The organism is Dickeya aquatica (genome assembly GCF_900095885.1).
GTDB lineage: Bacteria > Pseudomonadota > Gammaproteobacteria > Enterobacterales > Enterobacteriaceae > Dickeya > Dickeya aquatica.
In genome coordinates this window covers 2075925-2133595 of sequence record NZ_LT615367.1, presented here as the reverse complement: position 1 = coordinate 2133595, position 57671 = coordinate 2075925, and the positions used below count along the sequence as shown (strand labels likewise).

Genomic DNA, 57671 nt, shown 5'->3' with positions numbered 1-57671 from the left:
CTTAATCGACATTCCCAACATGAAACCATTAGTGCATGTTTCTGGCATGTTTGGCGCAGCGCGCGGTAACACCAGTTGGATTGTGCCGCTGGCATGGCACCCGGATAATCGTAACGCCGTTATCGTCTGTGATCTGGCTGGCGATATTGCCCCCTTGCTGGAACTGAATGCCGATGAACTGAGAACCCGGCTTTATACCCGCCGCGACCTGCTGGCGGAAACCGAATCCCCCGTGCCAATTAAACTGGTGCATATCAATAAATGCCCGGTTCTGGCTCCGGCCAGTACATTGCGACCAGAGGATGCAGAACGGTTGGGTATTGACCGCCAGCATTGCCTGAATAATCTGCAACTGCTGCGGCAACATCATGAAGTGCGTGAAAAAGTGGTCGCATTGTTTGCTGAAGCTGCCCCATACGTCGGGGAAAACGATGTAGACATGCAGCTTTATAGCGGCTTTTTCGGTGATGCCGACCGGGCTGCCATGGCCATTATTCGCACTACCTCAGCACAGAATCTCCCCGCGCTGAATCTGAAGTTTGTCGATGGGCGAATTGAGGAGTTGTTATTTCGTTATCGTGCCCGCAACTACCCCGGCACGCTTGATGAAGCAGAGCAACAGCGCTGGCTGGCACATAGACGAGACGTTTTCACGCCTGAGCGCTTACAAGCCTATTCGCACTCTCTGGATGAACTTTACCAACTTCATGCCGGTGATGAGAGCAAGCAGGCATTGCTCAAAGCGCTGTTTAACTACGCGCAACAACTGCTGGCATAATCATGAAAAAACAGGCTCCCGCAGGAGCTCATGCCAGTCAGTTAAGCCACTGACTGGCATTTTTATGCGCTTTTCCGTATTTATGCGATCTTTCCTTCACCATTCCCGGGAAGGCCGCGTCATTCTCCGGCGTATCCGGCGTGCGCCAGACCACGCCATCCACCGCCAGCAGGGTCAGGCCGCACCAGTGGGGATGCGGTGTGTCACGGTGCCACAGTTGCGCGGTCTGCGTGAAAACACGGCGGACGGCCTCGCTGCCCAGCCTGGAAACCGCGCCGGGGGCGACGAAAGGACGGTCGCCGGGCAACAGGATATCGAGACGATTAACGATATGATGCAAGGGCTCCTTGCGCTCCAGCGCCATGCCAACGATACACCAGACCATCATTTCCAGCGGGAGGCGATGCTTACGCAGGGTGACGGTGCCGGATTCGGCAAGACAGCGGGAAATGAGTTCCGGGTCAAGAAAATCGCCCAGAGAGGTCATCGGATTACGTAGTGAATCGTAGCGGGAGACGAGGTCCAGCGCCTGTGCAATGTGCATAAAAAATCCGGAAACGGGTGAACATTTCCGGATCCTTACACAACCACTGGATCGGTCAACGGATCCTTAACTGACTGACATTACTCCTGCAAGAGCCTGTTTCACCATAGGCCCAGCCATGTCGCTTAGGCTAAATCCTCATCGTACTGAGGAACCGGCAGTCTAAAGCTGCGAGTCACAAAGGCCAGATACAGCAGGCCGACAGCCGCCCATACCAGCCCCAGGGTCATTGAGGTGCGTTCCAGATTCAACCACAGCGCACCTACTGTCAGCGCGCCCATTACCGGCAGAATCAGATAGTTCAGCGTATCTTTCAGCGTTTTATTGCGGCGCTCACGAATATAAAACTGGGAGATAACCGACAGGTTTACAAAGCTAAATGCAACCAGCGCACCAAAGTTAATCAACGCTGTGGCTGTCACCAAATCAAACGAAATGGCAGAAAGTGCAATCACTCCTACCAATAATACGTTTAACGCCGGTGTACGCCAGCCTGGGTGCACATACCCAAAGAAACGCTCAGGGAAAACACCGTCGCGCCCCATCACATACATCAGGCGTGATACCCCCGCATGCGCTGCCATGCCAGAAGCCAGCACCGTGACACAAGAAAAGATCAGAATGCCGAACTGGAAGGTTTTGCCCGCGACATAGAGCATGATTTCCGGTTGCGAGGCATCTGGATTTTTAAAGCGTGATATATCCGGGAAATAGAGTTGCAGGAAATATGACACCACAATGAAGATAACCCCACCGATAAGCGCCGTGAGGAAAATCGCCTTCGGTATCACTCGCTCCGCATCCTTGGTTTCCTCTGACAGCGAGCTGATGCCGTCAAAACCGAGGAAAGAGAAGCACAGAATGGTTGCACCGGTAATCATCGGTACGACATGCGAATTTTCAGTCCAGAACGGGCGGCTACTCACCAGCGTTCCCGCGCCTTCGCCATTCACGACACCATAAATCACCATACTGGTGATAGCGACCATCACGGCGACCTGAAATACCACGATCAGGCTGTTAAAATTAGCAACTGTCTTAATGCCGCGCAGGTTGGATAGCGTCATAAAACCGACCAGCAGCACGACGAAAATCCAGGATGGAATGCCGGGAATAAGCGTTTCAAAGTAAATTTTCGCCAGCAGGATGTTGATCATTGGCATGAACAGGTAATCCAGCAAGGATGACCAGCCAACCATGAACCCTATCGTCGGGCTGATGGCTTTTTGCGCATAGGTATACGCTGAACCGGCGGACGGAAAACGGCGAACCAGTTTGCCGTAACTGAGCGCGGTAAACAAAATAGCAATCAATGCAAACGAATAAGCTGTGGCGACATGCCCATCCGTCAGCCCTGAGACAATACCGAACGTATCAAATAATGTCATCGGCTGCATATACGCCAGCCCCATCATCACGACCGGTAGCAGAGTGAGTGTTTTGCGCAGTTGTACGCGTGAAGTTGCCGGGGCTGAAGTCTCAGTTGTCATGGCGCAAGGCTCCGTGGAAAACGACGGTCACATCAGCAGCCAAGGCTGCCAGGGTCATCATCGGTGAAATCACCGGATATTCACTTATCCCCAAGCGGGTGGGATAAAAGGTACGTTCACCCTCAGGCTGAGTCATACCCCTTCCCGACACAGCACACGCCAGAACGGCGTTTTTACCACTGCGCCAGCCGGCAGGCACCGGCTCCAAAACAACAGTTCGCCCCATTATGTCTCTCTTTAATTCGACGTCGCGCCATCGCAACGTTTTGCTGATATCTGTCCGGCGTTTGCAACGCCAGCCTCTTGCGTGATGTACAAAAAAATAACCGACGTTTTCAAAGAAACGCCGGTTTTTTCAGGGCGCGTATTTTGCCCCAGTCGGCAATCAGAGACAAGACCTGCGAAAGCATCCGGCCATTTTTTTCCCCTGGATCCACACCATTAACGCAGCCGTTTACGCTTTTCGTTCTGATCCAGTTCAAGCTCAGTAATCACTTGCTGAAGCCCTCGTTCCTGAACGGCGGTTAATGACACAAATTTGAAACTCAATCGCTCAATTTGCCTTACATCACCCTTGCCATCGAGCACCTTGGTCGTCGCGTGATTAACAAATTGTAAATCCAGGCAAAATTGCCCATAACTGGCTAAATCGACATCAACGCTTTTTAGCACCATGCCGGGCTTAAATTGCGCCACCGTCTCTTTATTGTCGGTATACATGCTCAATCCACCGAGCGACAGATCTTTGAGGCTAAACTCGAACTGGTTGTTATCTGGCAACTCACCGCGACACATCATCGGCGGCCAGGCGGGGGAATTAATACGGAAAAAGTTACGGCGTTGAATGTTATACAGCACATCCGGGATCGCTGCGCAAAAGGCGGGCAAATCATCATATTCATCAGCCCTGATGATAGTGGAGCGGAATTCTATCTTGGCACCGGCACTTTCAGCCATAAACTCAAGCTCTCCGGCAAAGAGCGCACGACTATTCTCACGCTCAAGCGCACCCAGGTCGAACAAAAACTCACCCTCGTCTGCATCGACCGACAGGATCTTGCTAATGAACTGACCATGGGTGTGATATACCATCACCGTGGTATTCTGTTTTTGCAGTCCGCGCAAGGTGGCGCAAATCGCCATTTTATTACGCCGGGCGAACTGTTCTTTCGTATTGTTATCCACTACATCCATCCCCACCGTTAATTGAATGGTTAACGCATCAATCCGTGTCCCTGAGTTCCCAGGATACAGCATGGCACTAGTATCGACAGATGTGCAATCGACTTTAGGGCTATTCGTGCATTCGTTATACCCACTATCATCAGATAGCACAGTTTATTATCAGGGGGCAGAATAATGGATAGCCTTAACAGGTATCCCAGAGGAAGGAACAGACAATGGGGAAATCAGGGAAACATCCGTACGATAACGTGGCAGGGCCAGGCTAACATGCAACCAGAGAATTCAGGCAAACAGACAGCAACAAGCAAGACAGGCACCGTGGCCCGGTGAACCACAATGCCACAGCGTCAGCCATGATGAAGAGAACATGTGCTGAGGGCGTGAGAAAGTATCGACAGAGGCTGCGACATTTCCGTGCTGACCTCTGTCATTTGTCGATATCACAGCGCCGGATAACCGGCCAGCAGCCAGGTGAGCGCCAGCAGGTCGGCACTGCCGCCCGGGCTCAGGTTTTGCGCAATCAGTATCCTGTCCATCGCCTCAAGCCCCGCCACCGTCACCCCGGCGGATAACTGCTCCCGCGCCAGACGCTGCACCAGCGACAACCCCGCCAGCCCGCCGCGCGACACCACGTTGGTATCCCGGTTGTGCGCCATCAGCACCACCAGCGTGTGCAGCAGTGCCTCGCGCTCCGCCACACCCCGCGCACGCGCCGCCAGATACGCCGGCAGGCTGTAGCGCCGCACCGTGGCAAAGCCGCTCGCCGCCTCACCCCGCGCCCCCGTCAGCCCGAGCTCGCGGTACAACCGCTCACCCGCCGTCACCGCCAGCGCACCACCGGCCAGCTCCGTTTCCACCAGCCCCGCGCTCATCTGCGCCACGCTTGCACACAGCGATGCGCGGCTCAGGCGCTCGCCGCGTCCTGCCAGCCAGCCCGCCGCGCTGCACACCAGACCAAAGGCAAAAATGCCGCCCTTGTGCGTGTTCACCCCGCCCGTTGCCGCGTGCATCGCCTGCTCCGCCGCCAGCCCCACCGGGCGCACCCGCGCCAGCAGTTGCGCCAGCGGCAGGTGGCGATGCTGCCAGCCTGCGGCGGTAAAGCGTGCAAACCACGGCGACAGCGCCGCAATGCTCGCCTCGAACGTGCCCATGTCCATGTCGCGGTGTGACCCGCTGTTGGCACCATCCACCAGCCCCGGTTTTGGCGTCAGTTGCACCTCGTGCGTCAGCGCCACCACCACCCGCTGGTGGATGTCCGGCAGCCCGCCCGGTTCATTCACACCGCCGGTCAGCGCCTCAGAGACCGTCAAACCAGCCATGCAGCCGCTCCTCTATGGCCGCCAGCACCTCAGGCAGCGGATGACGCCTTGAGCGCGCACAGGCGTGCGCCGCTTCATCGCACAGCAGACAGCGACGCGGCCCGTGCGCCAGCAATGTCCGGCTCACCACCCCGGTCTGCGGCCCCAGCACATCGAAATCCCACAGTCGGCCCAGCGGGTGCTGCTCTTCCACCGCTATCAGCGCCGCCTTCACGCTCAGCGCATCCTTCTCCACCACCCACAAGGCTTCCGCCCCTGTCGCCAGCCAGTGCAGTTGCTGCTCACGCACCGCCCAGCCCCGTGCCCGGCACAGGTCATCCAGCGCCGACAGCGCCTGCACCATCGCCTGGCGATACAACGGTGTGTCTTTCACCGGCCCCGGTGTGACCAGCGTCAACGACACCACTGTCTGCCCGTAACGCGTCAGCAGCGTCTGCTGACGTGCGTGTCGCTGCTCCTTCGCCGCCAGTACCGCGGTCAGCCCGGCTTGCACCGGGCTCTCTGTCAGGATAGTTTCACTCATACGCCCGGCTCAGTCCTTTACCTGACGCACCACATCAATCACGCTGCCGTCACGGTAGCGGATCACCCCCACGATGCGCTCGTGGAACTCAATCGCCTTCGGCTCACCCGCCAGCGCCACCGCACGCTGGTACAGCTCGTCAATCGACATCACGCTCAGGCCCGCCGCCGTCAGCCGTGCCGCCACCTCCGGGCGCAGCGGGTTCACCGCTATGCCGTGGTCCGTCACCAGCACGTCTATCGCGCTGCCCGGCGTCACGCACGTCGTCACCTGACGCACCACCGTCGGAATGCGGCTGCGTATCAGCGGCGCCACCACTATCGTCAGGTTCGCCGCCGTCGCCACGTCACAGTGACCGCCCGACGCCCCGCGCATCACCCCGTCCGACCCGGTGATGACATTCACGTTGAACTGCGTGTCGATTTCCAGCGCACTCAATATCACCACGTCCAGCTGGTCGCAGCACGCCGCCTTCGCACTCGGGTTCGCGTACACGTTGGTCGAGATTTCCACGTGCTGCGGGTTCTTCGCCAGCGATGCCGCCGCGTTCGCGTCAAAGCACTGCGTGTCCAGCAGCGTCTCTATCAGCCCCTTCTCGTGCAAATCCACCAGACTCCCGGTGATGCCGCCCAGCGCAAACCGCGCCACCACGCCCTGCTTCTGCATTCGCTCTTCCAGAAAACGCGTGCACGCCGTCGAGGCCGCCCCCGAGCCGGTCTGCATCGAGAAGCCGTGCTTAAAGTACCCCGAGTGCTCGATAACGTCCGCCGCCCGCCGCGCTATCAGCAGCTCGCGCGGGTTGCTGGTCACGCGCGCCGCCCCCACGCTGATTTTCGCCGGGTCGCCCACTTCGTCCACCGGCACCACAAAATCCACCTGGTCCTGCACGATGCTCGCCGGCAGGTTCGGGAACGGCACCAGACTCTCCGTCAGCAGCACCACCGTCTTCGCATACTGCGCGTCCACCATCGCATACCCCAGCGACCCGCAGCGCGATGTCCCCGCCGTGCCGTTGGCATTGCCGAACTCGTCGCTCGCCGGCACCCCGAGAAACGCCACGTCTATCTTCAGTTCCCCGCTTTGCAGCAGGTGCACCCGCCCGCCGTGCGAGTGGATGTGCACCGGCTCCGCCATCAGACCGTGCGATATCGCGTCCGCCAGCCTGCCGCGCATCCCCGAGGTGTAGATACGGGTGATGACGCCGTTGCGGATGTGCTCTATCAGCGGCGCGTTGCAGGTCATCAGCGAGCTCGACGCCAGCGTCAGGTTTTTAAACCCCATCTGCGCCAGCGTCTCCACCACCCGGTTTATCACCTTGTCCCCTTCGCGGAACGCGTGGTGGAACGAAATCGTCATCCCGTCCTGCAGCCCGCTCTTGCGTACCGCCTCTTCCAGGCCGGCACACAGCTTGCGCTCGTGCTTCGCCGTCAGGTCGTCCAGCCACGGCGTGGCGCTGTTCGCCCCCGTAAACGGGCGCAGGTGGTCCAGTCGCGCATACTGCTGTTGCAGTGCTTCTATCATGTTGCTCATCATTCCAGTCCTGTCTGTTCCGCGCCTTACTTGCGCACGCCGGACGCACGCGCCCGCTCGATGACCCGCCGCGCATGGTCGATTATCGGCGCATCTATCATCTTGCCGTTCAGCGATATCACCCCCAGCCCGGCCCGCTCACCCTCCTGCGCCGCCTCGATGACCAGATGGGCGTAGTCCACCTCGTCCTGCGTCGGCGCATAGGCGTTGTGCAGCAGCTCTATCTGGCGCGGGTTAATCAGTGACTTGCCGTTAAAGCCCAGCCGGCGTATCAGGTCCACTTCCTTCAGAAAGCCCGCCTCGTCGCTCACGTTCGAGTACACCACGTCAAATGCGTCAATACCCGCCGCCCGCGCCGCATGCAGCACCGCGCAGCGCGCATAGAACAGCTCCGTGCCGTCGCCGCGCTCGGTCTGCATGTCCATCACGTAGTCGAACGCCGCCAGCGCAATGCCAATCATGCGCTCGGACGAGCGTGCAATCGACACCGCGTTAATCACCCCGACCGCCGACTCGATGGCCGCCATGATGCGCGTCGAGCCCACTTCCCGCCCGCACGCCTTCTCGATACGCACCAGATGGTGCTCCAGCTCGTCCACATCATCGGTGGAGTCGGTCTTCGGCAGGCGTATCACATCCACCCCGCCGCGCACCGCCGCTTCCAGGTCTTTCAGCCCGAACGGCGTGTTCAGCTGGTTGATGCGCACCACGGTTTCAATCTCCCGGTACATCGGGTGTTGCAGCGCGTGGTACACCAGCAGCCGCGCCGTGTCCTTCTCGCGCAGTGACACCGCATCCTCCAGGTCGAACATGATGGAGTCGGGCTGGTAGATGAAGGCGTTGGACAGCATGGCCGCATTCGCCCCCGGCAAAAACAGCATGCTGCGCCGCAGTTTTTTCGGTTCGCTCGCACTCATCACAGCTTCTCCCACGCTATCTCGTCAATACCGGCAGCGCGCAGCACCGCACTCTGCACCCGGGCGCGTATCACACAGTCCAGCGCCCCCTTGTCGTCCACCACCACCGTGCCGGACGTCACGCCCAGCCGGTGCAGCGTCTCGTCCACCACCTGCCGTATCTGCCCGCCAAACTGCTTGATGACCTCGCTGTTGATGACCACGGTCAGCGCACCCTCGGCCGGCGCCACCTTCACCAGCAGGTCGCTGGACTCGAAGGTGCCCGCCAGGGCTTCCTTGATTATATTCATGGTATGGTTACCTGCTTGATACCTAAAAACGCGTTACGCGCAGGCGAGCTCGCCATAGCGCTGTAACTGCACAAATGTGGTGGCCGGCACTCTCTCGCGGATAGCCTCGAACTCCCGCTGCGCCAGCAGCCGCCTCACCTCCGAGGCCGATATCGCCCGCCCCGCCGCTTCCCGCGTGCGCTCGATTTCCACCACCGCCAGCGCCGGGGCCGCCACCCGGCCCGGCTGCTCCAGCCAGTGGTGCATCGCCGCATTGTAGTGGTGTGTCACCGGGCAGAACGGCTCGGTGCCGACAAAACGCCGTGTGATACCCAGCGCCGGGGCGATGTAACGCCGGAAGATAATCAAATCCAGCGCCGCGTGCGCCTCGGTGATGCGCTGCGCCTCCTTGAGAAAATACCCCGGAAAGGTCGCCTTCGATATCAGGTAGTGCGACCCGGCATGCACCGTCAGGTTCGGGATGTGCGACACCCCCTGCTGCACCATCGCCAGCCGCTCACTGAACGGAAAGAACGACGCATCCTCGCGCACCACGAAGATATGCAGCCAGTCGCACGCCGCTGCCGCCTGCTCCGCCAGATAGCGGTGCCCCAGCGTAAACGGGTTGGCGTTCATCACGATACCCCCGATGTGCGCCCCCGGCTTCGCCTGCGCCGCCAGCGTCTGGCAATACTGCCGGATACCTATCGGCGTGTTCTCCATCAGCACCGCCTGGTCCTCGTAACAGGCCAGCGGGTAAAACCCGCAGCCCCGGAACACCGGCACGTTGCAGGGCCGCGTGTAGAGAAACAGGTGGAACAGCCCGCGACCGGCGGCAAACTGCACCACCTCGTTGACTATCGTCACCCCCAGACTCAGCTCGCGGTAGTCCGGGTCCACCGCCACGCACTTGATGGTGCTCGCGCACAGCCCGGCGCACGCCACCACGCGCCCCTGATGGCGGCCCACCACAAAAAATTCGATATCGTCGTCCAGGCCCAGCTGACAACGCGCCAGCAGCGGCCCGACGTCCGTCAGCACCCGGGGGTGGCGCGCCACCTCGTGGGGGGTAAATGTCACACTCTCATCGGCATACATGGGGGTATCCTGCTGGTTGCTCGCGGCCCGACCGGGCGACTCAGTGACCGACGGCAACGGCCTGACGCGCCCTGACCGGCCGCGCGGCTTCGCCGATGGTGTTACGCAGGTGGCCGACATGCTCTATCTCCACCTCGATGCTGTCACCCGGCTGCATGAACAGCGGCGGATTACGCTTCTTGCCCACCCCGCCCGGCGACCCGGTAATGATGACGTCACCGGCACTGAGCGCGGTGAAGGTGCTGATGTACTCAATCAGGTCCGCCACCTTGTGGATCATGCTCGCCGTGGTGTCATCCTGCACCATGCGCCCGTTCAGGTAGGTGCGGATGGCCAGCGCGTGCGGGTCGGGGATTTCGTCACGGGTGGTCAGGTACGGCCCGAATGCGCCGGTCTTCTGCCAGTTCTTGCCCGCCGTGAACCAACTGTGCTGCCAGTCACGCGCCGAGCCGTCCATGTAGCAGCTGTAACCGGCGACAAATTCGAGCGCCTCGTCACGGGCGATGTTCTGCCCGTCGCGGCCGATGATGACCGCCAGCTCGCCCTCGTAGTCAAACTCGCTGGAGTAGTGCGGCTTGAGCACCGGGGTGCCGTGGCCGGTCTGCGAATCCGGGAAGCGCACGAACAGGGTCGGGGCCGGGTTCAGCTCGTTGAACTCCTTGCGCTTGTCGGCGTAGTTCATGCCGACGCAGAGGATTTTGGAGGGCGAGACAATCACCGGCAGAAAGGTGACGTCGGCGACGGCCACATCCGGGGTCTCTCCCTGGAAGGCGGCGGCCTCATGGAGCGCCTGACCGGCCAGCAGGGCTTTCAGGTCGGGGTAGCGTCCGCCCAGGCGGCGGCCCAAATCAATCAGCCCGGCGGAGGTGTAAATACCGTAACTGTTGTTGCCGTGATGGCGATAACTTGCAAGTTTCATAATCTTTCCTGTTTCAATAAAGCCGCAACGTATTGCGGCGTTATTTGTTTTTTTATCGTAAACCGTCACACCAGGAACTTGCCGAGTACCAGCAAGGCCACAGAGACGTTGATCGCACCACCGATACGGGTCGCAATCTGAGCGAACGGCATCAGCACCATACGGTTACCAGCGGTGAGAATCGCCACGTCGCCGGTACCGCCCTGCCCGCTCTGGCAGCAGGAGATGATGGCAACATCAATCGGATGCATACCGATTTTCTTACCAACAAAGAAACCGGTCGTGACCAGTGCCACAACGGTGGACACAATCACCAGCAGATTGGTAATGGTGAACGCATGCACCAGTTCTTCCCACGGCGTGATAGCCACACCAACGGCGAACAGAATCGGATACGTCACAGAAGTCTGGAAGAATTTGTAAACTACCTGAGAGCCTTCAAGCAGACGCGGAGACGCACCATTCAGTAGTTTCACGATAACCGCAGCGAACAGCATGCCGACCGGTGCTGGCAGACCAATTAGTTTGTGACCCAGCATACCGATCATATACAGCAGGATAGCCAGCAGAGCTCCCGCAGCCAGATTGGCCGGGTCCATTTTGCCGCTCAGCGTACTGCTCAGTGAAACCGGTGCCTGCCCGGTGCCATTCTCTTTATTTGGCATCAGCTCGCCTTCACCGGTCAGGTGCGGATAGCGTTTACCTAATTGGTTCAGCACACCAGCAAGAACGATGGCAGTCAGGCTGCCCAGCATGACGATAGGCAGGATGCGACCCAACGCAACACCTTGATCCATATGCAATATTGCAGCATAACCGATAGAAAGCGGGATCGCCCCTTCACCAACACCACCGGCCATGATAGGCAGCACCAGGAAGAAGAAGATCTGGAACGGATCCAGCCCCAGCAGAGTGCCGACACCCATACCGACCACCATGCCAACCACTTCACCGCACAGCATCGGGAAGAAGATACGCAGGAAGCCCTGAATCAGCGTTTGCCGGTTCATACTCATGATACTGCCGACAATGATGCAGCAGATGTAGAGGTACAGGATATTGGTGGATTTATAGAATTTGGTGGTGGAATCTACAACGACTTGCGGCAGCAGGCCGTAATACACCAACGCAGACGGAATAAAGGTGGCGCAGATAGCCGCAGCCCCCATTTTGCCGATAAACGGCAAACGTTTACCGAACTCGCCACAGGCAAAACCGAAGAACGCCAGCGTGGCAACCATCACCACGATATCGCTAGGCAGTTTGCCTTCAAGGCAGTCCAGCGCAATCAATAACCCGGCCAGGATAAACAGCGGCACTGGAATAACACCAATTTTATAGTTATCCAGGACGTGCCACCACTTGTCTTTTAATGAAGCCTGCCCAGAGGCTTTCTCTTTCACAACAATATAAGAATCATCAGTGGTACTCATAACCTTCTCCCCTCGTTATTTTCCCGGGCATAGTAAGAGGTCAAGTCCTATTATTATGTGACAATCCTCAAATTAAAAAATGAGTTTTAATGGCACTTATGGTTTTAATGGTTTTAATTAATTTATCTTTTAAAATCAAATAATTAAAAATAAAAAAATACAGAGCATTCTGCGTAGTTTTTATGGTTTTTATGATGTTTAAAGCACCATGGGCAATAAATGGATTTTATGTTTAAAAAAAGTAATCATTATGAAATAAAACGTGACGTTTATTTTACACGGCGTTCAAAATCACCAATAAACGTCAATGCTATTTTTTATGCGTAGCGCTTCACAAGACGATTTTTTGTTCCCTTCTTTTTACGCCTTTCATGATAAATTAGCCAACGTCAATTCAGCACTTTACAGGTAATAGGCACAATATGACTGTCAGACTCCCCTTTCATATCAAACTGTTTATCTACCTGATGATTTTTTTCTCGCTGCTGTTTATCAGTGCGGGGGTTTACTATTATCGGACAGTAGATCAGCAACTCTACGATGAGTTAGGCAGCCGGGCGCAAATTCAAGCGCGCGAAATCGCCATTATTCCTTCGCTGGTCGAGGCAGTGAAACAACGCGATACCACCACTATCGACAATCTGGTTGATCAAATTAAAGCCCGCAGCGATGCCAGCTTTATTGTCATTGGCGATAACAGTGCTACCCATCTTTATCATTCTGAACAACCGTCCCTCCTTGGAACTGAAATGATTGGGGGTGACAATAAAGAGGTTCTGGAAGGACAAAGCTCCATTACATTACGCCGGGGTGCTATCGGCATTTCACTGCGCAGCAAAGCGCCAATTATGGATGGTGATCAGGTCATTGGTATTGTCTCTGTCGGCTATCTGAAAAAACGTATCGATAACCTGACCTGGAGCAAGGTAGCGAGTGTCGGACTATTTATCACCAGTATGCTGATTGCTCTGTTCTTCTTCTCCTGGTGGTTTTCCCGCAACCTGAAAAAACAGATGTTTGGTTTAGAGCCGCTGGAAATCAGGCTACTGGTGCGCCAGCAAAAAGCGCTGCTGGAATCCATTTATGAAGGCGTCATCGCTATCGACCAACAACGCCGTATTGCCGTTATCAATCATGCCGCAAAGGATTTGCTGGGGTTGGGTATGCCATCCTGGCAACTGCGGGGCCTATTGATAGATGACGTCATCACACCGGTTCCCTTTTTCTCCTGTGACACGATGTGGAAAAACGATACCCATGATGAAATTTGCCGCTTTAATCAGGTGACGGTCATCGCCAGCCGGGTACGTATTATGCTCGAAGACGAACTGCAAGGCTGGGTCATCAGTTTTCGTGATAAGAATGATATTCATACCCTGAGCATGCAGTTAAGCCAGGTGAAGCGCTATGCCAACAGCCTGCGCATCCTGCGTCATGAACAGCTAAACTGGACCGCCACCCTCGCGGGGTTACTGCACCTCAAGCGCTATGAAGAAGCGATTCGTTACATTGAAGCACAATCTGAAGGGGCGCAAGCGGTGCTGGATTTCATCTCCAGCCGTATCTGCTCGCCAGCTCTGTGTGGTTTACTGCTCGGTAAATTCGCCAGTGCCCGTGAGAAAGGCATTGAACTGAGCTTTGATCCGCGCTGCCAGCTCAACACCATTCCGCCTTCGCTGAGTGAGACCGAATTGATGTCAATCATCGGTAATGTTATCGATAATGCCGTAGAAGCCACGCTCGCTTGTCCATTGCCGCATTACCCTGTCGAGGTTTATATCTATGACGGTGAGCAAGAATTGGTCATTGAAGTGGCCGATCAAGGAACAGGGATTGACCCCGATATTGCCGATCGGGTATTTGAGATGGGTGTTACCAGCAAACTGGAGGGCGATCACGGTCTGGGGCTACATTTAGTCTCAAGCTATGTCAGCCAGGCTCAAGGGGTGATAGAAGTCTCAGATAACCCTCCGCATGGTGCCATTTTTTCTATTTTTATTCCCAAAAACACCACGTTTAACCAATCTATAACCTAAAAAAGAGAATGAGAGTACCATGCCAATCGCTAGCACCGCGCCGCCGCAAAGGCCGATTGAAAACTTCGATGTTCTGATCGTTGAAGATGAACGCAAATTGGCCCACATTCATGCCGAGTTTATCGAAAAGCATTTTGCACTGCGGGTAGTGGGTATGGCGTCAACGCTGCTGGAAGCCAAACGGATGCTGCAACAGCACAAACCCCGGCTGATGCTACTGGATAATTATCTGCCTGATGGCGAAGGTGTTCAGCTTATCGAAAGTGAGCTAATGCGCAGCATTAACTGTTCGGTTATTTTTATTACCGCCGCCAGTGATATGAATACCTGTGCACAAGCTATCCGCTGTGGCGCATTTGATTACATTATTAAACCGGTTTCCTACCCCAGGCTGCGCTCCTCACTGGAGCGTTTTATCCAGTTTGTGAAAACCCAACACACCTATAAGGTGGTCGATCAGCAAAACGTGGATGTGCTCTATCAGTTACAGGCCTCTACTACACCAAACGGGCCTGGGAGCAAAGGCATTGAAGAGAATACGCTGAATCTGGTGAAGCAACTTTTTATGGAAGACCCGGCCGCGCTATTCTCTGTTGATGACGTCGTTGCACGCACCGGCCTTAGCAAAACAACGGCCCGGCGTTATCTGGAGTTTGGGCTGGAAAACCAGTTTCTGGATGTGGAAATGCGTTATGGCAAAATAGGTCATCCACGACGGCTTTACCGCAAGAAGCAGCTGGATTAAGCCGCGCCGTTGCTGATTTTTCCCATCATCGGTTTTTTCCTCCGTCAAGAACACACCGCGGCACAGGCGTTATCACATAATTAGGGATAACGCCTGTTCATCACGGTGCTGAAAAGGATAGCTCAGCTTGCGCGCCCTTGTCTGAAAGGCAATACGCACACTCAGAACATCATCGTCATCGGGTCGGGATGCTGGTATTCAAACCCCAGTTCAACGCAGATGCGTTGCCCGTCAATAATTCTGGCAACAGATGGGTCGCCGGGTAAAAACTGCGGTGGCTCAAGACCCATACGGTGCGCTTGTTGCGGATAAAAATCCTGTTTGGCGGGGTGAGCTGGTGCGCACAAATTATATAAATGTCCGCCGTGCGGACGTTGCAGCAGCAGCAGAATCGCCGAAATAACATCCTCAAGATGCACCAGATTGACACCGTGGCTGCCATCCAGCACATCCTGCCGACCGGCAAGAAAACGTCCGGGGTGGCGATTGTCGCCCACTAATCCGGCCAGCCTGAGAATATCGACCTCAGTATGTGGCAGAGCATGCAGCCACTGCTCCAGTTGATATAACACCTGGCCTGCATGTGTTTCAGGTTTAGGCAGGCAATTTTCTTTTATCCGCCCACTGACTGCACCATAAACCGATATCGAACTGGTATAGATAATGCGCGCCACGCCGAATGCCAGCGCGCTGTTCACCACCTGCTCAACCGCCTGCAAATAATGCCCGCCGGCTCGCTCAACGCGCCCTGGCGGTAAGGTGATAATCAGCGCATCAACATTCAGCAGCGCCTCAAGCCCCTCAGCATCGACGTTAATCTCCGGCGTCAGGCTCAGGCAATGGCATGCCACCCCAGACAGCCGTGCCGCGCTTACGCCATCGGCCGTCGTTTTACTGCCAACCACCTGATACCCGCGAGACTGCAATGCCAGTGCCAGCGGCATACCAAGCCAGCCAAGCCCGATAATCGATATCTTTTTCATGCGGATTCTGACCTCCCGGCCCTGTTGTCGTATCTCATTGGGACATTATGCACCCGTCCCCTGATTTCATCGCCAGACTGCTTTTATTCTATGCCCAAAAACGGCACGGCTAAAAATCAGCGTAACTAAAAAACAGCCGCGATAAAAAAATGTTGCGCGACGCTATCAACATGGTTTAGGTTACTTCCCTAAAGACGCGGGTGTTAGCTTATCAGCCAACCCGTCGCAATATACTAAAACATCGTAGAGAGAAAAATTATGTTACGCGTTAACTTCAACCACCATCATCACCATCACCCTGACTAGTCTTTCAGGCGATTGGTGCTGGAAGACGACCTATCTTCCAGTGGCGGTAAGCGCGTAGAAAAGCCCCCGGAAGATCGATTCCGGGGGCTTTTTTTATTGCCCGGAATTTTTTAAAAAGCCTGCTTAACAGGCATCACAGACAGGATAAATTGAGGTTCACATGCTGGATAAAACACGTTTACGTATCGCAATGCAGAAATCAGGCCGCCTGAGCGATGACTCAAGGGAATTACTGGCGCGGTGCGGTATCAAGATCAACCTGCACCAGCAGCGTTTGATAGCGTTCGCCGAGAACATGCCTATCGATATTCTGCGGGTACGCGATGACGATATTCCCGGTCTGGTGATGGACGGCGTCGTCGATTTAGGCATCATCGGTGAAAACGTGCTGGAAGAAGAGTTGTTAAACCGACGGGCACAGGGTGAAGACCCGCGTTACTTCACACTGCGCCGCCTCGATTTCGGTGGCTGCCGTCTGTCTTTGGCTATGCCACTCGATGAGGAGTACACCGGCCCGCAGTGTCTCGACAATAAACGTATTGCAACCTCTTACCCTCACCTGCTGAAAAAATATCTTGATAAACAAGGTGTCAGCTTTAAATCTTGCCTGCTCAACGGTTCTGTCGAAGTCGCGCCGCGCGCAGGCCTTGCCGATGCTATCTGCGATTTGGTGTCTACCGGTGCCACGCTTGAGGCCAATGGCTTGCGTGAAGTCGAAGTGATTTATCGCTCCAAAGCCTGTCTGATTCAGCGTGATGGCGAGATGCCCACCGAAAAACAGCAGTTGATCGATAAACTGCTCACCCGTATGCAAGGCGTGATTCAGGCCCGAGAATCCAAATACATCATGTTGCACGCGCCGAGCGATCGCCTGGAAGAAGTGATTGCGTTACTGCCCGGAGCCGAACGCCCGACCATTCTGCCGCTGGCCGGCGACCAGAACCGTGTTGCCATGCACATGGTCAGCAGTGAAACCCTATTTTGGGAAACTATGGAGAAACTGAAATCACTGGGTGCCAGCTCTATTCTGGTACTGCCTATCGAGAAAATGATGGAGTAAGCTCATGAGCAACCGCTTCAATACCCTGATTGACTGGCAGGCATGCAGTGAAGAAGAACAGCGTCAGTTGCTGACGCGCCCGGCTATCTCCGCGTCGGACAAAATCAGCGCTATCGTCAGTGACATTCTGGCTGAGGTTCGCCGTCAAGGCGACGACGCATTACGCGATTACAGTGCCCGTTTTGACAAAGTGCAGGTCAAACAGCTGCGCATCACGGATGAGGAGATTCAGGCGGCCGCTGCTCGCCTTGGCGATGATATCAAGCAAGCCATGAGTAATGCGGTACGTAATATCGAGCGCTTCCACAACGCGCAAAAACTGCCCACAGTGGACGTCGAAACGCAGCCAGGCGTACGTTGTCAGCAACTTACACGCCCGATTGCCAATGTCGGGCTGTATATTCCCGGTGGTTCAGCCCCGCTGCTGTCTACAGTGCTGATGCTGGCGACACCGGCCCACATTGCCGGATGCCAGCGCGTTATTCTCTGCTCGCCACCGCCGATTGCTGATGAAATTCTCTATGCCGCACAATTATGTGGCGTACAGGAAGTGTTCCAGCTTGGTGGAGCGCAAGCGATTGCCGCCATGGCATTCGGCACAGACAGCGTGCCCAAGGTCGATAAAATCTTTGGCCCCGGCAACGCGTATGTCACAGAAGCCAAGCGCCAGATAAGCCAACTGCTCGATGGCGCAGCGATTGATATGCCAGCGGGCCCGTCCGAAGTTTTGGTGATTGCCGACAACGGAGCCACGCCGGATTTCATCGCCGCCGACCTGCTCTCACAGGCCGAGCACGGCCCGGATTCTCAGGTTATCCTGCTAACGCCGGACGAAAATCTGGCTCGCGCGGTCATTGAGGCCGTCGAGCGCCAGTTAATCACCTTGTCACGCGCGGATATTGCCCGTCAGGCGCTCGACAGTAGCCGGGTTATCGTCACCCGCGATGTCGCACAATGTCTGGCAATCAGCAACCGGTACGGCCCGGAACATCTGATAATCCAAACCCGTGATGCGGCCTCGCTGGTCGAGCACATTACCAGCGCAGGCTCCGTGTTTTTAGGTGACTGGTCGCCCGAATCTGCCGGTGATTATGCCTCTGGCACCAATCACGTACTGCCAACCTACGGGTATACCGCCACTTACTCAAGCCTGGGATTAGCCGATTTCCAAAAACGCATGACCGTACAGCAACTCTCACCGGAAGGACTGCTGGGGCTTGCCTCAACCATCGAAATTATGGCTCAGGCAGAACAGTTAACAGCCCATAAAAACGCTGTGACATTGCGCGTCAACGCCTTAAAGGAGCAAGCATGAGCATTGAAAATTTGGCACGCGATAACGTGCGCCGCCTCACTCCGTATCAGTCCGCCCGCCGTTTGGGTGGCAAAGGTGATGTCTGGCTGAATGCCAACGAATACCCGCAGGCGACGGAATACCAGTTGACGATGCAGACGTTAAACCGCTACCCGGAATGCCAGCCGGTTCAGGTCATTGCGCGTTATGCGGCCTATGCGGGCGTTAACCCGGATCAGGTGCTGGTCAGCCGCGGCGCAGATGAAGGCATCGAGCTACTTATTCGTGCTTTTTGTGAACCCGGTCAAGACGCTATCCTGTACTGTCCGCCGACTTACGGCATGTATGCCGTCAGCGCTGAAACCTTTGGTGTCGAGCGGCGTGTCATTCCGGCGCTTTCTGACTGGCAGCTTGACGTTGAGGCGATTGCACGCTCGCTGGATAACGTGAAGGTGATTTACGTCTGTTCGCCGAATAATCCAACCGGCAACCTGATTAACCCTGATGATTTGCGTCGCCTGCTCGAGCTGGCCCGTGGCCGGGCAATTGTCGCCATTGATGAGGCTTACATCGAATTCTGCCCGCAGGCCAGCACCGTGAGCTGGCTGGCACAATACCCCCATCAGGTGGTGCTGCGCACGTTATCGAAAGCCTTCGCACTGGCAGGGCTGCGCTGTGGCTTTACGCTGGCAAGCCCGGAAATCATTACACTGCTGTTAAAAGTGATTGCGCCTTATCCACTGGCATTGCCCGTTGCCGATATCGCGGCACAGGCCTTATCCGATGAAGGGCTGGCAAAGATGCGCCGCCATGTTGCCGAGGTGTGTGATAACCGCCGCTGGCTGCTAGATGCACTGAAAACGCTGCCTATCATAGAAACGGCTTCCCCTGGGGAAGGCAATTATGTGCTGGTGCGCTTTAACGACTCACCAGCAGTCTTTAAAACCTTGTGGGATCAGGGCATTATTTTACGCGATCAGAACAAACAACCGGGGCTGGCTGGCTGTCTGCGTATCAGCATCGGCACCCGATACGAGTGCGAGCGTGTGATTAGTGCACTGCAAGCGCTGTCAGGCACAACAGCATAATTTGAGGAATCACTGTGGGATTAAAGTACCTTTTCATCGACCGCGACGGCACACTGATTGCTGAGCCCCCGAAGACTTTCAGGTTGACCGGCTGGACAAGCTGGCGCTGGAGCCGAATGTGATCCCCTCATTGCTGTCGTTGCAGCAAGCGGGCTTCAAACTGGTGATGATCACCAATCAGGATGGTCTTGGCACCAGCAGTTTCCCGCAGGCGGATTTTGATCCGCCGCATCAGTTGATGATGCAAATTTTCACCTCTCAGGGCATCCACTTTGAACGTGTCTTGATTTGCCCGCATTTCCCCGGCGATAACTGCGATTGCCGTAAGCCCAAAACCGCTCTGGTCGATGCCTTCCTCAAAGAGAACGTGATGGACAGCGCCAACAGCTACGTGATTGGCGACCGGGAAACCGATGTACAACTGGCGCAGAATATGGGCATTACCGGTCTGCGTTATCAGCGTGACGGCCTCAACTGGCAGGCCATCACCACACAACTGACGCGCCGCGATCGTCACGCACACGTCAGCCGTATTACTCGTGAAACGGCCATCGATGTCAACGTCTGGCTCGACAGAGAAGGCAGCAGCAAAATCCATACTGGCGTCGGCTTTTTCGATCACATGCTGGATCAAATCTCCACCCATGGCGGTTTTCGCATGAATATCGATGTAAAAGGCGATTTGTACATTGATGATCACCACACCGTCGAAGACACCGCGCTGGCGCTGGGCGAAGCGCTGAATAAAGCGCTGGGTGACAAACGCGGAATTGGCCGTTTTGGTTTTGTGTTGCCGATGGATGAGTGCCTGGCACGCTGTGCGCTGGATATCTCTGGTCGCCCTCATCTTGAATATAAAGCAGAGTTTAATTATCAGCGCGTGGGCGATCTGAGCACTGAGATGGTTGAACATTTCTTCCGCTCACTGTCTTATGCGATGGGCTGCACACTGCACCTGAAAACCAAAGGTCGTAATGATCATCACCGTGTGGAAAGCCTGTTTAAGGTCTTTGGTCGTACGCTGCGTCAGGCGATTCGGGTTGATGGCAACACACTGCCAAGCTCCAAAGGGGTGCTGTGATGAACGTCGTCATTCTGGACACCGGCTGCGCAAATCTCTCGTCAGTGATGTACGCCGTACAACGACTGGGCTATCAGCCACAAGTCAGCCGTGCACCAGAGGTCGTGCTACGGGCCGATAAGCTCTTCCTGCCCGGTGTCGGCACTGCCCAGGCAGCCATGGCACAGTTGGCCGAACGCGAGCTTATCGAGTTAGTGAAAGCCTGTACCCAGCCGGTGCTGGGTATCTGTCTCGGTATGCAATTATTAGGCAGTCACAGTGAAGAGAGCGGTGGCGTACGTACGCTTGGGCTGGTGGATACCCCGGTACAACAAATGGCTGACCACGGTCTGCCTTTGCCGCACATGGGGTGGAATCAGGTGACATCACAGGCAGGCCACCGCCTGTTTCGTGATATTCCCGATGGCACACACTTCTATTTTGTCCACAGCTATGCCATGCCATTGTGTGCAAATACCATTGCACAATCGCATTATGGCGAAGCGTTCACGGCAGCCGTGCAGCAAGAGAACTTCTACGGCGTCCAGTTCCATCCTGAACGTTCTGGTGCAGCCGGTGCACAGCTACTGAAAAATTTTCTGGAGATGTAAATCGCGATGATTATTCCTGCATTAGATCTGATTGATGGACAGGTCGTCCGTTTGCATCAGGGCGATTATGGGCAGCAACGTCAGTACGGCAGCGACCCGCTTCCCCGTCTGCAAGACTATCAACAGCAAGGTGCCCAGGTTTTGCATCTGGTCGATCTGACCGGGGCCAAGGATCCGGCAGCACGCCAGATCCCGCTGTTACAAACGTTACTCGCTGGTGTCTCCGTGCCAGTACAGGTCGGGGGAGGTATTCGTACCGAACAGGACGTTGAGGCCTTGCTGGCTGCCGGAGCCAGCCGTGTCGTCATCGGCTCAACGGCCGTCAAACACCCGGAGCGGGTGCAACAGTGGTTTACCCGTTATGGCGCAGATGCTCTGGTGCTGGCATTAGATGTACGCATTGACGCCAACGGGGTAAAAAATATTGCCATCAGTGGCTGGCAGGAGAATTCCGGCATTACGCTTGAAGAAACCGTTGAGCGGTATCTTCCGTTTGGCCTGCAACATGTGCTGTGCACCGATATTTCCCGCGATGGCACGCTGCAAGGCTCAAATGTGGCGCTCTATCGTGAGATCGGCACTCGCTATCCACAGGTCGCCTTTCAGGCTTCCGGCGGTATCGGCTCACTGGACGATATCCGCGCGCTGCGTGATAGCGGTGTGCAAGGCGTGATTGTTGGCCGTGCCTTATTGGAAGGAAAGTTCACTGTAACGGAGGCGATTTCATGCTGGCAAAACGGATAATCCCCTGTCTGGATGTACGTGACGGGCAAGTGGTCAAAGGCGTACAGTTTCGCAACCACGAAATCATTGGCGATATCGTCCCACTGGCGAAGCGCTATGCTGAAGAGGGCGCGGATGAGCTGGTATTTTATGACATTACCGCCTCGTCCGATGGCCGTGTCGTTGACAAAAGCTGGGTATCACGGGTTGCAGAGGTGATCGATATTCCGTTTTGTGTCGCCGGCGGTATTAAAAGCGTGGAAGATGCCGGGCAAATTCTCTCGTTTGGCGCAGATAAAATCTCTATCAACTCCCCCGCTCTGGCCGACCCGGATTTAATCTCACGGCTGGCCGAGCGCTACGGCGTGCAATGTATCGTTGTCGGGATTGATACCTGGTATGACGCCGACAGCGGGCTGTACCATGTGAACCAGTATACCGGTGATGAATCGCGCACCCGCGTCACGCAGTGGCAAACCCTCGACTGGGTGCAGGAAGTGCAAAAACGTGGCGCGGGCGAAATCGTGCTTAATATGATGAATCAGGATGGCGTGCGTAACGGCTATGACCTCACGCAGTTAAAACGGGTACGTGAGGTCTGCCACGTCCCGCTTATCGCCTCCGGTGGTGCGGGTACCATGCAGCATTTCCTCGATGCCTTTCTAAGCGCCGGGGTTGACGGGGCGTTAGCCGCATCCGTTTTTCATAAACAAATCATAAATATTGGCGAACTCAAGCAGTTCCTTAAGCAACAAGGCGTGGAGATCAGGGTGTGTTAACCGAACAGCAACAGAGCCAGCTTGACTGGCAAAAAACCGACGGCATGATGCCAGTCATCGTGCAACATGCGGTTTCCGGTGAAGTGCTGATGATGGGCTACATGAATCAGGACGCATTACAGGCTACCCTGCAAAGCGGTAAAGTTACCTTCTACTCCCGCACCAAGCAGCGTCTGTGGACAAAAGGAGAATCCTCTGGCCATTTTCTCAATGTGGTTTCCATCACACCCGATTGTGACAACGATACCCTGCTGATTCTGGTCAACCCTATCGGCCCAACCTGCCATCTTGGCAACACCAGTTGTTTCCATCCGGCACAAGCACAGTGGCAATTTCTTTATCAGCTCGAACAGCTACTGGCGGAGCGCAAACATGCCGACCCAGGCAGCTCTTATACCGCGAAACTCTACGCCAGTGGCACCAAACGCATTGCGCAGAAAGTAGGTGAAGAAGGGCTGGAAACTGCGTTAGCCGCTACTGTGCATGATAAAGAAGAACTGACCAACGAAGCCGCAGATTTAATGTACCACCTGCTGGTTCTGCTTCAGGATCAAGAACTGGATTTGGGCACCATTATCGATCGCTTAAAAGAGCGGCATAACCGCTAACTCGTCACCCGCTTCACCGGTTATTTACCTGTCCGGTGGAGCAACATCACGTTATTTCCCTTCTTCAACACACTATTCACCCTTCACCCGGTTTAACCGCGTCTACTGACATCGCGTTGATTGCCAGATTAAAGCGGAAGGCGGTGGCACTTATGGACTCGGACAAAAAGGCACTTCGGGAAGTTGTGACGCAGACTATAAGAAACAGGGACTGGGTAATCTATTCAATACGTGGTTACAGGCCCCACAAAAAATAGAACCCATTATTGCCTACGTACTGTTGGCAAAATAATCATGGTAGTCGTGATACCGCGATCAGCGACTCGCTAAAATACCCTGAATAGCGATAAAAAAATAGCACCCTGCGGGTGCTATTTATTACATAGAGATGACAGTTGACTGTCACTCGTAGATATTGGCGCGGTCACGCAATTCTTTGCCCGGTTTAAAATGCGGAACATATTTGCCTTCCAGCTCCACTTTTTCACCGGTTTTAGGATTACGGCCAACACGCGGTGCACGGTAGTGGAGTGAAAAACTGCCAAACCCGCGAATCTCGATGCGGTCACCACTGGCCAGCGTTGTAGCCATCTGTTCCAGCATCTCTTTGACGGCATCCTCAACCAACTTGGCCGGGATATGAGATTGCTGTCCAGCAAGTCTTTCGATAAGTTCAGACTTGGTCATGCTTCCTCCAAGTGTGTGGTCAGTTCACACCACATTAACTTACTACCGTTTAAGGCTGAGCAGAAAATAACCAACCATTACTGCCCACCCCACCGTCATTACTCGCCTTTAGCGGCTTTGAACGCTTCAGCCATCGCGTTAGAGAAATTGCTTTCTTCCGGTTTGTTATTAACAGAAGCGATAGCATCTTTCTCGTCAGCTTCATCCTTAGCACGGATGGACAGGCTAACTACGCGGTTCTTACGATCAACGCCAGTGTATTTGGCTTCGATTTCATCACCAACGTTCAGAACCAGCGTGGCATCTTCGATGCGATCACGAGAGGCTTCAGAAGCGCGCAGGTAACCTTCAACACCGTCAGCTAATTCAACTGTAGCACCTTTGGCGTCAACTGCGGTGACTTTACCCGTAACAATCGCACCTTTCTTGTTAACAGACAGGTAGTTATTGAACGGATCTTCAGCCAGCTGTTTCACGCCCAGAGAGATACGCTCACGCTCTGCATCAACCTGCAATACAACAGCAGCGATTTCGTCACCTTTCTTGTATTCGCGAACGGCTTCTTCACCAGCCACGTTCCAGGAAATGTCAGACAGGTGCACCAGACCATCAATGCCGCCATCCAGACCGATGAAGATACCAAAGTCAGTGATTGACTTAATCTTACCTTCTACACGGTCGCCTTTATTGTGGGTTTCAGCAAACTGCTGCCACGGATTGGCTTTGCACTGTTTCAGGCCCAAGGAGATACGACGACGTTCTTCATCGATATCCAGAACCATAACTTCAACCACGTCGCCCACATTAACTACTTTGGACGGATGGATGTTCTTGTTAGTCCAGTCCATTTCAGAAACGTGTACCAGACCTTCAACACCTTCTTCAATTTCAACGAAGCAGCCGTAATCAGTCAGGTTAGTTACGCGACCAGTCAGCTTGGTGCCTTCCGGGTAACGTTTAGCGATAGCCACCCACGGATCTTCACCCAGCTGTTTCAGGCCCAGGGATACACGGGTACGTTCGCGGTCAAACTTCAGCACTTTAACAGTGATTTCGTCGCCCACATTGACGATTTCGCTCGGATGTTTAACACGTTTCCAAGCCATATCGGTGATGTGCAGCAGGCCGTCAACACCGCCCAGATCAACGAATGCACCGTAGTCAGTGAGGTTCTTAACGATACCTTTAACTTCCATGCCTTCTTGCAGGTTTTCCAGCAGTTGATCACGTTCTGCGCTATTTTCAGATTCGATAACGGCACGACGGGAAACCACAACGTTGTTGCGCTTCTGGTCCAGCTTGATAACTTTGAACTCAAGCTCTTTGCCTTCCAGATGCAGGGTGTCACGTACCGGACGAACATCTACCAGTGAACCCGGCAGGAACGCACGAATACCGTTCAGCTCAACGGTGAAACCGCCTTTCACTTTACCGTTAATCACACCGGTAACAGTAGCCGCTTCTTCGTAAGCTTTTTCCAGCATCAGCCATGCTTCGTGACGTTTAGCTTTTTCGCGAGACAGCAGCGTTTCGCCGAAGCCGTCTTCTACTGCGTCCAGCGCTACGTCTACTTCATCACCGACCTGGATTTCAATTTCACCCTGGGCGTTTTTGAACTGCTCTACCGGAATGGCAGATTCAGACTTGAGGCCGGCATCAACCAGGACTACGTCCTTATCGATAGCAACCACAACGCCACGAACGATGGAACCCGGGCGGGTTTCGATTTCTTTCAGGGATTCTTCAAAGAGTTGAGCAAAAGATTCAGTCATGTTGATAATCTTTGGGTTTTCAAATTTAACGTCCATCTGGCATCCTGCTCGATGGGGTTGTTTCACATCCCCGCCACATCCTTGCAGCGGGGCAAAAAGCATTGTCAGACGGCCAGAGACAGCCTTTCTCGAACATAAGCCAGCGCGCGAGCAACAACGTCATCCAGCGTCATATTGGTCGAATCAAGCAGCAAAGCATCAGGCGCTGCCACTAATGGCGCAACAGATCGGCCACGGTCACGATCATCGCGCTCTTTAATCTCGGACAAAAGACGTTCAAAGTTAACATTAAAGCCTTTTTCCTGCAACTGAAGCATGCGGCGTTTTGCACGTTCCTCTGCACTGGCATCTAAAAAGATTTTTACCGGCGCATCAGGAAAAACCACCGTCCCCATATCCCGGCCATCAGCAATGAGTCCAGGCATTTCACGGAATGCTCTCTGGCGGCGTAACAAAGCTTCTCGCACACGGGGAAATACTGCTGCCTGCGACGCCGTGTTGCCGACTTCCTGAGTGCGGATCGCGTTGCTGACATCCTCGCCCTCCAAAATGACCTGCAATTGATCCTGCTGCGGAACAAATCGCACATCCAGATGAGAAGCCAGAGGCACTAACGCCTCTTCGGAGGTAACATCAACCTGATGGTGCAACGCAGCCAGTGCCAACACTCGATAGATGGCACCAGAATCGAGCAGATTCCATTGCAGTGCATTCGCCAATGCCTTGCACAATGTGCCCTTACCTGCGCCACCTGGCCCGTCAACCGTAATTACCGGTACAGTCACCGCCATTATCTACTCCTTCAAATACAGAAATCGTATGCCATATAGACCATACAATAAGTCATTATACCGTGCTGTGGCGAGAATCGTGAAATTAAAGACTGATTACTATGGAATATTGGGTGAATCTTTCTGTAACCAGAGTATCTCGCTAATGCCATAGGGTGACCCCTATGGCATCTCAATCAGCCATGCTGGCTTAGGCGCTCCAGTTGCTGAAAATAATCAGGGAAGGTTTTGGCTGTGCATTTTGGGTCAAGAATCGTTATCGGTGTATCCGATAACGCCACCAGCGAAAAACACATCGCCATGCGATGATCGTTATAGGTGCCGATATCCGCCGTTTTCAACTGCGATGGTGGCGTAATACGAATATAATCGTGCCCTTCCTCCACCTCTGCACCGACTTTGCGAAGCTCAGTTGCCATTGCAGCCAACCGATCGGTCTCTTTTACTCGCCAGTTGTAGATGTTTCGCAGTGTAGTGGTTCCCCCCTGGGCAAATAGCGCCGTCGTGGCAATCGTCATTGCTGCATCAGGAATATGATTCATATCCATATCAATGGCATGCAATTCACCACGCTGACACTCAATATAATCATCACCCCAGCGGATGTGAGCCCCCATTTTCTCCAGCACATCGGCAAAACGAATATCGCCCTGAACACTCGCACGTCCAACGCCAGTCACTCGAACCGTACCACCTCGAATCGCTGCTGCCGCAAGAAAATAAGATGCAGAAGACGCATCGCCTTCCACCAGATACTGGCCAGGAGAACGGTAGCGCTGATTACCACACACAACAAATGTTTGATAACCCTCGTTAATTACCGTAATCCCAAAGGTTTTCATCATATGCAGGGTGATATCAATATAGGGTTTAGAAACCAGATCACCTTTAATGCGGATGCGGGTATCCTGCTTCGCTAATGGCGCAGCCATCAGCAATGCTGTCAGGAACTGGCTGGACACAGAACCATCGACACTGATGTCCCCTCCCTGAAAACCGCCTTTTAAGCGCACGGGGGGGTAATGCTCCTGCTCCAGGTAGTCAATCTTCGCACCACCCTGACGCAATGCATCAACCAGATGGCCAATCGGGCGCTCTTTCATCCGCGGTTCCCCCGTCAGCACAATGTCACCATCGCTCAGACATAGCGCCGCAGCCAATGGGCGCATCGCCGTCCCGGCATTGCCGAGGAAAAGTTCTAACGGCGCAGAGGCCACAAATGCACGTCCCAACCCGGTAATTTCACAGGTGGTGCGATCGGTTGATAGTTGATAGTGAACACCCAATGCGCTCAGTGCATTGAGCATATGGCGGACATCATCACTATCAAGCAGGTTTGTCAGGCATGTGGTGCCTTCAGCTAACGCGGCCAGCAACAATGCGCGGTTAGAAACACTTTTTGACCCCGGCATATTAATCGTGCCGTTAATCAATGAAATGGGTTGTAGGGTCAGGGATTCCTGCATGTGAAACCGATTCTCCAAAGAATTAACATGAAAACCCCGGCCAGATACCGGGGTTTAAACTACATCAGCCTAATTGCTGTATTTGCTAAGACATGCTGCCATCAACCGTGACGCCGCTCAAAGTCAGCCATAAATTCGGTCAGTGCTTTCACACCCTCCAGCGGCATCGCGTTATAAATAGATGCGCGCATTCCACCAACCACACGATGACCTTTTAGTGCATGCAGGCCAGCATCGTGTGCTTCGCGTAAGAACAGCGGATCAAGTGCCGCGTCAGCCAGTTGGAATGGCACATTCATGCGGGAACGGTTTGCCGATACCACATCGTTACGATAAAAATCGCTGCCATCAATCGCGCTGTACAATAAATCCGCTTTGGCCTGGTTGCGTTTCTCCATCTCCAGCAAGCCGCCCTGCTCTTTCAGCCACTTAAATACCATGCCTGACAAATACCAGGCGAATGTTGGCGGCGTGTTGAACATGGAGTCATTATCAGCCAGAACCTGATAATCCAGAATGGAAGGTAATTCACGACGAGCGTTACCGAGAAGGTCATCACGGACAATCACCAGCGTCAGGCCAGCCGGGCCAATATTTTTCTGTGCACCGGCATAAATCACCCCATACCGGCTGACATCAAGCGGACGTGAAAGAATACTGGAAGAGTAATCCGCCACTACAATTTTATCACCGAAATCAGGCTCTTCTTCGATGGCTAAACCGTCAATCGTCTCATTTGGACAGTAATGTACATACGCCGCCGTTTCAGATAAGGCCCAGTCACGCATTGCCTGTACACCACGCAAACCGTCTACGTGTGTTTTGACATCAATAACGTTCGGCTTACAGTATTTTTCAGCCTCTTTAACCGCACTGTGAGCCCAATACCCCCCATCAATATAATCTGCCGAGACATTGTCACCCAACAGGTTAAGCGGAACGGCAGCAAATTGAGCACGGGCCCCACCGTGACAGAACAACACTTTGTAATTTGAGGGGATCTTAAGAAGGTCGCGTAAATCCTGCTCAGACTCATTGGCTACCTGCATGAACTCTTTACTGCGATGACTGATTTCCATCACCGACGTTCCCAGCCCATGCCAGTTGCACAACTCCTGCTCCGCGCGACGCAATACTTCTACCGGTAACATAGCCGGACCGGCACTAAAATTAAAAACCTGAGCCATTTCCCCTCACCACGTATAAATAATAGCGACCTGTTTTTTTAGTCGCATCAGTTTACCCTGCTATCGGTTTTATCACTCGTTTTTCCTGCCTGCAATGCTTATTAGCCCAAGAGATGAAAAGTTGCATACCGGCTCGCGCGTTATTTATTGCCGTATGGCATCACTCACGGATCATTGCGAGACATTACGCAACACCAGACAGGTAAGATAGAGTCCCTCGTTAAAACCACGTATGATGCAGCCTCTTCATAACACATTCAGGTTCGTACCATGACCCAAACGTTTATCCCAGGCAAAGACGCCGCCCTGGAAGATTCCATCGCCCGTTTTCAACAACAGCTCCAAAACCTGGGGTTTACTATCGAGGAGGCCTCATGGCTGAACCCGGTCCCCAACGTCTGGTCAGTACATATTCGTGACCGTGACTGCGCGCTGTGCTTTACCAATGGCAAAGGCGCTACTCGCAAGGCCGCGCTGGCCTCTGCATTAGGTGAATATTTTGAACGGTTATCCACCAATTATTTTTTCGCTGATTTTTATCTGGGTCAGCAGATTGCAGAGGGTGACTTTGTTCATTATCCCGATGAAAAATGGTTCCCCATCCCTGAAGATGACAGCCTCCCGTCAGGTATTCTGGATGCGCGTTTGCATGACTTTTACGACCCAGAGCAGCAGTTAGTCGCCAGCGATTTAGTCGATTTGCAATCAGGTAATCACAACCGGGGTATTTGCGCCCTGCCGTTTACCCGGCAATCTGACCAGCAAACGGTCTACATCCCAATGAACATCATCGGTAACCTGTATGTATCAAATGGGATGTCAGCCGGGAATACCCGCAATGAGGCTCGCGTTCAGGGGTTGTCCGAAGTTTTTGAACGCTATGTTAAAAACCGCATTATCGCCGAAGCTATTAGCCTGCCAGCTATCCCGCAAGAGATACTGGCTCGCTACCCCGGTGTAGTTGAAGCGATTGCTACGCTTGAAAAAGAGGGTTTCCCGATCTTCGCCTACGATGCGTCGCTCGGTGGTCAGTACCCGGTTATTTGTGTTGTCCTGTTTAATCCTGCCAATGGTACTTGCTTTGCTTCTTTCGGCGCACACCCGGCCTTTGGAGTGGCACTCGAGCGCACCGTGACCGAATTACTACAAGGGCGAGGGCTCAAAGATCTGGACGTATTTACCGCTCCCACCTTTGATAATGATGAAGCCGCAGAACACACCAATCTGGAAACCCATTTTATTGACTCAAGTGGCTTGATTTCATGGGATCTCTTCAAAAAAGATGCCGACTATACATTTGCCGACTGGGACTTTAGCGGGACAACCGAGCAAGAATTCACCACGCTGATGGCCATCTTCAACAAAGAGGGCCAAGAGGTTTACATCGCTGACTACGAGCACCTGTCAGTTTATGCTTGCCGTATTTTGGTGCCAGGAATGTCTGATATCTACCCGGCAGAAGACCTGTTGCTGGCAAACAACAGTATGGGCGCACATTTGCGTGACACCTTGCTGGCATTACCAGATAGCGCATGGGAAAAAGAGGAATACTTGGCGCTGCTGCAACAACTGGACGATGAAGGGTTGGATGATTTTACACGCGTGCGCGAATTACTTGGCATTGCCACTGGCAAAGACAACGGCTGGTTTACCCTGCGTGTTGGTGAATTAAAATCTATGCTGGCCCTGGCTGGTGGAGCGCTGGAAGATGCACTCAGTTGGGTTGAGTGGTCGATGGATTTCAACCAGTCTGTCTTTAGCGCTGAGCGAAGCAATTACTACCGCTGCCTGCAAACATTACTGCAATTAGCGCTGGAGCCAGAGCGTGATGCCGAGCAGTATTACGATGCTTTCGTGCGTATGTATGGTCGCAACACCGTTGAGCTGGCAAGCGCAGCCGTTGCCGGTGAACAGTGCTTCTACGGGTTATTTGCTATAGATGCCGACCTGAAAGCATTACCGGCACATCAATCGTTACTGGCTGCGTATGAGAAGCTTCAGCAGGCCAAACGTCAGCATTGGCGGATAAAATAAACGCCCCGTGCAGGATGATATTCAAATGTCATCCTGCACGGCAGGACAATTAATATCCTTTATTTTAAAATGGTTATTGGTGTATTCCTGATTCGGTAACACAGCGAATATTTATTTTTACCTTGTCGATTAATGTTATCAACAAGTAAATAATAAATAAAATAACGTAAAAACAGCGCCGTTTTTTCTACAATACTTTATTTTATTTAACGCTAAAACGCGCTTTTCAACCCACAATTCAACAGTTTTTGTAATTTTTAAAAAAAATTTTCCTTTTTATTTTCATAAACATAAGTGATAAATCAAGGTGGGAAGCACCGTTGAACGGCCCGATAAATTTCACCGGTATGATCCATGTCAAATTCTGGCTAATCGGCCTTTGTTAATATTACAGCGTAGATAATTTTTAAGAGAGAGTTAGTGTGAAAGCTGACAACCCCTTCACTTTGTTATTACCACCCGCCATGGCAAAAGTCGCCGAGGATGCTGGTGTTTATAAAGCAACGAAACAACCGCTCACCGCTTTTTTTCTGGCAGTAACAGCGGGCGTCTTCATCTCCATTGCGTTTGTTTTCTATATTACAGCCACCACGGGTTCCTCTTCCATGCCTTACGGTATGGCTAAACTGATTGGAGGCATCTGCTTCTCGATGGGGCTGATGCTGGTCGTGGTTTGTGGGGCTGACCTGTTCACGTCAACCGTGCTAACCGTTATTGCCAAGGCCAGCGGTCGCATAACCTGGAAACAGTTATGGGCGAACTGGTTTAACGTGTATATCGGCAATCTGGTGGGTGCGCTATTCTTCGTTGCACTGATTTGGTTTTCTGGTGAATACATGGTCGCGAATGGCGCATGGGGGCTGAATGTGCTGCAAACGGCCAACCACAAGCTAGAGCACTCGTTTGTTGAAGCGCTTTGCCTTGGGATTCTGGCAAACCTGATGGTCTGTCTGGCTGTATGGATGAGTTATTCCGGCCGTTCTCTGACAGATAAAATGCTGGCGATGATCCTGCCTGTTGCGATGTTTGTCGCCAGTGGCTTTGAGCACAGCATTGCCAATATGTTCATGATCCCGATGGGGATTGTTATCAAGAACTTTGCTTCTGATACTTTCTGGCATGCCATCAGCATGACCGCTGCGCAGTTTGAACATCTGACTGTCAGCAACTTCATTATCGACAATCTAATCCCTGTCACCATCGGTAACATTATTGGTGGTGGACTACTGGTAGGTTTGACTTACTGGGTTATCTATTTGCGCGGTGGAGACAAGCACTAAGCTGCTGTCGGCCGCAACGTCGGGTTATAAAAATCCAATCAAAGGTAGGTGTAATATGACCGAACTTAATCAGAAACTCGCCCAGGCTTGGGAAGGTTTTAGCAAAGGCGAATGGCAGAATGGCGTTAACGTGCGTGACTTCATTCAGAAGAACTACGTGCCGTATGAAGGTGATGAATCCTTCCTGTCTGGTGCCACCCAGGCGACCAGTTCCCTGTGGGACAAGGTCATGGAAGGCATCAAACAGGAAAACCGCACCCATGCACCGGTTGATTTTGATACCGACGTTGCTGCAACGATTACCTCTCATGATGCTGGTTATATCAGCAAGAATCTGGAAAAAATCGTTGGCCTGCAAACAGATGCCCCGCTGAAACGTGCGATTATCCCGTTCGGCGGCATCAAAATGGTCGACAGCTCTTGCAAAGCGTATGACCGCGAGCTGGATCCACAGTTAAAGAAAATCTTCACTGATTACCGTAAAACTCACAACCAGGGCGTGTTTGACGTCTACACCCCAGACATCCTGCGTTGTCGTAAGTCTGGCGTGCTGACTGGCTTGCCTGACGCCTATGGCCGTGGTCGTATCATCGGTGACTATCGCCGTGTTGCGCTGTACGGTATCGACTACCTGATGGCAGACAAATTCGCTCAGTTCACTTCTCTGCAATCCAAACTGGAAAATGGCGAAGATCTGGAAGCAACGATTCGTCTGCGTGAAGAGATTGCTGAACAGCATCGCGCTCTGGGTCAAATCAAGGAAATGGCAGCCAAATACGGTTGTGACATCTCCGGCCCGGCGACGACGGCTCAGGAAGCGGTACAGTGGACCTATTTCGGCTATCTGGCTGCGGTAAAATCCCAGAACGGTGCCGCAATGTCCTTTGGTCGTGTGTCCACCTTCCTTGACATCTACATCGAGCGCGATCTGAGCGCAGGAAAAATCACCGAACAGGATGCTCAGGAACTGATCGACCACCTGGTGATGAAACTGCGTATGGTTCGTTTCCTGCGTACGCCGGAATATGATGAACTGTTCTCTGGCGACCCGATTTGGGCGACGGAATCGCTGGCCGGTATGGGTCTGGATGGTCGTACGCTGGTTACCAAAAACAGCTTCCGTTTCCTGAACACCCTGTACACCATGGGGCCGTCTCCGGAACCGAACATGACCATTCTGTGGTCTGAAAAACTGCCGCTGAACTTCAAGAAATTTGCCGCTAAAGTGTCTATCGATACTTCTTCTCTGCAATATGAGAACGATGACCTGATGCGTCCTGACTTCAACAACGACGATTACGCTATCGCCTGTTGCGTAAGCCCGATGGTAGTCGGTAAACAAATGCAGTTCTTCGGTGCTCGTGCCAACCTGGCGAAAACCATGCTGTACGCTATCAACGGCGGTGTGGACGAAAAACTGAAGATGCAGGTTGGTCCGAAATCTGAACCGATTAAAGCCGATGTGCTGAACTTTGATGAAGTGATGGAGCGTTTAGATCACTTCATGGACTGGCTGGCTAAACAGTACGTCACTGCGCTGAACATTATTCACTACATGCACGACAAATACAGCTATGAAGCTTCGCTGATGGCGCTGCACGATCGTGACGTATTCCGTACCATGGCATGTGGTATCGCAGGCCTGTCTGTCGCTGCTGACTCCCTGTCCGCCATCAAGTATGCCAAAGTCAAACCGATTCGTGACGAAAATGGTCTGGCTGTTGACTTTGACATCGAAGGGGAATACCCGCAGTTCGGTAACAACGACCCGCGCGTTGATGACCTGGCCTGTGACCTGGTTGAACGTTTCATGAAGAAAATTCAGAAACTGAATACCTACCGTGGCGCAACACCAACGCAGTCTGTACTGACCATTACGTCTAACGTGGTTTACGGTAAGAAAACCGGTAACACCCCGGATGGTCGTCGCGCGGGTGCACCGTTTGGACCGGGTGCTAACCCAATGCATGGCCGTGACCAGAAAGGTGCCGTAGCCTCTCTGACTTCCGTCGCTAAATTGCCGTTCGCCTACGCGAAAGATGGTATCTCTTATACCTTCTCTATCGTACCTAATGCGCTGGGTAAAGATGACGACGTGCGTAAAACCAACCTGGCAGGCCTGATGGATGGTTACTTCCACCACGAAGCCAGCATCGAAGGTGGTCAGCATCTGAACGTTAACGTGATGAACCGTGAAATGCTGCTTGATGCCATGGAAAACCCGGAAAAATATCCGCAGTTGACCATTCGCGTATCGGGTTATGCCGTTCGCTTCAACTCGCTGACTAAAGAACAGCAGCAGGATGTGATTACCCGTACCTTTACTCAGTCCATATAATCAGACTGATTGAAGTACATAGACTGAAGGCTCCACATTTGTGGGGCCTTTTTATACCCTCTCCCCTTCCTTTTGTGGATCCTCCTTCTCTTCGGCGATATCCTTCGCTGGCGGATGGACCCAAGCCTGTTTTGTCAGGCAGCCCGCCAACGCCGGGCTGCCTGACAAAACAGATTAGACACAGGACAAATATCATGGCCATGCCGCCATGTATTGGTTACTGCGCTCATCGAAGGCCGCTATTTCTCGGCCCAACCTGGAGAAACCTCGCATGTCAGTTATTGGTCGCATTCACTCTTTCGAATCCTGTGGCACCGTTGATGGCCCAGGAATTCGCTTCATCACATTCTTTCAAGGCTGCCTGATGCGTTGCCTGTATTGTCACAACCGTGACACCTGGGATACGCATGGCGGCAAAGAAGTGACGGTTGAAGAGTTGATGAAAGAGGTCGTGACCTATCGCCATTTTATGAATGCTTCTGGTGGTGGTGTTACCGCCTCCGGTGGTGAGGCAATTTTACAGGCTGAGTTCGTGCGTGACTGGTTTCGCGCCTGTCGTGAGCAGGGCATTAACACCTGTCTGGATACCAATGGTTTTGTGCGGCGCTATGATCCGGTCATTGATGAATTGCTGGATGTCACAGACCTGGTCATGCTGGATCTGAAACAGATTAACGATACCGTGCATCAGAATTTAGTGGGTGTATCCAATCACCGCACGCTGGATTTCGCCCGTCATCTCGCCAAACGTAATCAGCGCACCTGGATCCGCTATGTGGTGGTGCCGGGCTGGAGTGATGATGATGCCTCGGCTCATCAGTTGGGCGAGTTTATCCAGGATATGCGTAATATCGAAAAGATAGAACTGCTGCCATACCATGAGCTCGGCAAACATAAATGGACAGCAATGGGCGAAACCTACCAGCTTGACGGCGTGAAGCCCCCCAAAGCCGACACGATGGATCGCATCAAAGCGATTCTTTCCGGCTATGGACACAAGGTTGTGTACTAAACATAGCTTACTGCATGAATCATCAAGAGCCGATCATCACAGATGATGTTATCGGCCTTCCCTTTCACCGGTAGCCTGCTGCGGGTTGTTAACGGGAGAGAGATTCAGGCTGCCTGTGGGTGAGGATGATGATCGCCCCTTTTCAGCAGTAAGACTAAATAACCCAGTGAAACTGCGGCGATCAACACAAACAGGAGTTGATCGGGATAGGTCTGCATTAACATAGCCGCAAAACCGGGGCCGCACAGGCTGCCTACGGTATAACTGAGCAACAGGGCCTGATTCATGGCAACCAAGTCATGGGAAGCCACTCTCTCACAAGCCCATGACATGGCAACCGGATAAAGCGTAAAACCAGAGGCCCCGAGTAAAAAGAGTGCCGGAGCCATGCTATAACGCCCCGGCATCAGCATCGCAAGCGCGCCCAGAATAACGACAAACACCTGTACACGCAGCACCAGCAACCGACCATAGCGGTCCGCTAATCGTCCAATCGGCCACTGCCCGATAATCCCCGCGCAGATGAGCAGCGCCATCCAGTAGCCGATATGCGCGTCACTCATTCCTTGATGTGCCAGATAGACGGGCAGTAATCCGTATAATGACCCGAGGATCACCCCAGACATGACACATCCCTGAATACCGAACCTGGCCGACCGGTAACAGAGCATATGCCAGAGACGTGCCCGTGGCTTTTCGGACTGTATTGGCGACGCAAAACGTGCAAACAGCAGTGGAATAACCGCCAGCACCACCAGAGCTACCAGCCAGGGTAATAGACTCAATAATGCCGTTGGCACTATGCTTAACAGCAACTGACCCGCAACACTACCGAGATAATAAGCCACCATATACGCAGCCAGCAGTTGCCCACGATTAAGCGCATGACCGCTGCACAAGAGTGCGCTTTCCACCACTACCCAAATCAACGCACACCCAATCCCCGCGATAAAACGCCATATCACCCAGAGCCACACATCCGGTGACAGCGCCAGCGCGCTACTGGCAACACCAAATAGCAACGCAGCCAGATAGTAACTGCGATTAAAACCACAGAGGCGAATTATGCCGCCTGCGACCAGCGTTCCCAGCAAATTACCGCTAAAATAGGCCGAACCGACCAGCCCCACTTGCCAGACAGGCAAATGGCGGCCATTGAGCCACAGCGGCACCAGCGTATTTAATATCGCAAGACAAACCGTAAGCAGCAGTAGCCCGCAGAGTAGCAACAATACCGGGCGCGTATAGGTGGACATGGGAAGACAAACCAGCGAGGTGATATTTTTCGCGCATCATGCCACTGGCAATAACAAAGTCAATCAGCTTATTGATGAGCAGAGCACGATTTGCCGCAGCCATGGTACACCTTGTCAGCGGAGGTACCGGATAGCCTCATCGACGCGAAACACGCTTCCATTCAAGATTGTGCACAAACCACTGCGCCAGAAAATCCACCAGCGCACGGAGTGCCAGCGGCATATGTTCTCGTGAATGGTATACGGCAAAAATACCCAGCTCCTGTGGCTCAGCCTCGGGAAACAGGGCGATAAGGCGCTTACTGGCAATCAAATCGGATACCGAATATACCGGTTGCAGGCTAATCCCGGCTCCGTTTAGCGCGGCCTCCAGCAGCATCAGCGAATCATTGGCGCTGAAATTACCACTCACTGGCACCGCAAAAGTCTTCCCCTGACGAGTAAATTGCCACAGGCTTTTATTAAAGTATGAGTAAGTCAGGCAGTGGTGCACCGCCAAATCCTCCACGCGCTGTGGCGTGCCATGATTGGCCAGATACTCAGGTGACGCACAGACCACCGAGGGGCACCAGCCAAGTCGTCGTGCAATCAGGCCCGGATCCAAATGGCTGGTGATGCGAATGGCCAAATCAATCCGCTCTTCAATAAGGTTCAGCGTATGACTGGCGAGTTGCAAATCCACCGCGGTCTTAGGATAACGTTTTAGATAGGCGGTTAATGCTGCCACCAAGGTGGTACTTGCCAGTGATGGCGCACACGTCAAACGCAACAGCCCGGAAGGCTCTTTTTGATCATGCCCTGACAGCTCAAATTTTTGCGAAATTGCCAGTAAATCACGGCAGTGTTGTAACACCACTTCACCTTCACTGGTCAGGCTTAATTGACGGGTACTGCGATGCAGCAAACGTGTCTGAGCCCAGGCTTCCATTTCAGCTAAATAACGCGTCACCATCGCCCGGGACATATCGAGCTGTTGCGCGGCCCCCGTCAGGCTGCCTTGTTCGGTTATCGTCACAAAGACGTGTGCGGCGGTAATTCTATCCATCATTTGTCCGATTTATGCAACAAAGCTGTTCGCTTTGACGGGTTTATCTCATAAGAAATGAAATCTACCATGTCGCTCTATTATTCAGAAAGGAGAATTCCGTGTTAAAACATACCTTACTCGCCACACTACTCGCCGCCGTTACGGGCTCTGCGTCTGCTGCATTGAAATTAGATGTTTATAATCCCGGCGAGCACGCTGTTTTTCCGGTTTCATCAGAAATCATTACCGGAGAACACGATGCCCTGCTGATTGATGCACAGTTCCAGCGCAATGATGCGCAGAAACTGGTAGAAAAAATCCGTGCAACCGGTAAAACACTGAAAACTATTTACATCAGCCACCATGACCCTGATTTCTATTTCGGGCTGGATGTACTTAAAGCCGCCTTCCCTCAAGCACACATTGTTGCCACACCTCAGACAATAGCCGCCATCAAGGCAACCCAGGAGAAGAAAGTCGCTTACTGGGGGCCAGTACTAAAAGAAAATGCACCGAAACAAATCGTCATACCCAGTGCGCTCACTGGTGACCACCTGACGCTGGAAGGTCATTCTATCGACGTCGTCGGCCTCAATGGCGCAACACCGGATCGCACCTTTGTCTGGGTTCCGGCATTAAAAGCGGTGATGGGTGGCGTACAGGTTTCAGCAAATATTCATGTCTGGATGGCCGATACCCAGTCAGTGGCATCCCGCCAGCACTGGCTGGCCGATTTGGATAGCATTGATAAGCTCAAGCCGGTTACCGTGGTGCCAAGCCATTACGCCGTAAACCACGATGGCTCTGCCCCTTGGTCGGTGCAAAATGTGGCCTTCACCCGTCAATATCTGCAAACATTTGAGCGATATGCGCAATCATCAGCAAACAGCAGCACCCTGGTGGATGCGATGAAGAGCGCGTATCCGAATCTGGGTGAGGTGTCTTCACTGGAACTGGGTGCGAAAGTGATTAAAGGCGAGCTGTCATGGCCGTAATGACACTCGGTGTCTGATAACAACGGCGGGCAACGCCCGCCTGAACATTGTCGTGTTAGCGCCTCGTCAATTTTCTTTCAGGTTTGCGATCGCCGATCGCAGAACCGAAGCAGAAAATTGAGCGCTTACCTGCTAACTCCCAGGATATAGACAATAATTAAAGCATAGCGCCACATCTGTTGATTACCGTTCAGCCCCGGTTCGATGCGTAATGTCGTGGTGCAATAACCAGTCCCTTTTCTTTTTCTGGTGTGCCCGCAATACCGGGCAACATACGGAGCGTATGAATGAACAGGCTACACTACATCTTCGACCCTCTGTGCGGTTGGTGTTATGCCGCAGCGCCATTGATCCATGCTGCTCGCAAGGTTGCCGGATTACCTATCGTGCTGCATGCCGGTGGGATGATGACCGGGCCTAATCGGCGTCGTATTACCCCTGAATGGCGGGATTATGTTCAGCCGCACGATCGCCGCATTGCTCAGATGAGCGGTCAGCCATTTGGCGATGGCTACTTTAACGGCCTGCTGTGGGATTTAACGGCCACACTGGATTCAGAGCCCCCTACGACCGCGATACTGGCCGCAGAGGAGTTAGGTGGCAGAGGACTTGATTTGCTCGAACGCCTTCAGCGGGCGCACTATGTGGAAGGATTACGAATTTCAGACCCGCCGGTGTTAATGAAGCTGGCGGTAGAAATTGGCCTGTCACTGGATGATTTTGAAAATGCCTGCACTCACTGGCGCGGCTTACCCACCCGAAAACACATTGAAGAAAGCCGCCACTGGCTTACCCAGTCTGGCGGAGCCGGATTTCCGACGCTGGTGTTCGCCATCGATGATGCACTCACTACCCTAAATATCGCCCCCTGGCTGGGCCGCCCCGATGACTGGCTGGTCTATCTGGAAAAACGGGTTGCCGAAAATCAGTAACCGCTCCATTCACAGGCTGCGTCACTCACCCGGTTGTGACGCGGCAACCTCCTGCTGAATGAAGGCCATCTGACAGCCTCTTTCCTTGTGGAAAATTTCATATTATCTTTCAAATAAATACATCGATTGTCTCAATCACTGACAGGATCCCTTATGATTCGTGTTCATCATCTGAATACCTCGCGCTCACAGCGTATTTTATGGTTGCTGGAAGAATTAGATGTGCCTTATGAGGTCATTAACTATCAGCGTAATAAAGCCACCTTACGCGCGCCAGCAACCTTGCGTCATGTGCACCCACTAGGTAAAGCACCGGTTATTGAGCATGATGGCAGGGTGCTGGCTGAAACCGGAGCCATTATCGAATATCTGGTAGCGACATTTGGCCCACATCTCGCCCCCCGCGCCGAACACCCGGACTTCTGGCGTTACCGTTACTGGATGCACTACGCCGAAGGCTCACTGATGCCAGCCATGCTGCTTAAGCTGGTGGCCTATAAAATGGGGCCATTTGGCTGGCCCATTCGCGGCATGGTCAATACGCAGCTCAATCTGCATTATGATTTTTTAGAACAGGAAGCCGCAAAGTCTGAATGGCTCGCAGGCCAGACATTCTCAGCCGCCGATATCATGATGGGAGGGTATCCTCTGGATACCTCTGCACAGCGTGGCTGGCTAACGCCGGCACGCCCCAACCTCTGGCGCTTGCTGGAAGCGATGCGAGCACGACCAGCCTGGCAACGTGCCGCTCGTCATGGCTAACATCACTACAGGTGATTGCGCCGTCTGACAAGACCGCGCGCTGTGCCATTGGGCAATAAAATAATGTTTGGCGCTGCCATAGCAAAATCACCAGGCGCAAGCACCTTGTGGCCCGGTTCTGTTATAGAAAAGGTTTTATGGAAAAATAAAAAGCCGATCGGCGAATTACCACCGATCGGCTTTTTTCTTCAAACAGAATGCGATAAACGCCACTGGCTGCGGTTAAGAGTCGATACCGCGTTTACTGTCGCACTGCACATTTAGCCGCCGATATACTCCAGCCCATTCATGTAAGGGCGTAATACCGCCGGTACTTCAATACGGCCATCCGCCTGCTGATAGTTTTCCAGCACCGCCACCAGTGCACGCCCCACGGCCAACCCCGACCCATTCAGTGTATGTACCAGACGCGTTTTCTTATCACTCTTGCTGCGGCAGCGGGCCTGCATACGGCGCGCCTGAAAGTCGCCACAGTTCGAGCAAGAAGAGATCTCACGGTAGGTATTTTGCGCTGGCAACCAGACCTCAAGATCGTAGGTCTTGATCGAACCAAAGCCCATATCCCCGGAGCACAACAACACTTTACGGTATGGCAGGTTCAGCAATTGCAGCACTTTTTCGGCATTCCCGGTCAGTTCTTCCAGCGCCTGCATGGAGTCTTCCGGGCGAACAATCTGCACCATTTCCACTTTATCGAACTGGTGTACACGAATAAGCCCGCGGGTATCACGACCATAAGAGCCGGCTTCTGAACGGAAACAAGGCGTATGCGCAGTTAATTTAATCGGCAGGCTGTCATCATCCAGAATTTCATCGCGCACCAGATTGGTCAGCGGCACTTCTGCTGTGGGGATCAGCGCATAATTGCTGGTTTCAGCTTCTTCGCTCAGCGGACGGGTGTGAAACAGATCTTCACTGAACTTCGGCAACTGACCGGTGCCATAGAGCGTGGCATGGTTAACCAGATAAGGCACATAGGCCTCCTGATAGCCATGTTCACCGGTGTGTAAATCCAGCATAAACTGCGCCAGCGCACGGTGCAGACGGGCTAACTGCCCTTTCATTACCGAGAAACGGGCACCGGTCAGCTTCACACCAAGCGCCATGTTAAGGCCGCCTGTCAGCTCCCCCAAATCCACATGGTCGCGGACGGGGAAATCAAACTGACGAGGCTCTCCCCAGCGGAACACTTCCTGATTTTCTGACTCATCTTTGCCGAGCGGCACACAGTCATCAGGCATGTTAGGGAGGGTCAGCGCAATCGTTTCAATGCTATTAAGCACCTGCTGAAGTTCGGCTTTAGCTGCTTCCAGCTTTTCACCCAGTTCATTCACATCACGGCGCAATGGCTCAATGTCTTCCCCGCGCGACTTCGCCGCTCCAATCTCTTTCGATCGGGAGTTACGTTCTGCCTGCAAATTTTCTGTTTCGACCTGAAGCACTTTGCGGCGCTCTTCCAGCGTACGCAGTGCCTCCACATCCAGTTTAAAATTTCGGCGAGCCAGTAATTTTTCGGCAACTGCGTCTAGCTCGTTACGCAGCAAGTTGGGATCGAGCATGCTAGTCCTGTGCTTGTATTATTAAAGGAATAGAAAGGGTTACAGGGAGAGATAGTACCGCCCTGTAGGATAAAGTCTGGTAATAACCTTACCGCAACGTTAATGCTAGCGGTAGCGTTTTGTCGGGCTATTTTGATCCTGAGCAGCCAGCCAGGCGAGCTTTTCACCGATTTTGGCTTCCAGCCCGCGGGATGTCGGCTGATAGTAATGGGTTTGCGCCATTTCCGGCGGAAAATAGATTTCTCCAGCCGCATACGCATTTGGCTCATCGTGCGCATAGCGATATTCAGCGCCTAGCCCCATCTCTTTCATCAGGTGAGTGGGCGCATTGCGAAGATGAGCGGGCACATCATAATCAGGTTTTTCTCTCGCATCGCGCATTGCCGCCTTAAACGCGGTGTACACAGCATTGCTTTTCGGGGCACACGCCAGATAAACGATCGCCTGAGCGATGGCCCGCTCACCTTCAGCAGGCCCGACACGGGTAAAGCAGTCCCAGGCGGCGATAGCGACTTGCATCGCCCGAGGGTCAGCATTGCCGACATCCTCTGAAGCTATCGCCAATAATCGGCGGGCGACATAAAGCGGGTCGCCGCCAGCCGTAATGATGCGAGCATACCAGTACAACGCCGCATCGGGGGCCGAGCCACGTACCGATTTATGCAGTGCAGAGATAAGATCGTAATAGCGATCGCCTTTGTTATCAAAACGGGCACTGCGCTCGCCGGAAACCTCGTTGAGCAACGCTGACGTCAACACCCGCTGACCATCGGCCGCCACCTCTGCCATATCCGCCATCATTTCAAGCAAATTGAGCGAGCGACGGGCATCACCATTGACCAGTTCAGCCAGCAATCGCCGGGTTTCCGGCGGCAAAATGATCTGCTGCCCGCCCAGGCCGCGCGCTTTATCATCCAGCGCCTGTATGAGTACCTGCTCAATATCATCCGCGCTCAGCGCTTTTAACAGATACACCCGCGCGCGCGACAACAGCGCCGAATTGAGTTCAAACGACGGGTTCTCGGTTGTCGCGCCAATAAACGTAATCGTCCCGTTTTCGATATGCGGTAAAAACGCATCCTGCTGGCTTTTATTAAAGCGATGCACTTCATCCACAAACAGCATGGTCCGCCGCCCGACGTCCCGGCTTTGCCGGGCTCTTTCAATGGCTTCGCGGATTTCTTTAATACCGGAGGTCACGGCAGACAGGCGTTCGACATCAGCCTGAGCATAATGTGCAATCAACTCAGCTAACGTTGTTTTCCCCGTTCCCGGAGGGCCCCATAAAATCATCGAGTGTAACTGGCCTGCCTCGATTGCTCGCGGTAACGGTTTTCCCGGCCCCAGCAAATGCTGTTGGCCAATATATTGAGATAACTGAACCGGGCGCATACGCGCAGCCAGAGGCTGAAACGCGTTATTGGAAAAATCGAGTGACAAGTTACTCACGCCTGCCTCACTGACGCTGATCGTCTAGTGCAACACCTTTTGGTGGCGTAAAACGGAATTTGGCCGCATCTATCTCACCATGTTGCTGATTTTTCAACACATAGGTGCTGCGCTGCCCATCCTGCTCTGTCGCCGTAAAACCACGAATGGTGCCATCGGTCGCCACCGTGATAGAGAACTGCTTCAAATTGCCGCTCGCCGCCTTGGGTACCAGATCAAAATCGTCACCCTTTTGGCTGACATTATACTTGCCCCAGTCTTTCGGGTCGTTACGGGTTATCAGAATAAATGGTGTATTACCTGTGGCATCTTTGACCCAGGTCGCGGTGACCTGTTCAACAAACGGGTTGTAGAACCACAGCGTTTTCCCATCTGACACCAGCGTGCTTTCATCAGGCGATGTGGTTTTCCAGTTAAATAAATTCGGCCGCTTAACCCACAGTTCACCTGCACCGTCCTGCACAGCGGCACCATCATTGGCGGTCACTTTCTGGGTAAAACTGGCATGAAAACTGTTTACCTTACTAAGGCGGTTTTGCAAGTCACCGGCAGCATCAGCATAAACCGCACCGGAAAACAGCGTGACCAGCAGACTGCCTGCCATCAATCCTACTTTCATCATACAAAAATCCTTCGTCTTTCCTGGCTATCACATGGGCCCTGACGGCATCACTGCACGTCAGGCCGCTACTCTACTCCGGCCAAATGGGGTGTAACAGCCGAATTATCTGTGATGTGCTACTTTTACGCTTCTTTGCACAGCAAATTTACGCGGTCTTTTCCAGATACCCTATCTCGGTCACCGTCGGTTACTCCACGGGCGGCGGAGCCAGCACCTCACGGTTGCCATTATGCCCGGGCCCGCTGACAATCCCTTGCATCTCCATTTGTTCGACAATACGTGCAGCACGGTTATAGCCGATACGGAATTGCCGCTGCACACCGGAAATCGAGGCGCGCCGTTTTTCCACGACAAAGGCCACGGCTTGATCAAACAGCGGATCGAGATCTTCATCACCATCCAGACCAAAGCCACCACCTTCGCCATCCTCACTGCCGCTGATAATGTTGTCGATATATTCCGGACGACCGCGCGCTTTCCAGTCCTGCACCACCGCATGAACCTCCTGATCGCGGACAAACGCGCCATGCACGCGCACCGGAATCGATGAATTGGGAGCCATATATAACATGTCTCCCATCCCCAACAACGACTCCGCGCCCCCCTGATCCAGAATGGTACGTGAGTCAATCTTGCTCGATACCGTAAAAGCAACCCGGGTTGGAATGTTGGCTTTAATCAGCCCGGTGATGACATCCACCGACGGTCGCTGTGTTGCCAGCACCAGATGGATACCGGCAGCACGCGCTTTCTGTGCCAGCCGGGCTATCAACTCTTCCACTTTCTTGCCCACTGCCATCATTAAATCAGCAAACTCATCAACCATGACGACAATATAAGGTAGTTTTTCCAGCACGGGTGGCTGCATCTCCATGCTATCGCCCGGTTTCCAAAACGGATCGGGTACGGGCCGCCCCATGGACTGAGCCTGCATCACCCGCTCGTTATAGCCACTCAGATTACGGACACCCAGCGCAGACATCAGTTTATAACGCCGCTCCATCTCTCCCACGCACCAGCGCAAGGCATTCGCCGCATCTTTCATGTCTGTTACCACTTCGGTAAGCAGATGCGGAATCCCCTCATAAACTGACAGCTCCAGCATTTTGGGGTCAATCATGATAAAGCGCACATCAGCAGGCGTTGCTTTATACAACATGCTGATTATCATCGCGTTCACACCGACTGATTTCCCCGAGCCGGTTGTACCGGCAACCAGCAAATGGGGCATTTTGGCTAAATCAGCCACCACTGGCTGGCCGGAAATGTCTTTCCCCAGCACCACGGCCAGCGGTGAACTGTTATCGCGAAAGCGTTCACAATCGAGCACTTCACGTAAGAAAACCGTCTGGCGATGGCGATTAGGCAACTCCAGGCCAACATAAGGCTTACCGGGAATCACTTCCACAATACGTACCGCGACAACCGATAATGATCGCGCCAGGTCTTTAGCCAAATTGGAAATACGGGCGGCTTTGACACCTGGAGCCAAATCCAACTCGAAGCGGGTGATAACAGGCCCAGGGTGATAGTCCACCACCGTGGCTTTTACCCGGTAGTCAGCCAGCCGAGTTTCAATCAAACGCGCCATCTCATCGAGTGCATCACGGTCTATGGGTGCATCGTTGAACGACGGTGGCGTAAGCAAATCCAGTGACGGCAATGGCGTCGTCGGTTTTTGCAGCGGCTGGTCATTACGCATCAGGAACGGGTGAATCAGGCTATCCATAATGGACGGGGCCGCCTCGTGCACAGGCTCCGGCTGTGGCACATGGGCAGTACGGATCTGCGCTGAGGTAACATCAGCCGGTGCCTGATGTACTGCGGCATCATTGTCATGGGGTGACAACGTAAACAGCGGCTCTGAGGGCGTATCATTAACCAAATCCGCATAAGGCGAGATAGCAAACACACTCTCAGGCAACGTAGCGCTGACTACTTTCTCCTCAACCTGATTGTCTACTGACAGGGACGCAGTAGCCCGGCTTGGGTTGTCAGCCAACACCGCTGTAGGGAACTCATCACGCACCGCCTGATATGGCGTGACAGCCGCCGCAGGCATTGATACGGTCGCAGGCTCATCAACCCGCATAACAGTATCATTGCCTTGTTCGGTGGGTTGCCCATAACGCGCCTGCTGCATTGCCGCAAAATCGCGTGCCAGTTGCGCCTGCAATAAAGCGTCGTCATCGTCTTCATTATCTGGATATGTTTCACCGTAGCGTGCTCGTTGCTGCTGTGCGAAGGCTTCACGCAGAGCGGCTTCTTGTGCCAATGCTGGGTGGTCATCCTCTTCCCCATGAGGAGAAACTGTATCGGCACAGACGAGCGCTGTCGCAGGCAACGCGTCAATATCCAGATGCCCGGCAGCCTGCGCTGACTGGGCCTGCGCGTCTCTTTCTCTGGCTTGCTGTTCAGCCAGACGCTGAGAAGGCAACTTGATGCCATAAGATGCAAGCTCCCGGCGCGTTGGGATCCGAACCGGATTCGGACGCGGCAGTTCTGGCCCCATACCACGTTTAACCTGAGGATTAGACGCGTCCTCCGCCGCGGTAAACATCGGGCTGACAGCGGCAGTTTTTTTCACCTCCGGCGCGAGAGTTTTCACGTCAGGTTCTGGCACAGGTTGGGTAGAGAATACCGATGCCACTGGAGAAGTGGCGGGTGCCAGGGTACTGACTGAACGAGCAATACGCTCATCAGGCTGAACCAACAGTGGCTGCCAGTCAGAGATGACTGGGCCCGATGCGATCGGTGCTGACGTAATCGGTGCCGATGCCGCCATTGCTGATGCAGACAGTGCCGATACAGCACCCGATGGCGCAGATAATGATGCTATCTCTGCTGAAGCAGTCATCGCCGGAAGCACCGGCTCGATGGGCAACGGCCCTGGCGGTAATACGCTCTGTACAGCCGGTTTAACCGGCAACGCCGTTGCCGACTCAGGCATCGGTGGTAAGGTGCTTTCTGCTGGTACAGCAACCGCTGATGCAGCGGCAACGCGACTTGATGAAGCGTCGCTGGGGGCAGCACCAGGCGGTGTGACATCCGTTACCGATACTGGCGCGGTTAATGCCGCGTCGGTGGCATCAGCCACCGCTCGCGCCACCACACTGGGTGCAGAGAACAGCGCATCCTCATCATCGTCGTCATGATGCGCAGCGGTCGGCGAAGAGAGTGGTAACTGGTCACGATTTTCAGCAACAGACTTTGCCGCCGTTGGCTCCGTCGCTCCAGTTGGCTCGTGGGTGTCGTCGTCGTCAGCATAGTAGAAATCGTCATCACGACGGCGACCGCTGAATAGCGTCAGGCAGGCCATTACCCCAGCACCGATTTTCTCTGCAATCGCCAGCCAGGACCAGCCGGTAAACAGCGTTAACCCCGCCGCCCAAACGCACAACAGCAGCATGGTTGAGCCGATATTGTTAAAACGGGGGAGCATCGAACTGCTCAACAGGCTTCCCAGGACACCGCCGGAAGCAAAATAATAGATATCATCAACGTTAAGAGCCGCCAGACCACAAGAGGTGAGGATCAGTGCCAGCGTGCCAATCAGACGCAGTGACAGGGCGAAATAATCAAGTGATTCACGCTGCCCGCGCAACCGATGGACAGCCCAGCACAACGACACCATGATAACCGGGATGGCATACGCCAGTACGCCAAAAATAAAAAACAGGGTATCCGCCAGCCAGGCACCGACCCCGCCTGCCAGATTATGAATCGGCTCATGCCAGGCCGTTTGCGACCAACTCGGGTCGGAAGGGCTGAAACTGAGCAGCGCCACTGCCAGATAAATGGCAAACAGCGCGACCACTATCAATATCGCTTCCAGTAAGCGCCGGGTCGCACTGAGTTTACTCAGTGTCACCTCTTTCTCTTCTGTATATTCCTGATATTCCTGGCTCAAGCGTCTCTCCAGGTTTCCTGTAAATGTTTCATGATAAAACGCCGAGATTTACCCGGCGCATACTGTACAAATTAACAGGAGTGTAACTGAATTTAGCGGGTTGTGCACCCATGCTGTCAGCGGGTCTTAATTACCAGCCGGTTGCTCTGCTTCACTTCTTCCATCACCACATAGGTACGGGTATCGTTCACTCCCGGCAGACGCAATAGCGTCTCACCCAGCAACTTACGGTACGCTGACATATCCGGTACACGGGTTTTAAGCAGATAATCGAAATCCCCGGATACCAGATGACACTCCTGAATCTCTTCTAGTTTCTGCACTGCGGCATTGAACTGCTCGAATACATCGGGTGCGCCACGGTTGAGGGTAATTTCAACAAATACCAACAGTGATGCATCCAGATAATGCGGGTTCAGCAACGCAGTATAACCGTTAATAAACCCTTGACGCTCCAGGCGACGAACGCGCTCTAAACAAGGCGTTGGCGACAGGCCAACCCGCTTTGACAATTCTACGTTGGAAATACGCCCATCTTTTTGTAATTCATTCAGAATATTACGATCGATTCTGTCCAGATCTTTTCCCGGTCGTTTCTTTGTGTCTACCATTCTTATTGTCTCTCTTTACCCTTCCCTGTTTAATCGCTGTCTCTGTCCAACTTCAATGTATCAGAGCCACCCCTAAAGAAGACCCCTGCCTTTTGTAACGCGATAATCCACTGTCCCGGCTACATTCCATCAGCGCTTTATCTGCCAGCAAAACGATTTCGATAAGCGACAAGGCTGATGGTATGCCCTAAAAGCTGGAGCATTTAACTATTCACATACAAAAAATTTCCTCTTCCAAGGATGTTTTCGCAAAAGCGCAGCCGATTGTCAAAGCAAAACAATTAAAATCAGAAGAAAGTGCCAGATGAGCGCTTTCAGAAGTATTTTTACTACACATTAATACCGTTAGCATCCTCTCTGAACGGAGTCGATGCGCCGTTACGCTAATGCTGTCAATATTCCGCAACGATTGAACCGATAGCTAACAACATTCCGCCACACTTTTTTACGCAGGTAATTTCCTTACAATCGACCCTATCGTCCGTTCGAGTGAATGAGGAATCCATGAGCACTGCCAAACACCGTAAATTATTGATTCTGGGCTCAGGCCCGGCAGGCTATACCGCCGCAGTCTACGCTGCGCGGGCAAACTTAAATCCGTTACTGATCACCGGAATGGAAAAAGGTGGTCAGTTGACGACCACCACAGAAGTCGAAAACTGGCCGGGCGACCCGGATGAACTTACCGGGCCGTTATTGATGGAGCGTATGCACGCCCACGCCACCAAATTCAATACCGAAATTGTGTTTGATCACATCAACCGCGTTGACTTACAAACCCGCCCTTTCCGTCTGTTTGGCGACAGCGATGAATACACCTGTGATGCACTGATCATCGCCACCGGTGCATCGGCGCGTTATTTGGGTCTGCCTTCTGAAGAGGCCTTTAAAGGCAAAGGCGTTTCCGCATGCGCCACCTGTGACGGTTTTTTCTACCGTAATCAGCAAGTGGCCGTGGTCGGCGGTGGCAATACCGCCGTAGAAGAGGCGTTATACTTGTCTAATATCGCCGCGCAGGTGCATCTGATTCACCGCCGCGACAGCTTCCGTGCGGAAAAAATTCTGATTGACCGGCTGATGGCCAAAGTTGATAGCGGCAATATCGTGCTGCACACCAACCGTACGCTGGATGAAGTGTTGGGCGATGAAATGGGTGTCACCGGTGTGCGTCTGCGTGAGGCGACGGGTGAGGCTACAGAGCAGCTCGCCGTGGCCGGCGTATTCATCGCCATCGGCCATAGCCCGAATACTGCGGTGTTTGGCGATCAACTGGCGCTGGAGAACGGCTATATCAAAGTGCAGTCCGGCACTCAGGGAAATGCGACCCAAACCAGCATTCCGGGTGTGTTTGCCGCCGGAGATGTCATGGATCATATCTACCGTCAGGCTATCACCTCTGCCGGAACCGGTTGTATGGCGGCGCTGGATGCCGAACGTTATCTGGATGCTCTGACGAAATAATACATCGCCAGACAGAGGATGGAGATATCCTCTTCAACCAACCCGGGGCGTGATCGTACCCGGGTTTTTTATTGCGGCATGACTGCGCAGAAAATTGATCCCCTGCCAATTTCCCCTTTCGCCTTTTCATTTGCACAACCCTGCCACCGAGGTAACATGACGCCATACTGACTGTGATGCACAGCCAGTGTTAAGTAACGGTTATTTAAACGTTATTCCCATGTTTTATCCGCCTGTATTTACTGGAAGCGACCCACAACGCATGAAAGAGACACGACAACGAGAACTGACCCGCTGGCTGAAGCAGCAAAGCCGACTGGCCCATCGCTGGCTGCGTTTATCACTGATACTGGGGCTGGTGAGTGGCTTACTCATCGTCGCTCAAGCCTGGCTGATGGCCTCCTTACTGCATGAGCTGATTATCATCCACACCCCGCGTCAGGCGCTGACAGGCACCTTCGGCCTGCTGGCGGGGGCATTTGTTCTGCGCGCGTGGCTGAGCTGGGTACGCGAGAAAGTGGGGTTCCGCTGTGGACAAGCCGTGCGCCAGCATATTCGCCAGCAAGTGCTCGATCAGCTGCAACAATTAGGCCCGGCGTGGATTCAGGGCAAGCCAGCGGGCAGTTGGGCAACGCTGATACTCGAACAGGTTGACGACATGCAGGACTACTACGCCCGCTACCTGCCACAAATGTATCTGGCCGCAATAATTCCGTTGCTCATTTTAGGTACGGTCTTTCCGGTCAACTGGGCGGCGGGCTTGATTTTGCTGCTTACCGCGCCCCTTATCCCGCTGTTTATGGCGCTGGTTGGCATGGGAGCCGCTGATGCCAATCGTCGTAACTTTCAGGCGCTGGCCCGCCTGAGTGGCCATTTCCTTGACCGTTTACGGGGGCTTGAAACTCTGCGCCTGTTTCACCGCTCACAGGCCGAAATAAACCACATTCAGCAGGCATCAGAACAGTTTCGCAGCCGGACGATGGAGGTGCTGCGCATGGCCTTTCTCTCTTCCGGTGTACTGGAGTTTTTCGCCTCCGTCTCTATCGCGGTTGTGGCTGTTTATTTTGGTTTCTCTTATCTGGGCGAACTGCATTTCGGCAGCTACGGCACAAGCGTTACGCTGTTTGCCGGTTTCCTGGTACTGATTCTGGCACCGGAGTTCTTTCAACCACTGCGCGATCTGGGCACGTATTACCATGCGAAGGCCCAGGCTGTCGGTGCGGCGGATGCCTTACAGCACTTTATGACTCATGCGGGTGAGAATACCGGTACCGGAACTGACACCTTTCATAGCGACACGGCCATCACACTGGTCGCCTGCGATTTAACCATCTTATCTCCCGGCGGAAGTATTCTGGCCGGGCCACTCAACTTCCGGTTGAATGCCGGGCAACGCGTTGCGTTGGTTGGCCCCAGTGGCGCGGGTAAAAGCTCCCTATTAAACCTGCTGTTGGGTTTTTTACCCTACACCGGGTCACTGACCGTCAACGGCACGGAACTTCGCACCCTTTCCACTGCCAGTTGGCGGCGTTACCTGAGCTGGGTCGGGCAACATCCCCATCTGCCGGCCACCACCCTTAGAGAAAACATTCAACTGGGTCGGCCGCACACCACCGAGGCGGAACTGCAAACCGCGCTGGAGCGCGCCTATGTGCATGAATTTTTACCCTCGCTGCCCGCCGGGCTTGAGACACCACTCGGTGACGGCGCAGCGCGGTTGTCCGTTGGTCAGGCCCAACGGGTCGCGGTTGCCCGTGCGCTGTTGCACCCTTGTCAGTTAATGTTGCTGGATGAACCCTCCGCCAGTCTTGATGCCCACAGCGAACGGCGGGTAATGGAAGCATTACGCAACGCCGCATTGCATCAAACGACGCTGCTGGTAACGCATCAGCTAACGGAAATCCGTGATTATGATGTTATCTGGGTCATGGTTGATGGTCAGTTGGTTCAGCAAGGTGATTATGCCAGCCTATCCCAGTCCGCCGGGCCATTTGCCCATCTGCTGGCCCAACGGCAAGGGGTGTTGTAATTATGGACAAACAGAGTGATATAAAAAAAATGCGCATCATGCAGGAGTTGAAACCCTTTCTGGCACTCTATCGTCGCCACAGTATGCAATTGGGGCTCGGGGTGATACTGGCTATCATGACGCTGCTTGCCAGCATTGGCCTGCTGACACTCTCCGGCTGGTTTTTAGCCGCTTCTGCGGTTGCGGGCCTTGCCGGGTTAACCACCTTCAATTACATCCTGCCTGCCGCCGGTGTCCGGGGGGCGGCGATTTTGCGCACCGCAAGCCGCTACTTTGAGCGGCTTGTCAGCCATGATGCCACGTTTCGTGTTCTGCTCCATCTGCGTGTTTTTACCTTTCGCCGCATCCTGCCTCTCACGCCGGGCGGGCTGGTTCGTTTTCGACAAGCGGAATTGTTAAACCGGCTGGTGGCCGATGTCGATACGCTGGATCACCTCTATCTGCGGGTCATATCACCACTGGTCAGTGCGTTGGCCGTGATCCTGGTCATGGCTTATGGCCTGAGTCTGCTGGATCTTGCGCTGGCACTCACGCTTGCCGCCATCATGCTGGTGCTGCTACTGCTTTTACCACCGCTGTTTTATCGCGCTGGCTGGCCTATCGGCACCGATTTGACGGCATTACGTGCCGATTATCGGGTACAGTTGACCACCTGGTTACAAGGGCAGGCGGAATTGACAATTTTCGGCGCACTGGCTGCCTTTCGCCAGCAACTGGAAACACTGGAACAGCGCTGGCTGATGCGCCAGCGCCAGCAGGCGGCGCTAAGTGCACTCTCTCAGGCCTTGTTCATCGCCGCTGGTGGTCTGACTGCCACCTTGCTGATGTGGCTGGCAGCAGGAGGTGTTGGTGGTGCGTCACAACCGGGGCCGCTCATCGCACTGTTTGTGTTTGCATCACTGGCCGCATTTGAGGCACTGGGCCCGGTCGCAGGTGCATTTCAGCACATTGGTCAGGTTGCCGCGAGCGCAGCCCGTGTACGCCAGTTACTGCAACTGCATCCAGCGGTCACTTTTGCAGAACATGGCCCGGCCAGCCCTCAGCAACTTCAGTTGACGCTCGATAAAGTGAGTTTTCATTACCCTGACCAGCCTCAGGCAACGCTGCACGAGGTGTCAATGACGCTGGCAGCAGGAGAACATGTCGCCCTGTTAGGCCGCACCGGATGCGGTAAATCGACGTTACTGCAATTGTTGACCCGCGCCTGGGACTGTAGCGATGGAGACATTCGCCTCAATGATCTCCCGCTGAAAGCCTGGCCAGAGGCCAGCTTGCGCCAAAGTATGTGTGTGGTGCCACAACGTGTGCATATCTTTAGCAGTACGTTACGCGATAACCTGCGTCTGGCTGCGCCAGACGCTCACGATGAACAATTAATACATGTGCTCAATCAGGTTGGGCTTGAAAAGTTGCTCAATGATGAACAGGGGCTGAATGCCTGGCTCGGAGAAGGTGGCCGGCAGTTGTCCGGTGGCGAGCAGCGCCGTATCGGTATTGCCCGGGCCTTGTTGCATCCTGCCCCGCTGGTATTGCTTGACGAGCCCACCGAAGGGCTGGATGCCGACACCGAACAACGCATTCTGACGTTGTTGCGCGACCAGTGTAAGGATAAAACGCTACTGATGATAACGCATCGTCTGAGTGGGCTGGAAACCATGGATCGCGTGTTTGTGCTGGATGATGGTCAGTTGGCAGAACACGGGACACATCATGCGTTAATGGCACGTCAGGGTCGCTACTGGCAATTTCATCAACACCTGTAACCAGGGGCTGCCTTATGCTATTGCCGGAGCTGTCGCCGTTCTCACTTGCGTTTCCTAACCCGCAAACAGCCTTGCGCGACCCGAATGGTCTGCTGGCTTTTGGTGGTGATTTGTCCCCTGAGCGCCTGTTAATCGCGTATAGCCAGGGGATATTTCCATGGTTTTCGCCCCCTGACCCGATTCTGTGGTGGAGCCCTGATCCGCGTGCCGTTCTCTTTCCTGGCGAATTTCATCTCAGTCGCAGCATGAAGAAATGCATTCGGCGTGCGCCCTATCAGGTTACGCTCAATCACGCTTTCTCAGCGGTTATTGCAGCCTGCGCCAGTGAACGTGACGAAGGAACGTGGATCAGCGATGAAATGGTGCAGGCTTACCTACAGCTACATCAGACCGGCCACGCCCATTCCGTCGAAGTCTGGCGCGGGCAACAGCTCGTCGGTGGATTGTACGGTATTGCCCAGGGCGGGCTGTTTTGTGGTGAGTCCATGTTCAGTCGTGCAGATAACGCCTCAAAATTCGCGCTGGCGGCGTTCTTATCGCATTTTACCGACTGCGGCGGCCAGTTGATTGACTGTCAGGTACTCAACCCCCATACTGCGTCTCTGGGAGCGCGCGAGCTACCCCGGCGCGCCTTTCTCACCCGGCTGCCATCACTACAGCAAATCCGCCTGAAAGCAGGCTGCTGGCAGCCACAAACACTGACTTTTCCCCCGGATTATCTGTCAGACAATAGCGATAAATGAGCATCAATCACTTACGCGCCTTTACATAATGAGGGTTTTTCGGCATTATCTTGCCGGTTAAAAACCAAGGTAATTAAACCTAGAGGATTCGATGGCCAAAGAAGACAATATTGAAATGCAAGGCACCGTGCTGGATACGCTGCCCAACACCATGTTCCGCGTTGAGCTGGAAAACGGGCACGTGGTTACCGCTCATATCTCCGGTAAAATGCGTAAAAACTATATCCGCATCCTGACGGGTGACAAAGTGACTGTGGAACTGACCCCGTACGACCTGAGCAAAGGCCGCATTGTCTTCCGTAGCCGTTAACAGCCCGGTCATCGCTCAGAGCGATGCGTTTGGATGTCGGCTTTCAGCCCTTGCCATACTGGCAGGGGTTTTTGCATTTTAGGGAAAGCGATGGCGTCGCGCTACGGACAGGCATGCTGCCGTACTGATTGTGGCTAACGGTATCAGCACTGTTGCGTTGCCGTGCAGCATAAACATGACGGCATAAAAAAAGGGCACCGACGATGCCCTTTTGCTTAAATCGTGGGCCGAGAGCCCATCGGGATGATGCGCAATTGCGCCCGGCTAGTGCACCGCACCTTCCGTTTTGGTTTTTTGCGCACTCAGGAAACGGTAAGTGAGCTGTTGTACGGCACTATCAAGCTCCACTTTCACCGCCCCACCATCAACCAGCGAGCCAAACAACAACTCATTAGCCAGCGGTTTTTTGAGGTTTTCCTGAATCACCCGCGCCATCGGGCGAGCCCCCATTGCTTTGTCATACCCTTTTTCAGCCAGCCAGTTCCGGGCTTCTTCGCTGACTTCCAGCGAGACGCCTTTGGCATCAAGCTGCGCCTGCAATTCGACGATAAATTTATCCACCACCTGCTGGATAACCTGCGCTGACAAATGGTTGAACCAGATAATGCCATCAAGCCGGTTGCGGAACTCCGGTGTAAACACTTTCTTGATCTCTTCCATCGCATCGCTGCTGTTATCCTGATGGATAAGCCCGATAGATTTACGCTGGGTTTCTCGCACACCGGCGTTAGTAGTCATGACGACGATCACGTTGCGGAAGTCCGCTTTACGCCCGTTATTGTCAGTCAGGGTGCCGTTATCCATCACCTGCAATAGCAAGTTGAACACGTCTGGATGGGCTTTTTCTATCTCATCAAGCAGCAGCACTGAATGCGGGTGTTTGATGACCGCATCCGTCAGCAGGCCCCCCTGATCGTAACCCACATAACCCGGAGGCGCACCAATCAGGCGGCTGACGGTGTGGCGCTCCATATATTCCGACATGTCAAAGCGCAGCAATTCGATATCCAGCGCTTTCGCCAGTTGCACCGTGACTTCGGTTTTACCTACCCCGGTAGGGCCGGCAAACAGGAATGACCCGACCGGCTTGCGCTCATGCCCAAGCCCGGCACGACTCATCTTGATGGCCTCAGTCAGCGCCTCAATCGCTTTGTCCTGACCAAATACCAGCATTTTCAGCCGATCGCTCAGGCTACGCAGTACATCGCGGTCACTGGCTGATACGGTTTTCTCAGGAATCCGGGCAATACGCGCCACCACCGATTCAATATCCGCCACGTTGACCGTTTTCTTGCGTTTACTGACAGGCAGCAGACGGCAACGAGCTCCCGCTTCATCAATCACATCAATGGCTTTATCTGGCAGATGGCGATCGTTGATGTATTTCACTGCCAGCTCTACCGCAGCACGAATCGCCTTCGCGGTATAACGAACATCGTGGTGCGCTTCATATTTTGTTTTCAGGCCGTTGATGATTTGTACCGTTTCCTCAACGCTTGGCTCGGTAATATCAATTTTCTGGAAACGACGCGCCAGCGCACGGTCTTTTTCAAAGATATTGCTGAATTCCTGATAGGTGGTAGAACCGATTACCCGAATCTTACCGCCGGACAACAGCGGTTTTATCAGGTTAGCGGCATCCACCTGCCCGCCAGAAGCCGCCCCCGCGCCAATGATGGTATGAATCTCATCAATAAACAGAATGCTGTTTTGATCCTGTTCGAGCTGTTTTAGCAAGGCTTTAAAGCGTTTTTCGAAATCACCGCGGTATTTGGTTCCCGCCAGCAGTGACCCGATATCCAGCGAATAAAGCGTACAGCCCGCCATCACCTCCGGCACATCACCTTGTACGATGCGCCATGCCAGCCCTTCAGCAATCGCCGTTTTGCCAACGCCTGATTCGCCCACCAGTAACGGATTGTTTTTGCGGCGGCGGCACAAGACCTGAATCGTACGCTCCAGTTCACTGTCTCGTCCAATCAGTGGGTCGATTCCCCCGACACGGGCAAGCTGGTTGAGATTTGTGGTGAAGTTTTCCATACGCTCCTCCCCGCCAGCCTGTTCTTCGTTAACCGGATTTTCCTGGCTTGCCGCCGGGCCGGAGTCCTCTTTACGCGTACCGTGGGAAATAAAATTCACCACGTCCAGCCGACTGACATCATGCTTGCGCAGCAGATACGCTGCCTGAGACTCCTGCTCACTGAAGATGGCGACCAACACATTGGCCCCGGAAACTTCACTGCGCCCGGATGACTGCACATGAAACACAGCGCGTTGCAACACACGTTGAAAACTCAGCGTAGGCTGGGTATCCCGCTCTTCGTCGCTTGGCGGCAGTGTTGGTGTCGTCTGTTCGATAAACGTTTCCAGTTCCTGG

General features: G+C 53.7%; 48 protein-coding genes, 2 pseudogenes and 1 other annotated feature (2 of these 51 cut by a window edge). Of the genes and pseudogenes, 24 read left to right on the top strand and 26 right to left on the bottom strand.

All coding sequences use genetic code 11. The annotated features are described in order from the left end of the window. Positions 1-778, top strand: the 3' portion of a protein-coding gene (gene sbcB / locus DAQ1742_RS09600; protein ID WP_232046621.1) for an exodeoxyribonuclease I. Its footprint begins 653 nt before the window's first position; the window shows 778 of its 1431 coding nt (coding positions 654-1431); its start codon lies beyond the left edge, outside the window; its stop codon occupies positions 776-778. 106 nt (positions 779-884) lie between these two features. On the opposite strand, the pseudogene DAQ1742_RS09595 reads toward sbcB, so the two are convergent. From DAQ1742_RS09595 to DAQ1742_RS09540, 12 genes and pseudogenes are all read right to left on the bottom strand, one after another. Continuing rightward, a pseudogene (locus tag DAQ1742_RS09595) lies at positions 885-1322 on the bottom strand (transposase domain-containing protein); the annotation flags it as partial. A 125-nt stretch (positions 1323-1447) separates the two neighbouring features. Then, on the bottom strand, positions 1448-2812 hold the full coding sequence (locus tag DAQ1742_RS09590) for an APC family permease (RefSeq protein ID WP_067486932.1): 1365 nt from the start codon (positions 2810-2812) through the stop codon (positions 1448-1450). Continuing rightward, positions 2802-2948, bottom strand: coding sequence for a hypothetical protein (locus tag DAQ1742_RS09585; protein ID WP_158513813.1), 147 nt, complete (start codon positions 2946-2948; stop codon positions 2802-2804). The genes DAQ1742_RS09590 and DAQ1742_RS09585 overlap by 11 nt, the downstream gene beginning before the upstream one ends. Before the next feature lie 305 nt (positions 2949-3253). Further along, positions 3254-4006, bottom strand: a complete 753-nt coding sequence (locus DAQ1742_RS09580) for a flagellar brake protein (protein ID WP_035341752.1) — start codon at positions 4004-4006, stop codon at positions 3254-3256. Between the two features lie 431 nt (positions 4007-4437). Next, a complete protein-coding gene (gene citG, locus DAQ1742_RS09575; protein WP_180706295.1) occupies positions 4438-5316 on the bottom strand; it encodes a triphosphoribosyl-dephospho-CoA synthase CitG in 879 nt (292 codons plus the stop codon). Continuing rightward, a complete protein-coding gene (citX, locus tag DAQ1742_RS09570; protein ID WP_067486410.1) occupies positions 5294-5839 on the bottom strand; it encodes a citrate lyase holo-[acyl-carrier protein] synthase in 546 nt (181 codons plus the stop codon). Before citX ends, citG begins: the two co-directional genes overlap by 23 nt. Before the next feature lie 9 nt (positions 5840-5848). Beyond that, the gene (citF, locus tag DAQ1742_RS09565) at positions 5849-7369 is read right to left on the bottom strand and encodes a citrate lyase subunit alpha (protein ID WP_180706318.1); all 1521 of its coding nucleotides are present in this window, start codon (positions 7367-7369) and stop codon (positions 5849-5851) included. Positions 7370-7395: 26 nt separating this feature from the next. Beyond that, on the bottom strand, positions 7396-8286 hold the full coding sequence (citE, locus tag DAQ1742_RS09560) for a citrate (pro-3S)-lyase subunit beta (protein ID WP_035342603.1): 891 nt from the start codon (positions 8284-8286) through the stop codon (positions 7396-7398). Next, positions 8286-8576, bottom strand: coding sequence for a citrate lyase acyl carrier protein (gene citD, locus DAQ1742_RS09555; RefSeq protein ID WP_035342605.1), 291 nt, complete (start codon positions 8574-8576; stop codon positions 8286-8288). The genes citE and citD overlap by 1 nt, the downstream gene beginning before the upstream one ends. A gap of 33 nt (positions 8577-8609) precedes the next feature. Beyond that, positions 8610-9653 (bottom strand): [citrate (pro-3S)-lyase] ligase, encoded by a 1044-nt coding sequence (citC, locus tag DAQ1742_RS09550; RefSeq protein WP_035342607.1) that lies wholly within the window; start codon positions 9651-9653, stop codon positions 8610-8612. Positions 9654-9693: 40 nt separating this feature from the next. After that, complete coding sequence (locus DAQ1742_RS09545; protein ID WP_067486966.1) at positions 9694-10572, bottom strand: fumarylacetoacetate hydrolase family protein; 879 nt, start codon at positions 10570-10572, stop codon at positions 9694-9696. Between the two features lie 65 nt (positions 10573-10637). Then, positions 10638-12005 (bottom strand): 2-hydroxycarboxylate transporter family protein, encoded by a 1368-nt coding sequence (locus tag DAQ1742_RS09540; RefSeq protein WP_035342209.1) that lies wholly within the window; start codon positions 12003-12005, stop codon positions 10638-10640. Positions 12006-12427: 422 nt separating this feature from the next. Between DAQ1742_RS09540 and DAQ1742_RS09535 the strand changes: the two genes are divergently transcribed. Further along, positions 12428-14041, top strand: coding sequence for an ATP-binding protein (locus tag DAQ1742_RS09535; protein WP_035342211.1), 1614 nt, complete (start codon positions 12428-12430; stop codon positions 14039-14041). Positions 14042-14060: 19 nt separating this feature from the next. Next, on the top strand, positions 14061-14786 hold the full coding sequence (locus DAQ1742_RS09530; RefSeq protein WP_035342213.1) for a response regulator: 726 nt from the start codon (positions 14061-14063) through the stop codon (positions 14784-14786). Between the two features lie 161 nt (positions 14787-14947). On the opposite strand, the gene DAQ1742_RS09525 is transcribed toward DAQ1742_RS09530, so the two are convergent. After that, complete coding sequence (locus tag DAQ1742_RS09525; RefSeq protein WP_035342216.1) at positions 14948-15769, bottom strand: SDR family oxidoreductase; 822 nt, start codon at positions 15767-15769, stop codon at positions 14948-14950. Between the two features lie 258 nt (positions 15770-16027). Between DAQ1742_RS09525 and hisL the strand changes: the two genes are divergently transcribed. The 9 genes and pseudogenes from hisL to hisIE all read left to right on the top strand — a co-directional run bounded on the left by hisL (position 16028) and on the right by hisIE (position 23298). Continuing rightward, on the top strand, positions 16028-16075 hold the full coding sequence (hisL, locus tag DAQ1742_RS09520; RefSeq protein ID WP_107768459.1) for a his operon leader peptide: 48 nt from the start codon (positions 16028-16030) through the stop codon (positions 16073-16075). Continuing rightward, positions 16051-16171, top strand: a sequence feature (His leader region). Its footprint overlaps the gene before it by 25 nt. 64 nt (positions 16172-16235) lie before the next feature. Continuing rightward, positions 16236-17135, top strand: a complete 900-nt coding sequence (gene hisG, locus DAQ1742_RS09515; RefSeq protein WP_035342218.1) for an ATP phosphoribosyltransferase — start codon at positions 16236-16238, stop codon at positions 17133-17135. Positions 17136-17139: 4 nt separating this feature from the next. Then, complete coding sequence (hisD, locus tag DAQ1742_RS09510) at positions 17140-18450, top strand: histidinol dehydrogenase (RefSeq protein WP_035342220.1); 1311 nt, start codon at positions 17140-17142, stop codon at positions 18448-18450. Then, positions 18447-19517, top strand: a complete 1071-nt coding sequence (gene hisC, locus DAQ1742_RS09505) for a histidinol-phosphate transaminase (RefSeq protein ID WP_035342223.1) — start codon at positions 18447-18449, stop codon at positions 19515-19517. Before hisD ends, hisC begins: the two co-directional genes overlap by 4 nt. A gap of 14 nt (positions 19518-19531) precedes the next feature. After that, positions 19532-20598 (top strand): annotated as a pseudogene (gene hisB / locus DAQ1742_RS09500) (bifunctional histidinol-phosphatase/imidazoleglycerol-phosphate dehydratase HisB). Beyond that, a complete protein-coding gene (hisH, locus tag DAQ1742_RS09495) occupies positions 20598-21188 on the top strand; it encodes an imidazole glycerol phosphate synthase subunit HisH (RefSeq protein ID WP_035342225.1) in 591 nt (196 codons plus the stop codon). Before hisB ends, hisH begins: the two are co-directional and overlap by 1 nt. Before the next feature lie 6 nt (positions 21189-21194). Beyond that, complete coding sequence (hisA, locus tag DAQ1742_RS09490; protein WP_035342230.1) at positions 21195-21932, top strand: 1-(5-phosphoribosyl)-5-[(5-phosphoribosylamino)methylideneamino]imidazole-4-carboxamide isomerase; 738 nt, start codon at positions 21195-21197, stop codon at positions 21930-21932. Further along, positions 21914-22690 carry an imidazole glycerol phosphate synthase subunit HisF gene (hisF, locus tag DAQ1742_RS09485; RefSeq protein ID WP_035342232.1) on the top strand — a complete coding sequence of 259 codons (777 nt, stop codon included), beginning with the start codon at positions 21914-21916 and terminating at the stop codon, positions 22688-22690. Before hisA ends, hisF begins: the two co-directional genes overlap by 19 nt. After that, a complete protein-coding gene (hisIE, locus tag DAQ1742_RS09480) occupies positions 22684-23298 on the top strand; it encodes a bifunctional phosphoribosyl-AMP cyclohydrolase/phosphoribosyl-ATP diphosphatase HisIE (RefSeq protein WP_035342234.1) in 615 nt (204 codons plus the stop codon). The genes hisF and hisIE overlap by 7 nt, the downstream gene beginning before the upstream one ends. Before the next feature lie 402 nt (positions 23299-23700). Here the strand turns inward: hisIE and ihfB are convergent, their stop codons facing one another. The 5 genes from ihfB to serC form a co-directional block, all read right to left on the bottom strand. Next, the gene (gene ihfB, locus DAQ1742_RS09475) at positions 23701-23985 is read right to left on the bottom strand and encodes an integration host factor subunit beta (RefSeq protein ID WP_035342236.1); all 285 of its coding nucleotides are present in this window, start codon (positions 23983-23985) and stop codon (positions 23701-23703) included. 98 nt (positions 23986-24083) lie between these two features. After that, the gene (gene rpsA, locus DAQ1742_RS09470; protein WP_071604078.1) at positions 24084-25793 is read right to left on the bottom strand and encodes a 30S ribosomal protein S1; all 1710 of its coding nucleotides are present in this window, start codon (positions 25791-25793) and stop codon (positions 24084-24086) included. Positions 25794-25861: 68 nt separating this feature from the next. Next, on the bottom strand, positions 25862-26548 hold the full coding sequence (gene cmk, locus DAQ1742_RS09465) for a (d)CMP kinase (protein ID WP_067486971.1): 687 nt from the start codon (positions 26546-26548) through the stop codon (positions 25862-25864). 176 nt (positions 26549-26724) lie between these two features. After that, positions 26725-28014 carry a 3-phosphoshikimate 1-carboxyvinyltransferase gene (gene aroA / locus DAQ1742_RS09460; protein ID WP_067486975.1) on the bottom strand — a complete coding sequence of 430 codons (1290 nt, stop codon included), beginning with the start codon at positions 28012-28014 and terminating at the stop codon, positions 26725-26727. A gap of 101 nt (positions 28015-28115) precedes the next feature. Next, the gene (serC, locus tag DAQ1742_RS09455) at positions 28116-29201 is read right to left on the bottom strand and encodes a 3-phosphoserine/phosphohydroxythreonine transaminase (protein WP_035342241.1); all 1086 of its coding nucleotides are present in this window, start codon (positions 29199-29201) and stop codon (positions 28116-28118) included. A gap of 270 nt (positions 29202-29471) precedes the next feature. On the opposite strand from serC, the gene ycaO reads away from it, so the two are divergent. From ycaO to pflA, 4 genes are all read left to right on the top strand, one after another. Continuing rightward, complete coding sequence (ycaO, locus tag DAQ1742_RS09450) at positions 29472-31235, top strand: 30S ribosomal protein S12 methylthiotransferase accessory factor YcaO (protein WP_035342243.1); 1764 nt, start codon at positions 29472-29474, stop codon at positions 31233-31235. Between the two features lie 422 nt (positions 31236-31657). Then, the gene (focA, locus tag DAQ1742_RS09445) at positions 31658-32515 is read left to right on the top strand and encodes a formate transporter FocA (RefSeq protein ID WP_035342246.1); all 858 of its coding nucleotides are present in this window, start codon (positions 31658-31660) and stop codon (positions 32513-32515) included. 55 nt (positions 32516-32570) lie between these two features. Beyond that, a complete protein-coding gene (gene pflB / locus DAQ1742_RS09440) occupies positions 32571-34853 on the top strand; it encodes a formate C-acetyltransferase (protein ID WP_035342249.1) in 2283 nt (760 codons plus the stop codon). 271 nt (positions 34854-35124) lie between these two features. Further along, entirely contained in the window at positions 35125-35865 is a 741-nt protein-coding gene (gene pflA / locus DAQ1742_RS09435; RefSeq protein WP_035342252.1) for a pyruvate formate lyase 1-activating protein, read from the top strand. A 104-nt stretch (positions 35866-35969) separates the two neighbouring features. Here pflA and DAQ1742_RS09430 read toward each other — a convergent pair whose 3' ends face one another. Further along, the gene (locus tag DAQ1742_RS09430) at positions 35970-37121 is read right to left on the bottom strand and encodes an MFS transporter (protein ID WP_067486979.1); all 1152 of its coding nucleotides are present in this window, start codon (positions 37119-37121) and stop codon (positions 35970-35972) included. Positions 37122-37257: 136 nt separating this feature from the next. Then, the gene (locus DAQ1742_RS09425; protein WP_035346031.1) at positions 37258-38166 is read right to left on the bottom strand and encodes a LysR family transcriptional regulator; all 909 of its coding nucleotides are present in this window, start codon (positions 38164-38166) and stop codon (positions 37258-37260) included. A gap of 101 nt (positions 38167-38267) precedes the next feature. On the opposite strand from DAQ1742_RS09425, the gene DAQ1742_RS09420 reads away from it, so the two are divergent. From DAQ1742_RS09420 to DAQ1742_RS09410, 3 genes are all read left to right on the top strand, one after another. Continuing rightward, a complete protein-coding gene (locus DAQ1742_RS09420; RefSeq protein ID WP_067486982.1) occupies positions 38268-39143 on the top strand; it encodes an MBL fold metallo-hydrolase in 876 nt (291 codons plus the stop codon). Positions 39144-39430: 287 nt separating this feature from the next. Continuing rightward, positions 39431-40075: a DsbA family protein gene (locus tag DAQ1742_RS09415; protein WP_035342260.1), complete on the top strand. Its 645-nt coding sequence runs from the start codon at positions 39431-39433 to the stop codon at positions 40073-40075. A 153-nt stretch (positions 40076-40228) separates the two neighbouring features. After that, positions 40229-40837, top strand: a complete 609-nt coding sequence (locus DAQ1742_RS09410; RefSeq protein ID WP_035342263.1) for a glutathione S-transferase family protein — start codon at positions 40229-40231, stop codon at positions 40835-40837. 260 nt (positions 40838-41097) lie between these two features. Here the strand turns inward: DAQ1742_RS09410 and serS are convergent, their stop codons facing one another. The 5 genes from serS to lrp form a co-directional block, all read right to left on the bottom strand. Beyond that, complete coding sequence (gene serS, locus DAQ1742_RS09405; protein WP_035342265.1) at positions 41098-42396, bottom strand: serine--tRNA ligase; 1299 nt, start codon at positions 42394-42396, stop codon at positions 41098-41100. Between the two features lie 105 nt (positions 42397-42501). Then, complete coding sequence (locus DAQ1742_RS09400; protein WP_035342267.1) at positions 42502-43845, bottom strand: replication-associated recombination protein A; 1344 nt, start codon at positions 43843-43845, stop codon at positions 42502-42504. A gap of 7 nt (positions 43846-43852) precedes the next feature. Next, positions 43853-44464 carry an outer membrane lipoprotein chaperone LolA gene (gene lolA / locus DAQ1742_RS09395; RefSeq protein WP_035346033.1) on the bottom strand — a complete coding sequence of 204 codons (612 nt, stop codon included), beginning with the start codon at positions 44462-44464 and terminating at the stop codon, positions 43853-43855. A gap of 190 nt (positions 44465-44654) precedes the next feature. Further along, positions 44655-48377 carry a DNA translocase FtsK 4TM domain-containing protein gene (locus DAQ1742_RS09390; RefSeq protein ID WP_067486988.1) on the bottom strand — a complete coding sequence of 1241 codons (3723 nt, stop codon included), beginning with the start codon at positions 48375-48377 and terminating at the stop codon, positions 44655-44657. A gap of 116 nt (positions 48378-48493) precedes the next feature. Further along, the gene (lrp, locus tag DAQ1742_RS09385) at positions 48494-48988 is read right to left on the bottom strand and encodes a leucine-responsive transcriptional regulator Lrp (protein WP_010277211.1); all 495 of its coding nucleotides are present in this window, start codon (positions 48986-48988) and stop codon (positions 48494-48496) included. A 504-nt stretch (positions 48989-49492) separates the two neighbouring features. Between lrp and trxB the strand changes: the two genes are divergently transcribed. The 5 genes from trxB to infA all read left to right on the top strand — a co-directional run bounded on the left by trxB (position 49493) and on the right by infA (position 55294). Beyond that, a complete protein-coding gene (trxB, locus tag DAQ1742_RS09380) occupies positions 49493-50449 on the top strand; it encodes a thioredoxin-disulfide reductase (protein ID WP_035342276.1) in 957 nt (318 codons plus the stop codon). A gap of 262 nt (positions 50450-50711) precedes the next feature. Further along, a complete protein-coding gene (cydD, locus tag DAQ1742_RS09375) occupies positions 50712-52478 on the top strand; it encodes a heme ABC transporter permease/ATP-binding protein CydD (protein WP_035342280.1) in 1767 nt (588 codons plus the stop codon). Positions 52479-52516: 38 nt separating this feature from the next. Beyond that, positions 52517-54241, top strand: a complete 1725-nt coding sequence (gene cydC / locus DAQ1742_RS09370; RefSeq protein ID WP_035346035.1) for a heme ABC transporter ATP-binding protein/permease CydC — start codon at positions 52517-52519, stop codon at positions 54239-54241. Between the two features lie 14 nt (positions 54242-54255). After that, positions 54256-54984 carry a leucyl/phenylalanyl-tRNA--protein transferase gene (aat, locus tag DAQ1742_RS09365; RefSeq protein WP_035342283.1) on the top strand — a complete coding sequence of 243 codons (729 nt, stop codon included), beginning with the start codon at positions 54256-54258 and terminating at the stop codon, positions 54982-54984. A gap of 91 nt (positions 54985-55075) precedes the next feature. Then, positions 55076-55294 carry a translation initiation factor IF-1 gene (gene infA, locus DAQ1742_RS09360; protein ID WP_002211347.1) on the top strand — a complete coding sequence of 73 codons (219 nt, stop codon included), beginning with the start codon at positions 55076-55078 and terminating at the stop codon, positions 55292-55294. A gap of 264 nt (positions 55295-55558) precedes the next feature. Here infA and clpA read toward each other — a convergent pair whose 3' ends face one another. After that, positions 55559-57671, bottom strand: the 3' portion of a protein-coding gene (clpA, locus tag DAQ1742_RS09355; RefSeq protein WP_035342286.1) for an ATP-dependent Clp protease ATP-binding subunit ClpA. It continues 164 nt past the right edge of the window; only the last 2113 of its 2277 coding nucleotides appear in the window; the start codon falls outside the window, past its right edge; its stop codon occupies positions 55559-55561.

Bases quoted from the DNA above. Each gene is read 5' to 3' on its own strand.
- DAQ1742_RS09590 (WP_067486932.1), bottom strand. From the start codon at position 2,812: ATGACAACTGAGACTTCAGCCCCGGCAACTTCACGCGTACAACTGCGC.
- DAQ1742_RS09585 (WP_158513813.1), bottom strand. From the start codon at position 2,948: ATGACTCAGCCTGAGGGTGAACGTACCTTTTATCCCACCCGCTTGGGG.
- DAQ1742_RS09580 (WP_035341752.1), bottom strand. From the start codon at position 4,006: ATGGATGTAGTGGATAACAATACGAAAGAACAGTTCGCCCGGCGTAAT.
- citG (WP_180706295.1), bottom strand. From the start codon at position 5,316: ATGGCTGGTTTGACGGTCTCTGAGGCGCTGACCGGCGGTGTGAATGAA.
- citX (WP_067486410.1), bottom strand. From the start codon at position 5,839: ATGAGTGAAACTATCCTGACAGAGAGCCCGGTGCAAGCCGGGCTGACC.
- citF (WP_180706318.1), bottom strand. From the start codon at position 7,369: ATGAGCAACATGATAGAAGCACTGCAACAGCAGTATGCGCGACTGGAC.
- citE (WP_035342603.1), bottom strand. From the start codon at position 8,286: ATGAGTGCGAGCGAACCGAAAAAACTGCGGCGCAGCATGCTGTTTTTG.
- citD (WP_035342605.1), bottom strand. From the start codon at position 8,576: ATGAATATAATCAAGGAAGCCCTGGCGGGCACCTTCGAGTCCAGCGAC.
- citC (WP_035342607.1), bottom strand. From the start codon at position 9,653: ATGTATGCCGATGAGAGTGTGACATTTACCCCCCACGAGGTGGCGCGC.
- DAQ1742_RS09545 (WP_067486966.1), bottom strand. From the start codon at position 10,572: ATGAAACTTGCAAGTTATCGCCATCACGGCAACAACAGTTACGGTATT.
- DAQ1742_RS09540 (WP_035342209.1), bottom strand. From the start codon at position 12,005: ATGAGTACCACTGATGATTCTTATATTGTTGTGAAAGAGAAAGCCTCT.
- DAQ1742_RS09535 (WP_035342211.1), top strand. From the start codon at position 12,428: ATGACTGTCAGACTCCCCTTTCATATCAAACTGTTTATCTACCTGATG.
- DAQ1742_RS09530 (WP_035342213.1), top strand. From the start codon at position 14,061: ATGCCAATCGCTAGCACCGCGCCGCCGCAAAGGCCGATTGAAAACTTC.
- DAQ1742_RS09525 (WP_035342216.1), bottom strand. From the start codon at position 15,769: ATGAAAAAGATATCGATTATCGGGCTTGGCTGGCTTGGTATGCCGCTG.
- hisG (WP_035342218.1), top strand. From the start codon at position 16,236: ATGCTGGATAAAACACGTTTACGTATCGCAATGCAGAAATCAGGCCGC.
- hisD (WP_035342220.1), top strand. From the start codon at position 17,140: ATGAGCAACCGCTTCAATACCCTGATTGACTGGCAGGCATGCAGTGAA.
- hisC (WP_035342223.1), top strand. From the start codon at position 18,447: ATGAGCATTGAAAATTTGGCACGCGATAACGTGCGCCGCCTCACTCCG.
- hisH (WP_035342225.1), top strand. From the start codon at position 20,598: ATGAACGTCGTCATTCTGGACACCGGCTGCGCAAATCTCTCGTCAGTG.
- hisA (WP_035342230.1), top strand. From the start codon at position 21,195: ATGATTATTCCTGCATTAGATCTGATTGATGGACAGGTCGTCCGTTTG.
- hisF (WP_035342232.1), top strand. From the start codon at position 21,914: ATGCTGGCAAAACGGATAATCCCCTGTCTGGATGTACGTGACGGGCAA.
- ihfB (WP_035342236.1), bottom strand. From the start codon at position 23,985: ATGACCAAGTCTGAACTTATCGAAAGACTTGCTGGACAGCAATCTCAT.
- rpsA (WP_071604078.1), bottom strand. From the start codon at position 25,793: ATGGACGTTAAATTTGAAAACCCAAAGATTATCAACATGACTGAATCT.
- cmk (WP_067486971.1), bottom strand. From the start codon at position 26,548: ATGGCGGTGACTGTACCGGTAATTACGGTTGACGGGCCAGGTGGCGCA.
- aroA (WP_067486975.1), bottom strand. From the start codon at position 28,014: ATGCAGGAATCCCTGACCCTACAACCCATTTCATTGATTAACGGCACG.
- serC (WP_035342241.1), bottom strand. From the start codon at position 29,201: ATGGCTCAGGTTTTTAATTTTAGTGCCGGTCCGGCTATGTTACCGGTA.
- ycaO (WP_035342243.1), top strand. From the start codon at position 29,472: ATGACCCAAACGTTTATCCCAGGCAAAGACGCCGCCCTGGAAGATTCC.
- pflB (WP_035342249.1), top strand. From the start codon at position 32,571: ATGACCGAACTTAATCAGAAACTCGCCCAGGCTTGGGAAGGTTTTAGC.
- pflA (WP_035342252.1), top strand. From the start codon at position 35,125: ATGTCAGTTATTGGTCGCATTCACTCTTTCGAATCCTGTGGCACCGTT.
- DAQ1742_RS09430 (WP_067486979.1), bottom strand. From the start codon at position 37,121: ATGTCCACCTATACGCGCCCGGTATTGTTGCTACTCTGCGGGCTACTG.
- DAQ1742_RS09425 (WP_035346031.1), bottom strand. From the start codon at position 38,166: ATGGATAGAATTACCGCCGCACACGTCTTTGTGACGATAACCGAACAA.
- DAQ1742_RS09415 (WP_035342260.1), top strand. From the start codon at position 39,431: ATGAACAGGCTACACTACATCTTCGACCCTCTGTGCGGTTGGTGTTAT.
- DAQ1742_RS09410 (WP_035342263.1), top strand. From the start codon at position 40,229: ATGATTCGTGTTCATCATCTGAATACCTCGCGCTCACAGCGTATTTTA.
- serS (WP_035342265.1), bottom strand. From the start codon at position 42,396: ATGCTCGATCCCAACTTGCTGCGTAACGAGCTAGACGCAGTTGCCGAA.
- lolA (WP_035346033.1), bottom strand. From the start codon at position 44,464: ATGAAAGTAGGATTGATGGCAGGCAGTCTGCTGGTCACGCTGTTTTCC.
- lrp (WP_010277211.1), bottom strand. From the start codon at position 48,988: ATGGTAGACACAAAGAAACGACCGGGAAAAGATCTGGACAGAATCGAT.
- trxB (WP_035342276.1), top strand. From the start codon at position 49,493: ATGAGCACTGCCAAACACCGTAAATTATTGATTCTGGGCTCAGGCCCG.
- cydD (WP_035342280.1), top strand. From the start codon at position 50,712: ATGAAAGAGACACGACAACGAGAACTGACCCGCTGGCTGAAGCAGCAA.
- cydC (WP_035346035.1), top strand. From the start codon at position 52,517: ATGCAGGAGTTGAAACCCTTTCTGGCACTCTATCGTCGCCACAGTATG.
- aat (WP_035342283.1), top strand. From the start codon at position 54,256: ATGCTATTGCCGGAGCTGTCGCCGTTCTCACTTGCGTTTCCTAACCCG.
- infA (WP_002211347.1), top strand. From the start codon at position 55,076: ATGGCCAAAGAAGACAATATTGAAATGCAAGGCACCGTGCTGGATACG.